Source organism: Dokdonella soli (genome assembly GCF_039523175.1).
Taxonomy (GTDB): domain Bacteria; phylum Pseudomonadota; class Gammaproteobacteria; order Xanthomonadales; family Rhodanobacteraceae; genus Dokdonella_A; species Dokdonella_A soli.
On sequence record NZ_BAAAEU010000032.1, the window covers coordinates 1 to 57,671 of the forward strand.

Below are 57,671 nucleotides of genomic sequence, written 5' to 3' on the forward strand. Positions count from 1 at the left end.
CGCCACCTCGATCCCTAGCATCTGACGCAGCCGCGAGATCAGCTGCACGGCCAGCAGCGAATCCCCGCCCAGCTCGAAGAAGTTGTCGTGGCGTCCTACCCGTTCGTGGCCGAGCAGCTCGGACCAGATCCGTGCCAGCGTCGTCTCGATCTCGCCTTGTGGTGCTTGATACAAAGGGCTCGTGGCAACTTGCATACTGGTCTGACCCTTCAAAAAGCACGAAGTCCGGATTCTAGATCATGGCATCAGCAATCGCTCATCGGCGCGATCGATGGGCAGAGCGTGCGTGGCGACTCAAATGTGTCGCTACGGATGGCGTCCGGCGAGCCACATTGATCGCAAAGTCGATCGAGTACGCGCATGACACGATTCGCGGTCAAGCTGATGTCGATCTCGATCACCATCACGACCCTTGCGTAGTCGTCCAGCACGTTGAACGTCCGGTAGGCGCGACCGTCCGCCAGCGTGTCGCTCATGAAGTCCATCGAGCAGCATTGCGCAGTGCTGCAGCACCGGGCAGCCCCACGCAGGATGCTTTCTAGACAACGCCAGCACTCGCATCTCGACCTTCTCGTCGTGCCGTCGACGGTCACCCGCCGTGCGTCGTTGGGTCGAGCGCGTTTGCTTCACAACCCGGCACGTGCGTCGTTCGCGCACCGACTTTTACTCCTTCAGCCAGCTCACTGCCTCGCGGCGCTGCGCTGGCGTCAGAATCTTTTGCCAGCGCCTCCTTGCCGGATCGTGACCATCAGGTCTCGTCCTTACCCAACCGAGACGCCAATTTCTTCGGGCGCGAAGCTCCAACACGGTCTCGCTATACGTTTTCTGCAGATCCTTCAGCTGACGCTCGTACTGTTCGCGCACATCTTCAGGCTTCGCACGCAGGGCATTCTCCATGCCAGCCTTGCCTTGATCGACCCACCCCTCGATCTCCGATGTCGAACGCACGGATCGCCTCGGCTACCGTCGTCTTGCCCTGGATGATCTCCAGTACCAACGCGGACTTGCGCCGCGCCGTTCATCGTTTGATCTCCTCTTCCATCACCGCACTCATCGGTGTCTCCTTCTTCAAAGGTTACACCGGAGCAGGATTTCACTGGGTCATTTACATCCATGCATTTGGACTTCGCCATGAACTGCGCCTGGCGCAGACGCGCAATCTCCGTCGTCAGTGCAGTGACTTTGTTTTCTTGTGCGCGATCGCACGATCCCGGCATTCAGTCGTCGTGCGAACGGGGATGGTGTAGCGCAAGATTCGCTCTTCAAAGGGGCAACGCGCGCAGGCGAGCCATGCCCGCCCGTGGAGCGCACCTCAAACGGATATAAGGACCGCTGACTGAATTACCAACTCATGTCCCGTCCGAGCAATTCATAGACATCGACGAAATGCGGCTGAAGATATTCACGAATTCGCGCACGCTCTTCTTCCAAAAGCGGAGCACTGTAATCACCGGCATTCATTTTCACCGCCTCTACATCAACATCTGGCAGATCAAGAAATGAAAACACCTTGCTAGCCGTGCTTCGTGGGTCGGAGAATAGATCTTCTGCATCAATAACAAGAAAACTTTCGCGAGGAAAATGATCAAACCACCGGCGCAAGTGAGGAGCGTAGATACTTTGAGCCACGAAACGTCTTCTAAATCGCGTTTCCTCACCGGAACGCTCTGCCTGGATTACCTGCTCGAAACTCCGGGTCTCGCCAGCGCGACTTCGATACATATTAAAGTCTGAATATGCACGGTCGATAGGATTTCGCAAAGAGATTATGAATTTCGGCTTAGAAACCAAAGCGCTGATTCGATCGGTAGCAATTGAGCAGTAAAAATTAAATGGGTCACAGTCTACGGTAAACGCGTTCCCACACTTAGCCATTCTGCGCGCCATCTCCGTCCAGAGCGGAAAAAATTTCCGATAACCCAACGGCGAAAACTTCGCGTGCCCGCTTGTATATCGCCCCCAAAAAAAAGCCAGGTTAGAGCTATATTCGTAGTTCGATTCGAAATTTGGAAGCTTTTGCAAATACATCAACTCCTTCACGTAAGGCGCAACAAAAGCTGGATGCTGCCGGAGCATGTAAGCTAGAGACGTCGAGCCGCATTTAGTCCCGCCCAACAGAAATACTTTGGGCAATACCCTTAGTGGCGCCGTTATTCTGCGAAATGCAAGAGACGTATACAGTGCTATTTCCGCCGCGTATTTAGTCGCCATCATATTGCTTCACTAGCCGGCAGGGAATTCGCTATTTTTACTCATTCAAACAAGCAACTCAGATCCATCAATCGATTGTGTGATTGGCCGTGCGAAACGTTTCAGGTTCTTGTCGCGGACCTACTGCGAGCGACCCTCGCGCCGAAAGCACACTGTAAACAGTCGCACGCCTGTCGATTCATGATGTAACGTCGTACATTAAAACTAAGACTTACAGGGCTTGGGCCTTGACGATGAACGCCGCGCTCGACAGCGGCACCGACGCAACCTCCGATGTCAACGCCAAATCAAGAGATCGGACTCCGGCTTGCCAGAAGGGTAGTATCACGCAGATAACGAAGCCCTTTCGATTGCCCGCCTTAGCGCTCCAAAAACGATCACGCGGCATTGGCAGCAGACTGGCTGAAAGTCGTCTCCTCCCCCCGCATTTTGACAACAAACAGCCTGCCGATTTCGTTTGTCAGCGGACCAAGATCGCGTGGCTCGGTTTTTGGAGAGAACAGGCCATCTGCTTCCCAGAGATCTGGGGTTAGAGAAATCGCTTCAATATTGATCCAGCCCGACTGCGGAAATAAGTGCAGCTTCTCCGGGAGCACGTCTGCTACCGCCAAGCGGAATATGACCTGAGCCAACTCTTCGATCCGGTCCACGGCCCCCCGCACGTTCTCGAACATCCGACGAAAATTCTCGGTTTTCGGGAATAGATTTCGGACGTGGAGATGCTTCAGGGTTGGTAAGTCTTCGATATAGTCGATGAACTCGAACGTGTAGCCGGTTGTATCGGTGCGCTTCCCCCATACTTCGAACAGCTCAAGAACCCGAGCCTGCGCGACCGTCACTCGGGAAATAAGACCACTCATAACTTTCGATAAGGTCGGATCGAGATAGGTCTCGTGGTAAAATTGAGGGTCGGTCGTTGTCCAGCCAACGAAATAATCCCAGATCGTCTTCAGCGCCATGATGGGACCAATATGATGATTGGGATAGCCGCGATGGATAGTGTCAGTTAGGAAGTCATTCAACGCTAGAAAATAGCGATTGGCAAAGTCCACATATTCGGTAGTAAGCGTTCCTGCCCTATCCATCTCCAGCATTCGCTGCAAGTACCCGTTTGCGAATCCGATCATGTTGGAACCGACCGAATAGTATGGGTCAGCGAATACCCCGGAAACGCCAACGCAGGCCCATCTATCAGCAGAGAAAACTTGCTTCGATGTATAGCTGTAACCGCGCAGCTTCAGAAAGTCGATAACTTCGTGACCTTCGAGCGCGTCCGCGACGACAGGTTCATGCTGCCTAAGCCACTCTATCGACTTCTCGTAGGTGTTGTAGGAATCGAATGGGTGGATCGACTCGTCAGTCACTATCCCGACGCTTGTATTTTCCGGCGCCAATGGGATCAACCATACCCAGTAACCTTTGCCCATCATATGATTCGTTGACTGCCAGCGATCGTCATGGACTCGTTCATGCCAGCGCGTGTTGGACTTGTCGACAAAGTCGGCCACGCTGACTTTCCCGCGAACTCGCCACCACGTGGAGTTGAACTGACCTGGGCTTTTTAGGCCGAGACCAAACTTACGCTGAAGATAGCGCGGACGTCCCATGGCATCCACGATCCAGCGCGCGCGCGCCGTCCTTGTCTCCCCATTCTCTACGTATGTCACTACATGCGGACCATCCGCATTGATGTCGATGTCCTTGACCTGCACGTTTTCGCGTAACTCAGCTCCTGATTGCTCCACGAGTGCGCGAAGATGGTGCTCAAGCTTACCGCGGTCGAGCTGATACGATTTGGCCGGCAGGAACTTGGCCACACCGTATTCCGGTCGAGAGGAGAAATCGCCTTTACTCGAATAGAAGTAGCGAAGGCCTAGCTTCTCAAGATGCTGTTCTTCGAGATAATCTCGAAGCTGAAGGGTATTGTAAAAATAATATGCACCCGTCTCAATTGTCGACTCGCCGATCTTGAATCCCGCTTCCGGAAGAGGGCGAACGAGCAACTCGAGCACCAGAATAGATGCCTTAAACCCATTCAAGTCCAGTTGACGGGCGAGCGATAGGCCAGCCAAACCGCCACCGCAAATTATCAGATCGTATACCGGCTTCTCAGTATCCAAAGTTGGGCTCGCTTTGATTGGACAGATGGCGTGCAAGAGCACGAATGGTACGGCGAGCGTATATATCCATCAGGCTCGCCTCGCAAGTAAGTTCAGCGCGGATTCTGGAGAATATTTCCATTATGCGCAAAGAATGGGCGCCCATTTCGAAGAGATCGTCATCGAGGCCGATGGCATTACGCTTCAAAATATCCGAAGCGATGAATAAGAGCTGCGCTTCAAGTGTGGATATCGGGCCCACTTCTTCTCTTACACTTGGATCACTATCGACGCGCTGGCGTAACTTTACGCGATCAATCTTTCCATTCGCGGTGAGCGGCAATTCGTCGAGACGTTCAATAACTTCTGGCAATGCATAAATGGGTAGCAGCGCCGCCAGATGTTGGCGCAATTTCGAGACATCGCACGGCTCATCAAAGATGACGTAAGCTGCTAGATACAGATTGTTTGCGTCGTTTTCTTTACACACGACGACAGCATTGGAAATCACCGGATGACTCAAAAGAGCCTCTTCTACCTCGGACATCTCGACACGCATGCCGCGTATTTTAACTTGGCCATCTGTGCGCCCGAGAAACTGGAGCTGCCCGTCGGGACGCCAAAATCCTCGATCGCCACTGCGATAGACTACTCGCGGTCGCAGTTCTGCAATTGGGTGCTCGGTGAAAGCTAAGGCCGTAAGGTCGGGACGATTGAAATAGCCTCGAGCTAAGCCAGCGCCGCCGAGATAGATTTCTCCCGGCATCCCCGGCGCGCAGAGTCGATTTTCGTCGTCGACGATGTAAACCTGCACATTGGTGATGGGCGAGCCAATTGTAACGCTGGCGCTCGTTGGATCAAGCAAGCTGGCGGTAGAGCAAACGGCATTCTCAGTTGGCCCGTACTCGTTGTACAGCAACGTGTCTGGAAGGATGAGAGCGTGCATCGTAAGCAGATCCGAGGTAACGATTTCCCCCGCAAGAGTGATCGCGCGCAAGGATGTTGAGACTCCGCCCAACTCGCTGCAAAGCAGCTTGTAGTAGCTTGGAGTGGCGATGAAAGTAGTTACGCTGTGCCTTTTTATGAGATCGCGCAAATGGGCAGCATCCAGCCGCAGTTCGTCGCGAGGAATGACCAGCGTTCCGCCGACTGCTAGAGCACAGAAAATGTCAATGACGGAGCTATCGAACGCGATCGACGGCATTTGCAACGTGACGTCGCTCGCGTCATAACCGTAGTACGCGTTGCGCCACAGGATAGTATTGACAATCGCTCTGTGCTGAACTACCACCCCTTTTGGTTTGCCGGTAGAACCGGACGTATAGATGATATAAGCATCGTTATTGCTAGCGCCCTCACAGTCGCTGTAGTTTTCTGCCAGCTCGAGACTGGCCAACTCAACATCCAGCACGAACATGTCGCCGCCATACGCTGACATGCTCGCGATTGTGTCGGAATCTACGACCACGACTGACATCTCTGCGTTATCCGTCATATAACGGATTGTCTGCCAAGGGTGGTGCGGATTGATCGGCACATATGCAGCGCCGCATTTTAGAATCCCGAGGATACCGGCGAGCATCTTTTCGGAACGATTGACCGCGATCCCGACCCGATCGCCCGGCCGCACGCCCCGCTCACATCGCAGGTGAGCGGCAATGCGTGATCCCTGATCGTTCAACTGTGCGTAACTCAGCGTGCGGTCTTCATAGATGACTGCAATGGCCTCAGGCCGTCGCCGTGCTGTATCTTCGACCAGCCCGTGCAGCGTCAGGTCGTGCGGAAAGTCGGGCGTGCAGGCGGCGTTGAATGTCTCTAGCACTTGACGTCGCTCGTGAGCGCTTAGCGCATCGAGTTGACTAAGCGTTGCGTCCGGGCTGTCGGCAAGCAGCCCGATGAGCCGGCAAGTATGGGCGGCAATCTGCTCAGCCAGGAAAAGTGGATAGATCGAAGCATCGAACGCAAGACGCAGCTCTACATGCTCGGTCGTACCATTTACATGCAAGACCATTGGGAGTGAGGCAGAGGGTTCAGCGGCGCCGACAGCAAAGCCGATACGGCAAAATCTTACGAGCTGCGCCTCCGGGGTAATCAGTAAGTGGTTCGTTTCGGCGCCTGACATCGGCGCGTTGAACCGTGACGCAGCCAATTCCCGTTCGATAGCTTCGACAAAGTGACGTGCTGTAAGTGTTTCGACGACTTCACAGAGTAGAAACCCTTCGGAAATCAATATTGCAACTTGTTGCCCCCCGCCATGTCGGCTGAGAGCGAGGCAGTACGCAGCCAACGCCACAGCGTCTGGCGAACCTACCGGTCGCGCTACGTAGAGAGCAGTTGTCGACGGGCAACTGCCTGAAGATGAAACCGGCAAGCAAGCGGGCAACTGGGTGGTACCGTGCCCGAGCCTACCCAGTTTTTCCAACCAATAGTCGAGCGATCGATTATTATCCACCGAATTCCCTTGGTCGATTTGCAAATAGTCATTCATGCCGTCGCTCGTTTCGATCGGGACATAGCTGGCGCATTCGTCTGCACAGCGTAGCCCGGTTCGATAGGTGAGTTCTCTTCGCTGTTAGGCCGCCTTAGGCATCGGCATCGGTAGCTTGGAGTAGACCTGATTGGGGGTCCTACGATCAAGACCCCTCGTGATGCTCGGCGCAGTAGAACGCCAAGTATGAATCGCCATGGCTTTTTCGGCCTCTCCAACCTTTAGCGAGGATGCAGATGGTGTCGTCAAGCGCACCTTTACGGCGTGCTCAAAGGCTTTGCGCACGGTCGAGCAGACAGCGACGAAGGATTCGAGCATGTTGCACTTCAAGAACTATGCAGGCTCGATGTCGGTCGTATCCGCAACATCGGACGATCCGCTCGCCGCATGCAATCCGATCGGTTCCGGTTGTCGGAGGAATCGATCAATCAGATTCAATAGAGGGTTGGTCATGGCGGTAGTCACAATTGCCATGATGAAGATCATGGAGAACTGCGTGCCGCTGAGCAACCCAGCATCGTAGCCGATCTTGAGGACAACGAGCTCCATCATGCCACGAGTGTTCATTAGCACTCCCACTGACACGGCGGTCTGCCAGCTCCGCCCCGCTAACTTCGCGCCCATGGCCCCACCAGCCAACTTCCCGATGATTGCGACCATCAAGACGAGAATCAGCACCGGACCAACGCCACGGAAACCGTCGCCGGTCGTGTTGAGTCCAGCGACAGCAAAGAAGCAAGGCAGAAGTACTAGCGCCGATATGGGCAGGATCGCGTCCTCCAGCGCAGCGAGCAAACGTTTGTCGCGCGGCAGGCACAAGCCGAATAGCAATGCACCGAACACGCTGTGCAGTCCGAGCCAGTCGGTAATCGCGGCGAACGTTAGCGCGCCGGCTAAGAGCGCGCCAATGGTGCCCATGCCCACCTTACCGGCAGGCGCCCGCGACCACCGAGTAGCGACCAGCGGCCTGACCAGCAGCATCGCTATGGCGACGAGTACCAGCAGGCCCATGATCGTGCCCGTCGCGCCGGCGAGATCGGTCTTCGCCTTGGCTATCCCGAGGACCAGAGGCAGGCTCAGCCAAACGAACACATCGCCCAAAGTTGCCGCTGAGAGGGAGATCATGCCAGCATCCGAGTTTACTTGCCCCCGCTCTTTCAGCATGTGCGCCATGACTGGGACCGCCGTGGTAGCCATCGCTAGGCTGAAGAACAACGCGAAGGGCCAGAAAGCGACCCCGACAGGTGCGTAAGAAAACAGCAGCGGCGCGATCGCCAACGCGAGCAGTGCCGGCACCGCGATCGACAAGGTTCCCACCAACGTCGAAGCCAAGCGAGCGCCGCGGGGGGCGGACGACGGAAGACACAGCTCCGCGCCGACTACAAACATAAACAGTGCCAGCCCAATCTCGCCCAGAGCTTGCAAGCCACCGATGCCGCTCACCGGAAACACCGCGCCTATCCACTGCGGAAACAATTCTCCAAGCGCTGCCGGACCCAGCACAAAGCCCGTCAACATTTCGGCAATCACAACGGGCTGACCGAGCCGACGAATGACTTCGGCCAGAGCCCTGCCGACTGCCAAGATCACTACAATTTGCAACACTAAAGAAATCGAATGCATTACCTTTCTCAGTCCAGTTGATCGCAGCACCCCAATGTTCGAGGGTACCAATTCTCACGAGAAATGGGTTACGCCTAGTCACAGGAAATGCGACTCGATCCGCTCGCCTGGTAGTCGCTCAACTGGGAGACTATCGCCGCTGCCTATGCTTCGTCCGGGCGGGTCGATCTTGCGAACGACGACCTTGATCGCCAACTCGTTGATGGCCTGCGACAGCAAAATTTCCGCCACTGGTAGAGCCCGCGCTCAATCTGCACCGGCGGATTCAACTGCGAAGTGCACCGAGTTTGAAGGACTTGTCGAATTCATGTTGCGGTGTGCGGAAGCCTAACCGCTTTCGTGGTCGCTGGTTGAGCCTGTCTTCGATTGCATGAATCTGTGTGGGCGTGAAGGCACCCAGATCGCATCCCTTGGGGAAGTACTGGCGCAGCAGGCCGTTAAGATTCTCGTTGCAGCCGCACTGCCAGGCCGAGTACGGCTCGGCAAAGAAGCTGATCGCCTCCAGCGCGATGTCGATCAGGGCATGCTCGGCGAACTCACTGTCATTGTCCCAGGTGAGCGTATGCACGCGACCACACATGGGATAGAACGCGTGCACGGTCGCTCGCATCGTGGGATCGGCGGCACCGCTTCGACCCGGCGTAATCGCACCGGGCCGGTCTTGCTCGACCAGAGTGACGATGCGAACTGCTGCACACGATCGCGTCGCCCTCCCAATCCCCCACACGCGGGCGGGTATATCGGTGAAGGAAATGATGGATTCAACCCCAGTCACCGTCGGCGCCGGCCCGCCGTGTTGCTGTCGCGCTATACCAAGGGCAACGGCCGAGCACCCTCACGGCAGTTGCGCGCACAACTACCACTCGCAGAGCTGCTTCAACCAGTTGCAATGTGAGCCGGCCCGGCAGACCGCATCACCTCGTTCCCAGACAGCTGGGATGACCTCGAGGACTGGTGCGAGGAGCACCATGGCGACGCGGTGGTCGTAACATCCAAGGCAACTCGGGCGGCACGAGACTCCGAATACCGCAACATCCCGTTTGCGTACCTAGTGCTGCATTTCGTGGCCAGCGTGTACGCCCCCTGTCGCCGCGGCGAGCTCGTCGAGGACCACCTGGAAGCGGCGAAGTTCGCCTGCACATCGACATCTACCCTGTCGGCGGCCACATGTTCTATAGCTTACGCCGAATCTTCCAGCTCTAGCTGGCATCAAATAGCGCGGGACTCTCTCTACTTGCCACTTGCCAAGAGCGTGAGGACGTTATCGGGAAGCTCGGAAAAGTGAGCGTGAAAGACGTCCCCCTTCGCAACCAACGCCGACAACGTTCTTGCGACGCGCAGTGCCAGCATGCCGCCGGCCCAGTCCAACTCGACAATTTCGACACAGTCAAAATTGAAGTAATACCCCACAACGGGATAGATCGCCTTGAACAAGCTCTCTTTGGCTGAAAAGGCCAGTGTCAGCGCCCGTGCCCGTGGCCAGGCTCCCTGCAACACGCGATCCTCGCTGCTGCATATCAAGGTTGCTGAAATTTCTTCGGCAACTTGGTCACACAGCCAGCGTTCAAGGTCGACTCCAAGAAGCCCGACTTGACCTGCGTCAGCAATACAGGTGATTGCCACGCTATCCGTATGAGTGATCGAGCCCACCCATCCTTCCGGCCACAACGGCTGCCGGTTACCGCCGATAGGTATGGGCGACTGCAAGCAGTGCCTGCGCAACAGCAACTGGCCCAGGTAACGACCGGCAAGATGCTCCGCCTTCCGCTTGCGGACCGCGCGTCGTACACCTTCCGGGCAGTCGATCCCGAGCTTCGTATACAAAACATCACGATACGCGGATGAGTCATACCGGCATTGGAGTAACGAAACTTCCGGTCGACTCGGAATTACCAGCGACTCCAAGCTCTGGATGAACCCTGCAGTCAACTCGTGCAACCGCGACGACAGCTTCTCCTCATCCAGAACTTTGCTTCCGCCCGAACCATCGCAATGACCGTAGGACGACGACTCCCGCCACGTCTCCGAGCGGCTCATTGCTGCCAATTCTCAATCAACGTTCGCTCCCCTTTGCGCTTGCGAATCCCCAGTTGCAGATAGTAGGTGAACATAGTCGTTCCTCCCGCCGTCTCAGGCCATTGCCGCAGTGGTCGCACTATCGTCCAGTGCAGGCTTGCCGGCTCGTCGTCGAAGTCGGTGACCTGGCCGTCGATCACGTGCACGTTGCGGTGCGCGCGCGCGGCAAGCTCCGGATCGTGCGTGACCATGACGATCGTGGTGCCTTGGCGATTGATTTCCTCCAGCAGTTCCAGCACGCCGCGCGCCATCAGCGAATCGAGGTTGCCAGTGGGCTCATCCGCAAGGAGAAGTCGTGGCGAACCGGCCAGCGCACGTGCGATCGCGACGCGCTGCTGCTGACCGCCCGAAAGTTCCGACGGGTAGTGCTTCATGCGCGAGGCGAGATCCACGCGACGTCGACGCCATCGAGCTGGTACTGGCCACCGGTGAACTCCTCGAGCAGGCCGGCAATGTTGAGGAAGGTCGTCTTGCCGGAACCGGACGGACCGGTCACCGCGACGAACTCGCCCTCGCGCACCTGGATCGAAAAGTCGCGCAAGGCGTAGGTTTCGATCAGATGGGTCCGGTAGACCTTCTGCAGGTGGGTCATCTTGAGCATCGGCTTCGCCTCTTTGAAATGGGAATGGGAATGGGGATACGAGAATGGCGGGTGGGGAATGGAGCCTGGCTCTTGCGATTCCCTATTCCCTATTCCCCTAATTAAGCGCCACGCGCTGCGCGCCGTTGAACTGGTCGGTGCCGGAGATCACCACGCGGTCGCCTTCCTTGACGCCGCTGACGATCTCGACCGAGTTGAGGCTGGTGGCGCCGATCTCGATCGGCGTGCGCTCGGCGGTGCCGTTGTGCACGACATAGGCGACGCGACCGGCACCGGTATCGATGAAGGGACCGCGCTCGACGATCAGCACGTTCGGGTGCTCGTCCATCAGGATGCGCGTGGTCAGCTGCTGGCTCTGGCGCAGGCCGGCGGGCTTCTTGTCGCCGAAGCGCACGCGGCCGGTGACCTGGCCGTTGACGACCTCGGGTGAGATCGCACTGACTTCGCCCGCATATTTCTCGCTGCCGTCGATGATTTCCGCAGCCATGCCCGGGCTGAGGTCATGCGCGAACACTTCCGGCACCTGTACTTCGACTTCGAGTGCGCTGAGGTCGACGACACTGAGGATGGCCGAATTCGGCGCCACGTTCGCGCGCTGCTGCACGACCAACTGGCCGACCTGGCCGTCGACCGGTGAGCGCAGTTTCAGCTCGTCGACCTGGCGCGCGAGGTCCTCGACCAGCAGCTTCTGGCGATCCAGCGCGAACCGCTTGGTCTTCAATTCGAAGGCGAGGCTGTCGCGATCGAGCACGGTGTTGTGCTGCGCGTTGATCTCGCTCAGCTTCGCCTTCGCCAATGCATCCTTCGCCCGCAGCACCGTCATTTCCGACTGCGCGCCGAGCGTGAACGCCTTCTGGTTGCGCTCGACTTCGCGCTCGGCGGTCTGGCGATCGATCACGGCCTGCTCGTAGGCCATCTGCGACGCAGCCTGGGCCTTGCGATTGTCGATGGTGGCGCGTTCGACATCGAGGCCGAGGCTGTCCAGGCTTGCCTGCTCCTGCTTCAGCTTGTTGGTCAGTTCCGGCGAGTCGATCTCGGCCAGCACATCGTTCTTCTTGACCTTGTCGCCAGCATGCACGTCGAGCGTCACCGTGCCGGCACTGCGCGTGTAGACGGTGGGACTGACGGCGGCGACGATCTTGCCCTGCACCGAGACGTCGCGCGTCAGCGTGCCGCGCTTGACCTCGGCAATGCGCAGGCGTGCCGTGCTCGCCAATGAGTCCGCCGACAGCAGGCGCGCGACGGTCGGTACGCACAGTGCTACGACTATCGCCACGGCCACGCCGGCGCCGATCCATATCATCTGTTTGCTGCGGTTGCGCTGCGGCGCAATTTGGCGGTCCTGGGCCGAGGTGTCGCGAAGCATTGGGGGTTGGGCTCCGTGCTGGCGGGGGTTGGTTACCTGGTTTAAGGCAATGATGTAGCGCGGCACTTGGTTTGCAAAATTGGCGCGCTTGGTTTGCGAAGTCGTTTGAGAGTCTTCATGGCCCCGAAAGCGGGGCTTTGAAGAGGGATTGAAAAGGCGATCCTAGCCGGGAGTGTCAGAATTTTGTGTGCGAGGCAGTGAAGGATTTTCATTTTACGCATTCGTTGAGATGAACCGGTCCGCGTAGAGGATAGCGAACTGGTTCATGGCCTCTTTCCAGTCTTTCGCGAGTCTGTAATTTGAACTGTGTAACTGCCCCTTGAGACACTGCGGCTTGGCCGCGAGGAGCAGAGAAATGGCATTGACGAAAGCGATGCTCGATGAGTTGGTGGGGGACTGCAAGACAGCCGCTCATCGCGCTGCACACGCCTCGGCGCCTTGGCCGGATCGGACCGCCGCGCTGCATGCACGTAGTACGTCGATGGGGCGATCGGCAGCACCTTGCAGATCGGCTCGACCCCATACACCTCGCGGTGATCGTCGATGAATGCCGTCATGGCTTGAACCGGCGGTCGAGCTCCGCCTGGGCAAAATACGCCGACGCCTTGCGCAGAATCTCGTTGGCCTGGCGCAGTTCCCGGTTCTCCCATTCCAGCGCCTTGATCCGCTCGCGTTCGGACGTGCTCAGTCCTTCGCGCTCGCCGTTATCTCGTTCGGCCTGCCGTACCCACCGACGCAACGTCTCGGCGGTGCAACCCAGCTTCCCGGCAATCGACTCGATCGCCGCCCACTGCGAACCGTGCTCACCCTGATGCTCCTGCACCATCCGCACGGCGCGCTCTCGCACCTCAACGGAATACTTCGCTGATGTCTTCATGGCTCCATCCTCTCAAGAGTGGGAGCCTCCGGGAAAGCCGGGGCGATTCAGACCCCTTCGCCCGTAGCGAAGTAGTTGATGAAGGCGATATGGCAATCTGCAAGTAGTCGGCTGACTGTTGCCAATTGAGCGATAGCGTCCATATCAGTCTTGCAAACAGTGCAACTAAAGACGCGCCAGCGGAATCTAGTTCTACGTCACTACCGAAGCGGTGATACAAGTTCGACCGGTAAATGCGAACGAGCTGACCATAGATCGATGGTCGTGTTTAACACCCAGCGACGCTCCAGAACTTTCTTCGTGACGTCGTCGCGTATCCGCGCGCGCTCGCGAAACCTTATACCGTAGTTGCGCATTAGACGCGCATGGGGAAGCCGGCCCGTCCATTCCCAGATTGCTCTGCCAGCGTTTGCGCTCGGGGCGAGCGAAGCTTTATAGATTTCATCTGCTTTTCCTCGAGCTGGGACCCAGAGATAAGTGCCGCTTCCTGCAGCTTCGTTGTGAACTACAGATATTTCCAACAGCGGACCTGTCTCGGGATCCTCATCAATCATGGGCCCCTCGACCCGGATTACGAAGTTGTGCTGATCGGAGAATTCGATCGACCCATGGCGCCAGGGCATTAGCCAGAGATCCCGACCGACGGCGTGTGATAGCTCGAGCCCCGCGACGCTATGCTTTTGGTACCGAGCTAGACCAAGATGCACGAAGGGCATGTATGGCGCTCCGGACGCTAGGTCGGACGCACGCTGCGCTGCGTTCTGTGGATCGAGCACGATGTCGCAATAGAAGCCTCGCTTCTCATCGAGGACAGGTACATGTGGGCGAATGTTAACGAGGACGCCGGAGTCTCCGGCATCTCCCGGTTCGCCGCTCGGCCTGTCAGCCTTCAGCAGGCCGGTAGCCCACTCGTCACCGCTGCGAAAGCGATCAGGTGGCAGATTTCCTCGCGTTGGAGACTGATGCAGCTGATTGCGTCCCTGCAATGTAAAGCCGTCAGCGTATGGCTCAAGTGCTGGCGTGAAAAGGTCGCATGGATCTGTTCCATCCTTCCTGAAGAGGACCCCCAGAGCCTCGCCCTCACCAGACGCGAAGACGTCCTTGCCCAGTTCAAGCCGGATATTGCTCGTTCGCGTGAACGAGTAGCGCCCACGCCCATCGCACCGACGATCCTCTTTCAACATGAACTTGACGTTCGCGATCGTCGGAGCCGGAGGACGGAATGTGCACGGCTGCCAAATGTCGCGTGGCTGTGATCTGCTTTCGCAATCAGCGCCGTTGCGGAAGAAATTCACGAAGCGTGAGGTCGCGATGAGGGTAGCGGACAACCTTCTCGCACGCCCATCCGGGAACGCGTGCGCGAGCCTCCTCGGATTCAGCGGATCGCGCAGCAGGTCCAGCCGCGTTGCTGTCGTCGCGCTGTCGATGTCCGCGACGTTGAACAGTTGCGCGTGCCCGGACCCGGCGATGTAACGATATCGCCGATCCTGGTCCCTCTTAAGATATTCAGGACCGTGCTCCAACCATCCGGCCTCGCATCGAAGCTTTTCCGTGGCTGCCGGGTCGATGTTCACACAGCCCACGAAGAAGCACGTCGCGCCCCCTTCCTCGCTTTCCCAAGCAGCATAGCCGGCCCCATGTCGCTTCCAGCGATCGGTGACGACATCCGACCATTTCCGGTCAGGACTGTTGGACGAGTCCGCCGCGACGGTGGTTAGCAAAGGTGTTATCGCTCCTGGATCACTAGGATCGACGAAAGCGGGAGCACCGGGCCGCTGCTGGGCATGCACCAGCGTGATCGCCTGCGCGCCGTTTAAGGTCGAGACGACCTGATTCTCGAGCAAGGCCGCCAGCAATATCGCCGCAATTTTGTCCGGATCGCCGCTCGTGCCACTTAGCCTCAGCGCGTGTCTGGTTAGCTCCTCCCCAACAACGTGATTTCGTACGATGACCTCGGGGCTGGGCTCGGCCACCGCGAGGGCGGCCAGGCTGGTGGCAGGCTGCATCGAAATAACGATCTTGCGAACATCGACGCCGCCCACGATCGCGTTTTCGTATCCGATCTCGATGCGCGGCTTCCTTAGGTTCGATTCCGTTCGGCGCACTTCGAGCAGCACAGGCATCGCATCGCGTGGACGCTTGCCCTCCTTCCAGAAGCCCACTGGCAACTTCATCTTCGGCGGCGCGACGTTGGACGGCGTCTGTGCGGCCAGATGAAGTCGAAGATACTGTGAGTGCCCGTCAGGATGATATTCCCGCTTCTGCTTCGTTGCTTCGTCGAACTGAAGGACCTGTCCCCGACTGTTCGCTTCGTTCGCCTTTGGAGAGGTGGAGATTCCACCTTTCATCGCGAGCGGAAAGCTTCCTCCGCCCTTGCGCCAAAGGACGCCGACGTGCGATCGGAACGCGCCAGGCGGCTCATCGTCTTGCACTCCTCGAAACTGATCTTGCTGCTCCGCACGATCGAAATCGACAGCATGGGGATAGAAGAACCTCTGCGATGTCGAGGTCTTCGTATCGCCCGTCCTCACGACGAGCGTCTGGAGGGATTCCCCTAGCAGGTCCGGTTCCGAGCGGACTGTGACCATTCGACTGTCGTGCGGAAGCAGCAGGAGGGGTGCGGGGATTTTGTCGGGGCGCCTGAACGCGAATGGCTTCCCAGCCGGATCGCCGAGTACGTGGCCGTACCTGTCCTCAGCATGGGCGGCGGTCGCCGCCGCAACGCCTAGCGTCCAGCCACCGACATAGGATGCCGTGAGCCCGACCAGATATCCGTAGCCGTCTCGCAACGGTGGAGGCCGGTAGTCGAAGCCGCCGGAGCCCGGCATGTCCGGGAGATGATAGGTCCGCGGAACGGCAAGGTCCTCACGCACCTTAATCGTGACATCCGTCGTCGTGGACTCTGTGGGCAAGGCGAGCGAGAGACTGCCGCCGTGCCAGGAAAAAATTTCCTGCGCAGTGACGGCCGCAGATTGGCTGTTGCCGCTCGCATCAGCCGTAACCTGTTCGACCGGGATGGAATCGACCAGGCCAAATTCCCGCTCGGGTGAGACGCACTCAACCACGAAGTCCTCATCCACCTGCCCACGCGAGCGGAACGACACGCTTCGAGCGACGGCGGTCCGCCACTCGGCCGCGCGGGACTTCAGGCTTGGTGCCTGCTGCTTTGGAATTGCGAACATGACACCATAGCCGCGGAGCAGATCAGCGGCGAAATTCACATGGTGTTGGGGGTCTTCCTGCAGCTTTCGTAGGCGCGCACCGGATTCCTTCATCATCGCATGCATGCCGGTATCGATGAGAGTGAGGCCCCGTCCAACAGGATTCGGCTCGTTGCCCGCGGGCGCCTCGCCCCCCCTTAAGGAGGCGAGAGTCGAGCGCGCGAAATCCATGCGCCGCTTCGTCGAAGAGACGGTGTCGGTGATATCCAGCTTGTAACGCAGCTCGCTACCCTTGTTGGCACGCAGCCTTAGAACACCGCCGACAATGGCGGCGTCTGTCGTGGGACCGCGGGCAAGCGCTTCATGCTCGTCGCAGGGTCCGAAGAAACTCGGCCCACCTTCGCCGCCATGGACGAACGCGGTCCAACCCTGCCCTGTGGGCGGGCTAGCGTCGAACGATACCGCCACCGCGCCGTACGACACGGCCTTTAGGGGACCAACCTTCGCCTCCCAAAGCTTCCTCGGTACGCGGAGTTCGGCGTTCACACCAAGAAAGGTGGCGATCGCGGGCGAGGTAATGATGCTGGATAGCTTGCGGCGCGCCGTATCCTCCGAAGTAGGGGAGCTCTGCGTCCGGAGACCTTGGGCGATGACATTCGTCGCTATCGCCAGTTCCTCGAGCACATCGTCCAGGTCGGTCTGCGACGTGGACGACAGATGGTCAAGCAACTCGGCGCGCCCCTCAACCGCCCTTCCGTCCAGCTCAAGAGCGCGGTTGCGCGCTCTTGCCCGCGCGATCGTGAAGTCGTCGAGGTTTGTGTCCATCTTCGCGACGCTGGCTACATTCGCCGATCCCTTAAATGACTTGAGCGCAGCACGCCACCTTCCGAGCTTCTCCCTGTGTTCCTGCCCCTCGATTGTGGCACCCACCTGATCGCGTGCAGATCCCGGAGGGGACCACTTGCGTAGGCGGGCCTGCTGAACTGCTTGCTGCTTCGCTGCCATCGAACCATGCTCGGCCTCAACTACTATCCTTTCGCGGTAGTCAGCCATAAGCTCCGCCGAGAGGCGGTCTGAATCGATGAGCGGCGCGATGCCCGACTGAGCAGAGAAGGAGTGGCCGCCAACTGCGTCCTGCTCCAGAGCTGTGAGGAGAGCCGTTGCGACACCGTCTTTGAACGTCTCATACCAGAGATCGTCGGCCGCGGCGGCGGCGCGCGCGGTCCAGCGGGTCGCAGTGGAGACAGGACCTAAGCTTCCGGTTGCCGAAACCCCGCCGTCCGGCGTGACGTCGCCAAGGTGAACGATTAGATTGGTGAGCCTGGCCCTGATCTTCTCCGGCCAAGTTGCCAGGTCGAGCGTGCTCGATTTGCTCGCACCGCCGGACCCCACCGGAACCGGCGTGAGCTGGAGGCCGAGCAGCATGTCTCCATTGGACGCCACGCCATGAGGCACCACGAGGATCGAGACATCCACCAAGACCGGAGGCAGCGGAGGCAGTGGCTTTCTAGTTGTCATCGATCAGGTCCAATGCGATGTGCCGACGATACTTCTTCCAGGCGCGGCTCTTCACCGGCGCATCCGTGTTGATCGTGAAGACCGGATCGCTGGCGATGACATCGACCGGTGCCGGCGTGCCCTGCGCTCGGCGACGCTGCTGCTGCGCGTCACCATCGCCAGATCCCGAGATGTGGCGGTGCGCGGTCATCGAATAGTGCACCTTGAAGAATCCGACCTTGAACGAGAATCTGTAGGTCGCGGAGCCGTCAAGATCGCCGTGCGGGGAATGCACCAGCACAATCCGAATAAAGATCGACAAGGAGAAGCAGGCGATGTGACCCTCGCCAACGGCCTCGACGATGGCCTGGATCGTCAGGCCGCCTTTCGTGTCGATCAATGCGAACCCGGCGGATACGCGCCCGTATCCAGCAAGAATTCCGAAATCGAAGGCGACCGCTGCACCGAAGAAAAACGAGACGGCGAGATTCTTCTTCGAGCCGCCAGCTTCCATCTCGAGCTTGACGTAACCCCCGCCGCCATAGGGCGCGCAGGCAATGATGAAGGGCCGCTCTTCGCTCGCGAAGTTAAATCCGAACCTGGCCGCGGTCGGTCCGAACGGCAGATCGGCGAACACGTCGATCGCGATGTTCATGAACTCGATGTTGCCGATCGTGATCAGGTCGCTCGCGAACTGATAGCCTACTTTGATGCTATCGAGCGTCGGCACGACGTAGAGACCGCTTCCGCTGGGCGCCATCCAGGCGCTGAGTTCGTCTAGGAACTTAAGGTAGGGCCCGATTTGCACGTCGCGAACCTTGACGTCGAACGAGGTCTTCTGTGCGGATCCGCCTCTGAAGGTCGCCGGAAAGAAGTGTATCGTCGCCATCTGCGGAAGGATGATCGCGAACGAGTGGAGGCGGCCGTGCATCTCCGCGCTCGATGTCCGGGATATGAAATCGTAGGTGACGCGCGACGAGAGCGTCAGATGCTTGTTATCGACGTCCTCTGACGTTCCTGGATCGATCGCGAAAAACGGGCCCGTGCCAAGTTGCGTGGTCCAGTCGTATCCCGTCTGAATGCGGGTGGGCACGAACTGCTTGATCGCCTCCTCGAGCCGAACCTTGAGATCGTTAGCCAGCTTCCTGACGTTGCCTCCGACAAGCTGGGCGAAGTTCCCCTGAAGGAACACATCGACGATATGGACAAGTTGGTCGAACAGTACGACCAGCGGCACCTTACCAGCCCGCCAGGACTTTAGAACGGGATCGATCGTCGCGATGGCGGCTACAGACGTTGAGGCGTTGTCCACCGATCCGAGAATGCCGGCCTCGCGCCCTAAATCGTCGATCGAATCCTTAAGGTTTGTCGGTGCGGCGACGCTGATCAGGTAAGCAAGGATCTTGTTCGAGATCACTAAGTCGTAGATCTTGCCGGCAGGATCGGCGACCGCCTGCTCGAAGACCCCGAGGGCACCCGCGGCGGCCTTGATGATCGGAAGAACGGCAGAATCGAGCTTGGTCAGTGTTGCGTCGGTGAACATCACTGTCTGCAGCATGACGGCAGCCAGACGCCCATCTTTAACGACGTAATCGGTGGCGATCTGCGAGGCGATCGCGACCAGCGCAGCTGGATCGGCGTTGGCCAGTCGCGACCGGAGGTCGCCGGCCTCGTCCTCCACCTTTTTGAGCTGCCTGCCCAGCGTGTCCGTATAGTCCGCGAACTGCCTGAGGTCGCGCTGCAGGTCCGCTGCCGCCGTCGAGACCTTGGTCCAGTCTCCCGTCACGCCCACCTTGGCGACGGTGGTCAGATCGCCGATCAGCTTCCCGATCAGAGCGCCCACCCCGTTCACCGTCAGGCGGTGAGCGCCGCTCATGGTAAGCGGTGCGGCCGTCATTTTCTCGTAAGCACGCGCGATCGCGAGCAACGCCGGCAGCGCCGCGACCCGCGAGCGGATCGCCAGGTCGACGGATCTGACGAGCGACGCCGACGCAGCGCAGGCATCCATCGAGCCAAGGCCCCTCAATGTCGACCGGGCCGACTCGAGGTCGGCAACCGCCGTCACCAGGTCACTGGCGGCGGACAGCAGTTCCTTGCGGGCGTCGGTGAACGCCTTCACGGCGGCAGCCGATGCGGGCGGCGAAGGGGGTGTCGGTAGGCTCGTGACAGCGTTTATGAGTTCGCTGATGCTGGTCGTGATTGTCAGCGAATCGCCGAGGAGATCGTCCCCGAAGGCTAGCGCCACCGCGATCGCGCCGTTGGCGTCCTGGCACCAGTTGGAAAGCACGACGGCAGCCCGGGACACGCCGATCGATGAGGCGAGATCCACGACGCCGGCCAGGGTGTTGACCATCGTCTGGACGAGAAGTTGGACCTGGCGATTCGCGTCCACCGCATACTGGTCAACCAACACCTGGGCCGCGTCGCAGGCATCTGCCACCGCCTGCGCCGCCGCGCCGACCACCTTGGCCTCGGCCGCGGCGACGAAGGAAGACAGCACGGCGGCATCCGTGTCAGGGGCTATCGCCACGAACCATGCTGGATGGCTTGAGAGTTTCGCCTTGACCGCGGCCCTCACAGTGGCGGCAAATCCTTTACGCAGGCTCGTCAGATAGGCTTTCACCACACTAGGGTTCGTCGAACTGGGCGGCGGGACCGATGCGAGCGTCGCTTCGACGACCGACAGCAACTCCTTCCCCAATGCGCGCTGCTGGGTTGGGTCGGCGATCCCGCCTGTCGAGAGCGGATCGAGCCTGTCATGGATGCTCAATTCTGCCTCGCTCACCAGGGCAACGAAGCGTTGCTCCAGCGACAACCGGGCGAGCATCACTCGACCACGAAACGCCTGCAGCAGATCGCTGAGCACTGACGCGATCTCGATCAGAGGGACGGCGATCTGCTCGTACGCGAAAGCCTTCGCCAACTCGGCGCGGGCGGAAGGGTCAAACAGGAGGCTGGTCAGTTCGTTCGGCGAGATCGAGATCCCGAACCAAAGTAGAAGTTCGTCGCTCGTCGCCAACGCGAGAGCCGGAACGATCCGGTCAGTCAACACCTTCTGGGCTACCGAATCCAGGAAAGTCACGAGCCCTGTCCTAAGCCCGCCCTGCAACATCGCCCACATGGACTTGAACGTGTCGATGACACCTTCGAACGCCTCCGGAATCGGGTTCTCGATCAGTGTCTCGACGGAAGACGCGAACGGCTTGATGGCGACGAGCGCCTTGCTCGCCTCGTTCGCCAGCGCCTCAAGGCCGGACGCCGTCGCGACTGCGCGGAGCGAAGGCGGCACCGTTCTCTTGGCCTCCTGATACGCCTTGTAGAAATCGGGATACAGAGCCTCGAACGTTAGGTCCCACTTCGCAAGAGATCCATCGAGGTCGGTGATTGCCTGATCGAGGCCGCCCTTGTCCTTGAACGCTGCATCAGCGGCATCTGCCGCAACCTTGGCGACAGCCTTGACCGCGTCCAGCGCGGAGGAGGTCGTCTGATCTACGCCATAGAAGAACCGCTCCACCAGCTTGGGTGCATTTTCGAGCGTGTCCTCCGCACCGCTCAGGATAAGGCCGATGAGATTGATACCCAGGATCGAGAACGATCCGTTGAACGCCTCGTTTGCATCGAACTTGTTCGCCCGCGCATTGCCGAAGTCGAAGGCAAGTTCGGTGGAACCGCTATCGATCGAGCGGCTCATGCCCGCCGGCGAGCCGCTCTCCTTTCCCCCCACGACGCCGCTGCGTCGGCTCAAAGCGGCGACGAAGGACTTTGGCTGCGCGACACCCACCGTCATCTCACCCGCGCCGACGAGACTGAACGCTATCTTGGGGCTAATGACGTCGAGGAATATCTCTGGGTCCTGCTTCAGCCCAGTAAAGCCGTCCTGCACGAACACGCTGTCGGGCATGCATTCGATTAAGCCCTGCGGTGCACCGGAAAGACGGTCGACGCTCTGAACCGAAATCCTTGTCCGGCGCACGCTCGGATAGAACGGCGGCTGGTCCGCGCCGTTCATGCGCGCATCCATGATGAAAGACTGTTCGCCACCAAGCGAACGTCCACGAGCGGTAAGGAGCCACCTGTCGGTGTCGAAGCTAGTGTCCGCGTCGGGGCTCGGATCAGCGTAGCGGCGCCGAGCTCCGTATAACCGTGCGGTATTAGCGATTGGCCAGTCCGGCTTCGCAACACTGACTGTAAGCGCATCACGGTTATAGATTTCAGCTGTCGCCCGCACGATGTCGTCGATGCCGACCACGCTGTTGTCGAGGAAGATCATCTTCGCCGTCATCGGTGTCGAGTCATCTTCGATCTGCACCTTCCACTCGACGTCCCTTACCTCCTTCGCGTTGATCTTCATGCGCGGCCAGAAGATCGTTGAGGCAGCAAGCTTGTACTTCTTCGTCAGTTTCAGCAGGTCGTCGGAAAAGTCCTCCGGCGCGATCAAGATCGGGGTGGCATCGGTCAGCAGTGTCGCGCTCGACGCGGGCCAATCGCGCCCCGCGTCGGGCTGATTGAGGGCGGGAAAGGCCTTGACCGGCCGACGAGTGATGATTCGCCGAGTCAGCACGTTCGCAGCGACCAGATAGCCGGGCCGATTCGGATCTGGCAGGTATCCGCGCTTCTGCGTCGTGAGTAGGGTCGCGCGGAATCCTATCGGCAGAAGGAACCCCTTGTCCGCGGCGATGATCGTCTCGTCCTGTCCGAGGAACTCCGAGAAGAATAGGCGCTCCAGCGATGTCCCTGCGACCGAGGCAGTCCCGCCGAGGCGGGGCGGCTTGAACTGCAAGGCGGAGGTCGGCTCGTAGATGGGGGGGCTGCCCTTCCACTCCATCCGTGCGGTGGCGCCGAAGGCGGTCAGCTCGATGTCCGCGTAGTCGAAGGTGGTCGTGAGGGCGATGCCGGATTCCGGCGGCGCAGGTGTCGACGGGTTGGGCTTGTGGCTCTCCAGAAGTCGGTCGACCTCCAGTAGATACGGATAGACCACAGCCGGCCTTACGATTGAGCCACGCGGGACCTTGGCGAATTCGTCATCGATGTCGGTGGACTGATCGGTAGGAATTCCGCGGCGTAGTGCGGGAAGCCCCCCAACGGACGTCTGGGCGACTATTCCCCAGTGTCGCTTGATGCCCTCGTCAGGCGTTTCGGCCGGTATTGCTCCAGGCGTCAGCAGTTTCGACCAGATGGCCCGAAGGCGGGGATCGCTTTCGCGTCCGATCCTGATGCTGAAGAGTTGGGCCAATCCAGACTGTGCGCTGTCGGGAAACTCGAATTCGGTATCTGGCCCAGGCGACAGGAAAAGATCAGCAAGCTGGAGCGACGTCTCATCGTCACGCGGAGGATAAAGCGCTTTGCCAATCTGATCCAGGACGGTCCCTAGGTCTGCGGAGGGCACAATGGAATCCAGCTCCATCTTCTCAAGCTGTGAAGCCAGGTCGTCGCCGGCGGTCGCGCGCTTGGCTACCGAAAGACTGCCCTTCAGGGCGGACCAATCGGTCAACGCCTCAATCGTGAGAGGCACCTCCCGCCATATCGCATTCCGCGCACGTTCCTGCGGAAGCTTGAACACGATGCGGGACGATTCCGCGACCTTCGTCTTCTCCTCGACGGGAACGGGGCAGGTGCCGCCGTCGAACGGCGTCACGGATTCCGTGATGTGCTGGGGCGGCAGAAGTAGCGAGATTGTCGCCGGCTCGCAAAACTTCCCGTTTCGAATGCGTCGCAGATAGAAATAACCTTTCTGGTCCTTCTTGAGCTCGAATCCCTTGAACTGGAAGGTCAGGTCGAGCAGGTCGCGACCTCGACTGAGCTCGATGCGCGTGTCGTCCAGTCGAACGGCGGATGTATCCATTCCTTCGATCAGAAGGTTGGTGTTCGGACGTCCCGACTTCTGATCGACTGAAAGCGTGGCCTCCTTTCTGTCGGCATGCAGGATGACCTCGTCGCCGTCGAGGAGCGGAAGATGCACACTCTCCACCTTGAGCGTCGCTTGGAATGCATTCGCCCCGCCGGAGCGGAACACCGCCCGGAACTGCGGAGTGTCGGCGCTGCCGCGCACCTGGGCGACGCAACCTAGCAATGCGACGCGGAACGGGCTCTCAGTGACATTTCCGCTGACCGCGACCGAATCTCGCTCGATCAGGCAGGCCGCGCGGTCGAGTCGCAACTTGGTATCGACGTCGCCCTCGTGGATGACGTCGACGTCCGTTGGGCCCACAAGGAGCGAACGCTGCGATCTTCCGCCTCTATCCCCAGCGAAATCCCCCTCAACGGACTCGCTCCGCAGAGGTCGTACGGCGACGGTCGCGCCCAGGCCCGCGCAGGCATATACCCTCGAACGCATTGCGGGCTCGAGGATTCGAAAGTCCGTAGCGTATGCACTCGACATCAAGGCAGACAACCCAGCCGTCTCAGGAGGTCTAACGGCCAGCGCAATTCCGGATCCTCCAGCCTTGATCTGGCCGTCCATCAAGACTCGGGACCGGAACTCGAGAGACAAGCCCGACTCGGGTTTGATCGCCAGCCAACCAGGCCCGGACTGGAGGAAGCCTGTTCCAACGGCGCAGCGAAACGCTCGGGACGCGCCAGTCAGCGGCGTACCAGTGAACCAATCATCCAGCGATTGCTGCGCCGAAAACTCGAGCCACGGCACCTCGATCCGACACGTCCACTGACCGCGTCGGAGACCGATCGTCATCAGGAAGTCGACTCTTAGATCGGTACCGGGCAACGTCGCGAGCGACAATCTCACCGAGGTCTCCGTTCGGCGCTGCCGCAGTCGGACGTGGGCGCGAGGACCGAAGAGAGCGGTTTCAAACTGCCACATAAATCGACGGTACTGTAGGCGAAACACTCCTCCTGACAGCCATGCTCTTGGCACGCTCGATCCCACGAAGTCGAGAACCCGTATCGCGACCGCGGCGGTCGGCAGAGCGGCGGCAGTGGTGCCGAGTCCCCAAACGAACGCGCGGCGCGTAATCCCAACGGGAATCCGAATGGGCTTTGCGAGCCGGAGGCGCTCGGAAAGGAAATCCAGTTTTTCGCTGTCTCCGCCCAAGAATCTCCCCTTGAGAGTCATGCAACGCCCTCTCGATGATCATTAGCCCAGAGAATTCGAGATCTCTTCATGTCAGGTGCCCGCCGAGGACTCGGAAAAAGCCACCCCTAATCCAGTCTTAAGTTCACGCGAACTGCGCGTGCCAGACTATGTCTCCGCCTTCCTTGGTTAGGAACTTGTAAAAGTTAGGCAGCCCGCTCAGAAACTTCCTCATCGTGGATTCGCTCGGATCCGCGACCGGCGCCATATCGAACGCATCCCCGGTGATGTGCCAAGACAAATGACGTTGCTTCGTAGCATCCCAGCCGGCGATGATCGCCTCGAGCCCCGCTGCAATCTCCGCCGCCGTCTGCGCCTCCGGATGCGCATCAACCCAGTCCTGTAGCTCGGTCCGTGTAGGCACATCTGTGTACGTCTTGGCGATCCACTGCCGGTCTTTCACGACGTGAGGTGCCATCGCCGCGGCCTGACGCGTCACCGTCCGACGTCCGCTGGTAAAGGTGACTTTGATCCCGTATTCATTAGCTATAGCGTCTACTGCCGCTTGCGCATGCGGTTGCAAATCGAGATCCACGGCGGCCTCTGCTAGCGCGCTATCTTCAGTGAAGGCCCTGGCGCCCCGGATTTCTGCACAGACATGGCAGAACGCCGGGTTCTTCAGGCGACGGGGCTTCAGATTGGCTTTGCGTTGGACTTCGCCAACGTCGTTCCCGAGGGGCCGAGACGTAGTTTTGGCGCGAAGGCCCTCGCTCCTCTTCCTCGCAGACTCTTTTGAACTGGGCTTGCTGGAATGCGCACTTTTGCTCTTGCGTCCAACTGACTTCTGCCTCTCCATGTGCCCCCCGTCGATTGATGGTTAGTTCAACTCACTCAGCAACACGGCCAAAATATCAACCCCTGACCCGATGGCGACGCCCATCCCCATCTGGACATACAAAGCAACGTACCTTCAGTGCTAAATTGACTTAGCGGCGTAGTGCACATTGTCGAGATCAACCGCTTTCCATGCACAGTTAAGGGTCTGAGCACGACCTGGCGATCCGCCTAACGAGCCCCAGTAAGCTGTAGGATATTTCGCTTGAGAAAGCGATCCGGCGACGACTACAGCAACGTGGCCATGCTCTGCAGGCGGTGTGTGCTTGGATGCCCTGAGGCCTACAAAAACTAGCATGCCTGCGTCGGCCAACATTTTTGCCTTGACACCGTCAGCGACCATCCGATACCTGTAATTTGGTCAACGATTGCGTCAGCGTTCCCCGTCAGAGGCACGGAGAATTGTGCGGCCACGGCCTTAGCAAACTTGTTGCAATCGTCCTTATTGAATTCGTAAACGCTCTCGCACGCATTAGTTACATCTCGCGGGGTTGTTCTTGCATCGGCAAAGGCGATCAAACCACGCCGCATCGGGCTAGGAGATATCCTCATATCGACCGTTTTGATTCCACCGCGTAGCATCTCTGCTACCTCGTGAAACAAAACGGATCCGCCAGCCATTAGGCCTCGTGCGTCCGCGAATAGGTCATACCGAAAACGTAGCCCGAGAAGCCAGCCTATGCGAATCCCGGCGGCGTGGCTGGATGATCCGAAGAATCCGAGCTCTGCGGGGCGCCACAAGGCGCCTACGTGGAGCAACATTGCGCGGTAACCGCCGCCGGATAGGCAGATCGCAATGCCCTCAACAGGACTCTCCCTCGCCTCCACAGGGCCCACCGGAGAAGGAAGCGTCGGCGCTACGCGCGGCACGACAAGCACTCCGTCGTCGCTCCAAGTCTCCTGAGATCGTTTTCTGACGATCGTTGCGCATCGTTCGCTTCCATACGTCTCCCCAAGACGTCGATGAAATGCTGTCTAGAGCATAGGCGCTCCTACGAGGCGGATCGTCTCACGGCAAATCGTACGAACAGCACGAACGAGCGCACCTCGCCCCCTGAGTAGCACTGCTTTCTTGGGCGACGCTGGCGTCCCCACTGAATCTCTAGACGCATTGCAGTGATACTGAGTAAGTTCTAACTTAGTTGCTAAGCAGACCAGCCCCACTGAGGACGCGAATCATGGTCAAGCAAAAAAGGCGCGCGAGCGACCGTACGTTTTTGGGGCCGTTGTCCACCCGCATTCGACACGCACGCCGGCTCGCTGAGCTGACGCAATCCGGACTCGCTAAGGCCGTGCATGTCGGCCCAAGCGCCGTTGCTCAGTGGGAATTGCCTAACGGAACGTCGCCGACGATCGATCATTTGAAAGAGATCGCCGTCCTTTCAGGTGTGGCCTTTGAGTGGCTGGCAACTGGGCGTGGTCCGGTTGCCCTCACTAACCACGAAGCACCGGCCGTCGATTCGACGTCTTTTGCGACGGATCAGGTCGAGGATCGCCTACTAGTGGCGTTTCGCAGAGTGCCGAGCCGTCGGCGAGTAACGTTCGTGCGCTGGATGGAAGACTTTTTTTAGCGGCATAGGACCTGCAAAGGCAAGGCTCAGGAAGCGGCTGAGAAAGAACTGGCTCCGTTTGTCTGTACAGCGAGCCCGGTTGGATAAGTGGATTCTCTGCGTGACCAGCCACCTTGGGCAGCGGCCGCGGTTGGTTGAAGTAGACCTGATCAGGCGTCTTGCGATCAAGGCCCGAATGCGGCCGACGGGTTAGAACGTGATGTATCGCCCGAGGGATGCCTTGGCGTGGGCGACAGAGTCGTAGGCACGCAGATAGACTTCTTCGTATTTGATGATTTCCACAGCCGCTCGACGAACACGTTGTCACGTCAGCAGCTTTTGCCATCCATGCTGATCGCGATGCCGTTGGCCTTGAGCAGACCGGTAAATGCTTCGCTGGTGAACTGGCGGTCTTGATCGGTGTTGAAGATGTCCGGTGGGCCGTAGCGCTGCAGGGCTTCCTCGACGGCAGAGCCGCGCACAAGCTATTGTTTTGCAGGCCCACGCCGTTTGGCAGCCTGATACTCGGTCTTTTCCTTCTCGTACGCCGCTCGCGCGTCCGGATTCGCCAAGACCGCTCGCTTCAGCGTCTTGTAGGAGCCGTCATCGCTGGATGGCAGCGCTTTTCTCGGCGCTACCTTCGTGCTTTTGGTTACTTTCGTTGCCATCATTCGCCTCCCATAGCGCAGGAGCAGCCCACCCGACAGTATTTCACTGCGCGCGAGCCGTTTCCGAGTCGCACGACGGCAGCGTCGCTGATGTTCATGTCAGATTGAAATGCAGTTCGCTGTAGTATTCGGTGGTGCCGATCGGGTTCCGCTGCAGTAGGTCACGCATTCGTTGCGGGATCATTTCGGCCACGCGTTTGGCTCGGTCATTTGCGGCATCGTTCAGCCTTGCCACTTCAACTCCACCCCGGAAATATTCGGGGGCGTGTCGATTGAACACGTTTTTGGCGTGCTCCGAGCTACCTCCGGCCGCGATCAGAATCGTGACCCCTTCGCCCGTAGCGAAGTAGTTGATGAACGCGATATGGCAATCGATGTTCGTTGACATTGCTCCTCTTCGCGAGTTTGAGCAGTAACAGTTCATCGTACGTCGCGATAGTCTCAACTGGCGAGACAAGTACGGACCAACCTCTTCGCTGGGTCATCAGGGCGGTCCGCGGAAGGGGTACTGGACTCGGTGGCCGAACAATGATTCCTTCGCTCGACTTGCTCATATTGGAAGTCCCGTGAAATCCCATGTACTCATGGCAACCTGCCCTTTGTGATTTGTAGCGGGGAACGAGACCATCTCGCAACTGTACTGAGGTGCGTCGCATGGAGCGAGACCGCCTATTTTCCGCCTGCCATCCCACATGCGTGGTCGAAGCGGCCGGACCCCACGGAGACCCCGGCGACCAGAATCCGGTTGCCGTCGAGCCGCGCCAAACGACGATGCTGACGCCCATGCGCTACCGTTTATGCGCGCGTCGGTCAGCCTGCCCAGCACCTCCGCGACGATGCATCCGGCACGCCTCGCGGGAACATTGAATTCGATGCGAGCAGCGGTGTCCCGCGATGTAGTACTCGGCCAAAATCTGGCAGCGCTGTCAAACGTACGGTCGTGCTTTGGGCGCCAACGTCGGCATCAAGGAATGCGTGCGCATCTACCGGGATTCCAGCATGGGCGAGCCTCAAGGTCGCAGCGGCAGCGGATGCCACTTCTTGATCGCTGCATCGTCGAACGGAAGCATGCCAGCGCCGAAAAATTCGTGGTCTTCGATGGCCGGACGACTGGACTTCAATGGAACGCATCCCGTCGAATCGCATCGCGACGTGCTATTGACAGGCCACTGGGCGAACTACAAGATTGGCCCGCGCGTTGCTGACGCCGGGCTGGGACCCCGTCAAGTCCCCTTCCCTAACCGGCAATACGCCGGGTCGCCGAGATCGGCGATATCCAAATCGGGTGTCGTCATGCCCGGACGCAACGACCTTTTTTGCGTCTTCCCGGTTTTCTAAAATCCTGGCCGACCGGCGACCGATGCGTCCCACGCGACTGCGTTGCGTGCCGGACTGCCCCTCTGCCTCTCGGGCACAACTACTTCTTTCTTTGGCTCCGCCCATCATCCGATGGCGGCAGCCCATTCCCCACTGCACGCGCGACTGTCAGGGCGGATCGCGACTCGAGTGCCCGATCACGCGCGCGATTCGCGTGCACTGCAAGAGCATCCGCCCTTCAATGCTTATGTTGGAGGTTCGCCATGTCCACTCAAAAACAGACGATCGTATTCACGTTTGCGGAAAGAAAAATCGACGGAGATACAGGCTCATTGAATCGCAATGAGCTGCAGCGATTGGGTCATGCTGCAAAGGTAGCAAGCACCCTCCTGGATTCGTTCGAGAGCTTCGATCTTGCACCGCAACTGTCTCACCAGGCCATCGTTGTGGAGTTGCCGGATTCATCATGTATCGACCTTCAGGCGATTCTGGAGACGACAAAGATCGAGCTGATTTCCAATGCCAACTGCCATTCGCCGCGGAAACTGGCGCGGGCGGTTTCATCTGTTCAGACCATCCCATTCCTTCACGCAGCGGCTACCGCTCATGCGACTGGCGGCCTCAAGATGGAGCTCGCATCGGACGCCGGCTCGTCACCATTCTTCCCGCCACCACTTCCAGCATTTACAGAGCCAAAGGACCGGTCTTCCGATAGACTCAAGGCGACATTCGAGATTGTGGGAGTGTGCCGCGACGAAGACGCTACTCATCTTGTCGTCATTGCGGGGAGGCGCTTCCTGTCGCTGCCGGCAGAATACGACGTTCAAATGACGCAGTTGCAGGACGCAGTTTTTGGCCGACAAGCGTGGTATGAGGGGGTCATCGAGCGCAAAAGCTCCAATGGCTGGACCGCAATGCCCGGTGGTCGGTTGGTCATACAAGAAGCTGATCCGCGCACGAACCAATCCTAGGCTCTCGATCAAATCAGGCAGCACCTGCCTGAGAACATTCGATAGCTTTCGAGTAGATCCAGATGATGGCCAATACCCACCGAAACGCTGCGCCATGCCCCTTGCCCGACTGGCGCTGCTCGCGAATCCGAAGCACAGAAACATCTTCCGCATCGACGACCTCGAGGCCAACACGCGTCGTGTCGACCAGATGCTCTGCTGCAGAGCGCTCTCGCGGGCTGCAAAGGCGCATCAACACACCTGACTCATGAAGCCGTCGCAATTGTCCTTGGCGCGCCCAAGTCTCGGCGACGAGGGACAAGTCTTCGCCGGGCTGGCTCTTCAGCAGATCAAACAAGGCTTCCGTTCCCGCCATGGCACGCGGCGGCGCCATCACCGCCCTTGGATGACGCAGACCATCGAGCAGCCACGGCGATTGGCCGGATAGAAGTAGCAATTCGCTCGCGGCTCTGTCGAGCGCCCTCGCCTGTGCATCCGTCAAGCCGGAGCACGCAGATGCTTCCTGTCGGTTGCGCTTCCGGCTCATCCCGCGCGCATAGCTGGCGATATGGTGCGGCATCAAACGCTCTCGCGAACGCAACGCTGGCGCTACCGTGAGGGCTTCTTGATGTGACGGCGCGAAAGGCACGCGCATCCGCTCGAGCACGACAGGAACTTTCCCGTCACGCAGGTCGGGCGCCCTCGACCATGCCATATCCAGCGGGGGCGGCGACAACCCCGTCACAGCCAGGATCTCCGATCTCGGGGTTTCCCGTACGTCTGCGAGATGCGCGTGGAGGACAGCGGCAGGGTCATTGATGTAGTGCAGCAGCGGAATCGCTATGTCCGCGTGGCCGCAAGCGCACAACACGTCGCGCACGTCGCGCGCGAAGGGCCGTGGCATCTGCATTAGCGCGCGATGCCGCTTGGTGACGCGATTCTTGCGGAGCCAGTAGGTCGACGCATCCGACTGCCCGCTGGCCCATTTGAGCAACTCGTCGATTCGACGAGTCAGCATATCGAGGGCAAGACGACGGCGATGACCGGGCGCTCGCGCAAACAAGGGTGTTCCGAGCCCTTGCGCGTCCTCTCGCTCCCGCTCGACGCATTGCCTGACCCACTCTCGATGCTTGCGCCACAGAGCACCTGTCAACGGAACATAGCCTACCGCGGTGACCGTCTTTGCTTCGCCATAGTCCCCAGTTGTCCGCACATGGACGAAATCCCGCCCCTCCGCCAATAGATGTACATCGGCGTGCACGAGGCCGTAGGCGGAACCTGGGCGGATGCCGCTGGATTCCAGCACCAGGAAGAGGAGCAACCGACGTTCGCAGATGCGCCTGGCTTCCGGACTCGCTTCCGAGTCGTGGACTTCCGAGTCGAGGTCGTCACGCAACTGGCGGACAACCAGTGCAATCTCGGCCTCGGTCAGCAGGCCCGATCGAGCCGAGGTCGTGCGCGCACCCGCCAGTGCTTCGTGATCTGCCAGCTCGACGTCAGGAATGCCGTACGCGCGAATCAGGTAGTGGTGGAAACGCCGAAGCTCCTCGAACGTGTGCGGGCGCGCCTGCGGCGGCTTGCCCGCGATGACTGTCAGGTAGATGCGCGATATCGCTTCGGCATCGAGTTCGAGCAACAGCTGGCCGTCCAGGGTATCGAGCAACGCGCCCGAAAAGCGCGTGATCTCGCGATGCAATGACGCGTGTGCAAGCTTGCCGCCCGCTTCGCTTCCACGGAGCAAGTGATCCAGCGAGTAGTTGACGAGTACGCCGAGATTCGATCGCGTCCCGACTTTCTCCCGCAATTGGCGGAGTTCATGCGCAAGCGCCTTGCGCCAGTTCCGCTTCCCATCCGAAGCTTCCGCATCTTGGGCAGCGGCCTTCTCTGCCCGCATCTTGCGAAACACATGCGGATTGAGGAGCGCGGTCAAGCGCCGGTAGTCTTCACGCGCGCATCGCGCTGACTGGACGTTCCCGTCGCCCGATGGGCTTTCTTCAATGCGTGGAACGGCAGACTGCACTGCGCCCTTTACGTCGCCGATGCCGGTGCGAGCAGGCCATCGATCCTCGAACGCGACGCAGCGCTCGCGACTTGCGGTGGCGGTGAGTCCACCCCGTCGCAGGATTGAGCGTTCGATACCGGAAAGTTCGACGGCTGCGGCAGCCCAGAACACGTCTGCCAGGGCGTCCGCCGCCAGAACCCCTTGTGACCATTGGAATCCGCACGGCAGATTGAATCCGATCCATTCGCCCAGTTGCTGGGGACCCGGTGCCCGCGCGGTCGTCGTGCCAATAGAGCGCTTCGACAGCAGGAGTGCGGGTATTCCGCCCACGGCGATGGATGCGCCACCGTGTTCGGTGTTCCCGGGTAGCCGTATGAGGCCATGGCCGCCGTGACCTCGCAAAAGATTGGAGACGTCGCCGACCGCCTCCGTCGCACCAGAAATCGTCCGATATGGCGAGTACGCCAGCATGGCCACGATCGCGAGGTAAGCCTGGTCGCGTACCTTCTGCTGTCGGGCACGCGCCAGAAAGACCTCTCGCATAGCGTCTGCCTGTCGCACCGCCAGTCCCAGTCCCACGGGAAACGGCGATGGCTCCGCCTTGAGACGAAGATAGGGTCTCGAAGGAATCGGACCCTCCACGATGCCGCGATCCCTGGCCGAGCGGATCAATCTGTAAAGAAGCAGGCGTGTCACGGCCGATTCGATCACACGGGTGGCGGCATCACCCTGCTGTGCTATCCGGTCACAGATCAGCGCATGGTGATTCTGCGTGAACTGGACCACCACCCTGCGAGAGGGCGGGCTGGACGTGGCCAGTTCCAGACGCCTTCTGTCTGCGTCGATCCGCAGCGCGGGGATGAGTTCCTCGATGGCGGCGGCGACTCGTGGAAGAACGACTTTCTCGACCTCGCGGCCGAGCTCGCGAAGCCGCTCCGCTAGCTCGCGCACGTCCTCGTCATGCTGTTTCCGCGCTTGCGCAAAGACGGCCTTCCAGTCCTTCAGCGGCGGCATCGGCACCCGCTCCCAGCCCCAGCCAAGCCGTTGCGATGAACCGTACCAACCCTGCTCCTTCACGAGGTCGTCCAGAATCGGGCCGAGCAGAGCGCCCAGTGTCTTGGGTGACAACGGCGAGAGGTCCGCCGTCGCGTGTGCATTGGACACCACCCATCCCAACTGTGCATGACGCAGTTCGGGATCGACCTCGCGTTGCTGAAGGTACTGATTCAAATAGTGTCGATAGAAATTGGGGACCGGCTGGAGCGTTTCCGGCATGGATGCTCGAAGCTGCGCAGCATCCATGATCGATATTTCGCCGCCGGGCAATGGCGCGCTGAACAAGGTGGCCTGTCCGCGAAGTACGTCATAAGCCAGACGACCCGCCGCACTTTCCGGAGCGCATTCGGCGATCCCCGCGAGTCGATCCAGGTAGCTGCGCAGGTCCGCCAACCATCGACGCCCTGTCGCAGCAATGCGCGTGGACCGTCGCACATCGACCTGCTTGTCCTGCAGGATGATGAGCCCACAGGAGGGAATCACGTCGTAGAGGCGAATTTTCCCCAACCCGTCCTCGGGACGGTGACCGGTCACTGAACACAAGGCCGCAGCAAGGCGAATCCGGTGCGCGCGCCACTGCGCTTCCCGGCCCTCATGCGCGACGGCCCGCTTGGCCTTGTTTTGGCAGGCCGCCCACATCTGTGCCGCGGAATCAGTCAAGACGAGCCTCGAACCGACGAGACACTCCCGACCCGACAAGAGCGTCGGCACTTCACCAAACCAGCGTCGCTGAATCGTCGCCACATGCTCGGCCAGCTCCGACTCCGGCACCGCCGTGTAGTAGGCCGGCGCAGCCGTCATTGTGAAGGTGTCTCCAAGCGCCAACTGCGCCACTTCCGGTCCGAACCGGCGCGCGATATCCGCTGCCATCGCGAACCGGATGGGGAGGTAACCACTCATCACCGCCGGCTGGAGTTCAGCAATCAGGTCCCTCAGTCGATACGGCATTCCGCACGGATCCGCGAGGCCCGCGAACACCGGAACCCCGGACACGGCTCCCGATGGCATTGCCAATTCCACCAGTTTCCGATGGACGGAGTCCGGGAGCGGCCACGCGATGTATTCGGTGACGGGCTTGAGACATTCACGAAGTTCAGTGGGTGGATCAACGGCATTGGGCGGACGTCGCAGTGGGCGATACAGGACAGGGAGGTCTATGGCCACCACATAGTACGAAGCGTCTGGCTCCGCTCCCCAGCGGAGGAATGGAAGATCGATCTCGCGCAGTCCACCGGCAATCGCAACGGCCAGCGCCAGAAAACGCTCGGCCTGATCGGACGCTGCTTCCTCCAGATGACGTGTCGCCCGCCCCAATGACCGCTCGCACAACGCTGCTATCAACTCTGTCGGCATCCAGGCATCCGGCGAGGAAAGGACGTCGCCGTCGCTTTGCCGGATCAGCTGGGTTGCGAGAGCACGCGCGGCACGGACGGGCGAAGGCCGATCCCACGTCCCGTCATCAAGGGAGCACACCAGCTCAACGGTGAGATCGACTTCAAGGTCTGGCGCGGCGCTTATGGGCAAACGCGGCGCCTGGATGTCCTGAACCAGATCAGGCGACTCGTGCCCCTCCGCTACGGCCTGTCCACGCAATGTCCACCGAATGAGCGTGTCCCTGAGCCAACCAGTCCAACTTTGAACCAGTTGGACGGACATTCCCGATTCCGTGGAAACTTTCCGCATGACGCCTACGAAATCAGACACCGAGGTCACACCAGAAAGCAGCAGCGGCCATCCCGCTGAGGCCTCCATCCCACCACGGATCGCCGAGCAGAGCCTGGAAATCTGACTGCGGCTTGCTCCGCCTCGCTCGAGAGCCGCACTTACCGCCACGGCGAGCAGCAACCACAATCCGTCTCGGCGGTGTTCACCAAACGACAGAATTGTCGCCGCAACGGGGTGCTTGATGTGACTTCCTGATGGCCGTCGAACGGACGATGCGATCGCTGCGTATTCGCGCAGGATTCGGGCATTCCTTGCCAGGTACTCGAACAACGGGGCCAGGACGTGTCGATCCTGCGGCAGGATGCACCGCTCCAGCTCCAGCAACGCACGGCTCAGATCAGGAGCCCAGGACGCAGGCACCGGCGCGCCATCAAGGTAAAAGAAACAATCGGACCGAGAGGTGGCGCCATCCATTGGCCGCGAGCTTAGTGCTGGGGTCACGGACAGCGCAAGTCATGTGACAGCAACCTAACGACCTCAATTGACTTTGTTAGCTATTCGACCGCTGGCAGCACTAGATTGGGCGCTACGACTGTTAGTTAATTTATATGTGATCTATCTTATTGATTTGATGTATAAATTCTACTATATTCTGAATGCCATTAACGAATTATCTTCACCGTAAGTAGGTACTTCTGTGTTTATTGATGTAGTTCAGCCGCTACGCCCTCATAATGGGTCGGTGGTTCGAGTCCACCCATAGCCACCATCTCATTCTTGCAACGAACTTCCTCGTTTCAAGCAATTGCGCGCCGCGAGCCATTTCAATCGTGTGCGCTGTCGGTCGCCCGTCCGATGCCCGTGCCCGATTTGTACCCGTTCGTGCCCAAATCCGGTGCGCGAATTGCCCCGATGCGCGATAAATCTAACCCAGCGTAGAAGCGCGCGGCACGGTGAGTGCCGCGCGCTTCTCCATCAATCGATGCGCGGCCGCGAACGCCAGGTCAACCCGAGCATACCGAGGCTGAGCAGAAGCAGAGCCCACAGAGAATTGACCGGCGTCGGCTCCGGCGGCGTCCCGGGAACGGTCACGGTGACGACCACGGTCGACACGCAGGGCGGAGGTGTATTGCCCGGTGCGCACAAGCCACGACCCGAGGGTGTCACGCCTGCCGTGTTCGTGATCGTCGGCGGCGGGTTGGCACTCATTGTCGCCGTCACGGTGTAGGTGACCCTGCCACCTACGGGAAACGTCGCGATCGTTTCGCTGATCGCCCCGCTGCCCGATGCATTCGGACACACCGCTCCGCCCGCCGCCGCGCAGGTCCAGGTGTAGCCTGTGATGCCCATCGGGATAGGATCACTGACCACCGTGTTTGGCGCGGCCACGGTGCCCGTGTTGCTCGCGGTCACCGTGTAGACGATTGTGCCGCCCGGCGTCGGCGTCGTCGTGTTCGCGGTCTTGGCGATACTCACCTGCGGGATCGGTGGCACCGTTACGGTGCTCGTACACGGAGGACTCGTGTTGCCCGGTGCACACACGCCGCCGGGCGGCGTTGCGCTTGCCGTGTTCGTCACCGTCGCCGGCGGGTTCGCACTCACGGTTGCGGTGACGGTATAGGTCACTGTGCTGCTGGCCGGGAACGTGGCGATGGTTTCGTTCAGCGCACCGCCGCCGCTCGCGTTCGGACATGCCGCTCCGCCGGTCGCCGCGCAGGTCCAGGTATAGCCCGTGATGCCGGTCGGGATCGGATCGTTCACCACCGTATTCGGAGCGGCGACGCTGCCCGTGTTGCGCGCGGTGACCGTGTAGACGATCGTGCCACCCGGCGCCAGCGTCGTGGTGTTGGACGTCTTCGTGACACTCACTTGAGGAGTCGGCGGCACGATCACCGTGCTCGAGCATGGCGGCGGCGTGTTGCTCGGCTCGCATAGGCCCGTCGGGGGAGTGATGCTCGCGGTGTTGCTCACCGTCGCGGGCGGGTTCGCACTCACCGTGGCTGTCACGGTATAGGTCACCGTACTGCCGGCCGGGAAGGTTGCGATCGTTTCATTCAACGCGCCACTGCCCGAAGCGTTGGGACACATCGCTCCGCCCGTCGCTGCGCAGGTCCAGGCGTAACCCGTAATGCCCGTCGGAATCGGGTCGCTCACCGTGGTGTTCGGAGCGGCCACGCTGCCTGTGTTGCGTGCCGTCACCGTGTAGACGATGGTGCCACCCGGCGTCAGCGTCGTTGTGTTCGCCGTTTTCGTCACGCTCACCTGCGGGACCGGCGGGATGATCACGATGCTCGTGCATGGCGGACTCGTATTCCCGGGTGTGCACACACCACCCGACGGCGGCGTCATCGTCGCTGTGTTCGTCACCTGTGCCGGCGGATTCGCGCTCACCGTCGCGGTCAATGTATAGGTGACCGTGCTGCCCGCGGGGAACGTCGCGATCGTTTCGTTGAGCGCGCCACTACCCGAGGCGTTCGGACACACTGCTCCGCCCGTCGCCGCGCAGGTCCAGGTGTAGCCCGTGATGCCAGCCGGAATCGGGTCGCTCACCGTGGTGTTCGGATCAGCCACACTGCCTGTGTTGTGCGCGACGATGGTGTAGGTGATCGTCCCACCCGGCGTCAGCGTCGTGGTATTCGCGGTCTTGACCACGCTCACCTGCGGGACCGGCGGAATGACCACGATGCTCGTGCACGGCGGACTGGTGTTGCCCGGCGTGCACAGGCCACCCGACGGCGGTGTCATCGTCGCCGTGTTCGTCACCTGCGCGGGTGGGTTCGCGCTGACGGTCGCAGTCAGCGTATAGGTCACCGTACTACCCGCGGGGAACGTCGCGATGGTTTCATTCAGCGCACCGCTGCCCGAGACGTTCGGACACACGGCGCCGCCGCTCGCCGCGCAGGTCCAGGCGTAACCCGTGATGCCAGCCGGAATCGGGTCGCTCACCACCGTGTTCGGAGCGGCCACGCTGCCCGTGTTGCGCGCGGTGACCGTGTAGACAATCGTGCCGCCCGGTGTCAGCGTCGTCGTGTTCGCCGTCTTCGTCACGCTCACCTGCGGGACCGGCGGAATGGTCACGATGCTGGTGCACGGCGGACTCGTGTTTCCGGGGGTGCACACGCCGCCCGACGGCGGGGTCATCGTCGCCGTGTTCGTCACCTGTGCGGGCGGGTTCGTGCTCACCGTCGCCGTGATGGTGTAGGTCGCCGTGCTGCCCGCCGGGAACGTCGCGATGGTTTCATTCAGCGCGCCACTGCCCGAGGCATTGGGACACACCGCTCCGCCCGTTGCAGAACAGGTCCAGGCGTAACCGGTGATGCCCGTCGGAATCGGGTCGCTCACCGTGGTGTTCGGAGCGGCCACACTGCCTGTGTTGCGCGCCGTTACCGTGTAGACGATCGTCCCACCCGGCGTCAGCGTGGTCGTGTTCGCCGTTTTCGTCACGCTCACCTGCGGGACCGGCGGAATGACCACGATGCTCGTGCACGGCGGACTCGTATTGCCCGGCGTGCACACGCCGCCCGACGGCGGGGTCATCGTCGCCGTGTTCGTCACCTGTGCGGGCGGGTTCGTGCTCACCGTCGCCGTGATGGTGTAGGTCACCGTGCTGCCCGCCGGGAACGTCGCGATGGTTTCATTCAGCGCGCCACTGCCCGAGGCATTGGGACACACCGCTCCGCCCGTTGCAGAACAGGTCCAGGCGTAACCGGTGATGCCCGTCGGAATCGGGTCGCTCACCGTGGTGTTCGGAGCGGCCACACTGCCTGTGTTGCGCGCCGTTACCGTGTAGACGATCGTCCCACCCGGCGTCAGCGTCGTGGTATTCGCCGTCTTCGTCACGCTCACCTGCGGGACCGGCGGAATGACCACGATGCTCGTGCACGGCGGGCTCGTGTTCCCCGGCGTGCACACACCACCCGACGGTGGCGTCATCGTCGCCGTATTCGTCACCTGTGCCGGCGGGTTCGCGCTGACCGTCGCGGTCAACGTGTACGTGACCGAACTGCCTGCCGGGAACGTAACGACCGTCTCGTTGAGCGCGCCGCTGCCCGACGCGTTCGGACATACCGCTCCACCACTCGCGGTACAGGTCCACGCCATCCCTGTGATGCCTGTCGGAATCGGATCGCTCACCGTGGTGTTCGGCGCGTTCACCGAACCGGTATTACTCGCGACGATGGTGTAGATGATCGTCCCGCTCGGCGTCAGCGTCGTGGTATTCGCCGTCTTCGTCACGCTCACCTGCGGGACCGGCGGAATGACCACGATGCTCGTGCACGGCGGACTGGTGTTCCCGGGTGTGCACACACCCGACGGCGGCGTCATCGTCGCCGTGTTGGTCACGTGCGCCGGTGGGTTCGCGCTGACCGTCGCGGTCAACGTATAGGTGACCGAGCTGCCGGCAGGGAACGTAACGACCGACTCGTTGAGCGCGCCGCTGCCGCTCGCGTTTGGACACACGGCACCGCCATTCGCGGCACAGGTCCATGTCATGCCGGTGATGCCAGCCGGGATCGGGTCGGACACGGTCGTGTTCGGCGCGCTGACCGAACCGGTGTTGCTCGCGACGATGGTGTAGATGATCGTCCCACTCGGCGTCAGCGTCGTGGTGTTCGCGGTCTTGACCACGCTCACCTGCGGGACCGGCGGAATGACCACGATGCTCGTGCACGGCGGACTGGTGTTCCCGGGTGTGCACACACCACCCGACGGCGGCGTCATCGTCGCCGTGTTGGTCACGTGCGCCGGTGGGTTCGCGCTGACCGTCGCGGTCAACGTATACGTGACCGAACTGCCGGTCGGGAACGTAACGACCGTCTCGTTGAGTGCGCCGCTGCCGCTCGCGTTGGGACACACGGCACCGCCATTCGCGGCACAGGTCCATGTCATGCCGGTGATGCCAGCCGGGATCGGGTCGGACACGGTCGTGTTCGGCGCGCTGACCGAACCGGTGTTGCTCGCGACGATGGTGTAGATGATCGTCCCACTCGGCGTCAGCGTCGTGGTGTTCGCGGTCTTGACCACGCTCACCTGCGGGACCGGAGGAATGACCATGATGCTCGTGCACGGTGGACTCGTGTTGCTCGGCGCGCACACACCGCCCGGTGGTGTCGCGCTTGCCGTATTGGTCACGTGAGCAGGCGGGCTCGCGCTGACCGTGGCGGTGATCGTATAGGTCGCTACGCCCCCAGCCGGGAACGTCGCGATCGTGTCATTGATCGCACCGGTACCGCTGGCCGCACACGTTGCCCCGCCGCTGCCGACGCATGTCCACGTTGCACTGGCTATGCCGGTCGGCAATGGGTCGGATACCGGCGTGTTGTTCGCCGGAACCAAACCGGTGTTACTCACCGTTACCGTGTAGTGAATCGTGCCGCCGGGCGACAGGATCGTCGTGTCCGCCGTCTTGGCGATGCTGACTTTGGGCTGCGGACAGAGCGCGCTGGGCCTGACCTGTGCATCGAATCCCTCAGCCGGCAGGCCGCTCTTGATCTGCACGATGATCGTATTGAGGCCGCTCTGCCAATTGTGATTGAGCGTCGTCGCTGCAGCATTGGCTGCCTGGAATCCCGCGTAGAAGTACGGATTCTGCGATGGAGGCGCCTGTGGAAGACCTGTTGTCTGCGAACTCTGCGCGATGCCGTTGACGTAGACCTCGGCGACGCTGTTGTCCGCCAGAAAGTTGACGCTCAGCGCAACGTTCGCCGGATCCACGGCCGGATCCAGCGTGAACTGGTAGCGGTAGTACCAATCCCCGGTCGGGCTGGTCGGATTCGCGATCGTCTGCTGCGAAATCCACTGCGCGTTGCCATACGGGCTCGGTACCCATGCACCCGGCGCCAGGTTACCCACATTGGCGGGCGCGAAGCTGGCGTTCGCCGGAGGCAACGAGACAACTGTCACCGGCGTGGTCGGACCAAATGGCCCGGCAACTTGCCAATGCGCATCCTTCGAGTTGTCCGGCAACACGCCCCCCGTTGCGGCGTTGTACCCGGTATTGAAGATGTTCGAACTGGAAGTGCAGGTAACCGGCGGCCCCGGAGAATTCGTGACCTTGCAGGTGTAGGCGTCGGTGGACGAGACCGTCATGGTCCACGCCCCGACGCCACCGCCTACCGTGACCGGCGTACCCGTCGTCGTGTCGGTACATGCGATCGTCGGAACATAGTCGCTGATGGTGCTCGTAGAACCTGCCGCCATCGCGTCGGTAATCGTGTACGTCGAGCCCTGCGTCACCGGCCAACTGGTCGTTGTCGCGCTGGTCCCGGTGCCGCTGGTCGACGCCGACGTCAGCAGCGTCCCGCCGCTGTCTTTCAGACCGACGGTGAACTGATCAGGTGTCGCTATCCGGCCCGCTACCAGTTTTTGGACGGTGATCGTCGGCTGCGCCACGACCACGCCGGCGATATCGCTCGGGGTCAACGTGGGCCCGGTCGGAGGCGACACCGACGCAGTTGCCGTGTTCACTGTCGTCCCGACGGCTGCCGCCGTCATCGAGCACTGCTGAGTTTGCGACGCGGCGGCGGCAAGCGTTGCGATGGTGACATTGCACGACGGCACCAAGGCGTCGGTGACGACCGTGTTCGTCAGCGTTCCGGGACCCAGGTTGGTGACGACGATCTTGTACGGAATCGTGTCACCGACCGCGTAGCGCTGATAGTCCGACGGCGTGTTCGCGTCGTGCCAATCGGCCGGATTGGCTGGGTTGCCTCCCTTCGCCAGCACGTACTTCGTGATGCCCAAGGCGTAACACGTACCGATCGTGGTCGTCGCCGAAGACAGCATCGGCAGCGCCGTGTGGCCGGTGATGGTGTCGGCGGAATTGACCAGCTTCTGGCCGGGCTTGTTGTCCGTCGCGGACGGCATCGTGCAGCTCGTCCCGGCGGGGGTGGTGAACGCGATTCGGATCGTCTGTGCCGCACCTGGCGCCAACGCCGGGCCGATCACGCGGATCGCCGTCGGATGCGCCACGGCCGTCGTGGACCAGCCCACCGTGTTGCCGGCGATCGAACCGGGAGTCCCGCCGTTCGACGCGGCACGCGGATCATTGCTCAGACTCGCGATCGGAGCGCTCGAGTAGTAGACCGTCGAACCAGCAGGCGCCGTCACGCCGGTGATCGTATAAGCGCCGCTGATGTTCGTGCCGCGTCCGTCTGCAACGTTGGGCAGGATGTCGATCGTGTCGGTGTATGGATTGGAGATCGGATCGAATGAATTGATCGTCAGATCCCACGCGGACGAGTCGCCGTAGAAGGACAACAGATTCGACTCCACCGACTTCGTCAAGGTAGTCGCAGACGAGCCGGGAACGGTCACCGTCGCGGATGCCTGCCTTCCGGCTGTCGTAGCGGGACGTTGATCGCCGGTTACGTTGATTTGAACCGTATTGGTCAAGCTCGAACCGGGCGCCACTGTGCTATTGGCCGGCGTCTGCGCCTGGTAGGTGATGGTCTGAAACACGTTCGCCGGGACATTCGTGAACGTCCAGGTGATCGTCTGGCCGACGACCGACGATGGGACAGGCGATGCCGAACCGGGAACGTACGTCATTCCCGCAGGTAGCGTGTCGACCACTGAAAAAGCGGCGGGCGGCGGATTGGTGGCGCTGTTTTGTGCTTCAGCCTGAATCGTGTACGTCACGGGAACACCCGGCCGCGCCGTGGTGTCCGACGCCGCCTTGGTCACCAAGCCCTGCGGGCCTTGCAACCGGAATGCGTCACGAATGCCGTTCATGTTCGGGCCGTATGTGCTGCCCGGAAGATTGGTACCGCCCGGAGCGGTGCTGATGTTTACGTAGCCGTTGAGGTTCGGATAAGCAGGCCAGGGATTCGCTCCGGGGAAATTGAACGTTCCCGCCGTCCAACCCTCCCCTGAGGTCGGCGAGGTCGGCGATATGTAGCCGAATGCGCGAAGGAAGGTCTCTCCTGATCCGGCGGGAGCACGGTCGACGGCCGGATTCCATGTCATCTTGACGGCCGTCACGCCTGGCGGCAGCGCAATCAGGCTGTCACCCGCAATTCGCGGGTCTTTCAGAGTAGTCCCCGCCGGCGGCGTAACCTCCGTCCACATGGGCCCGGGTGAAGGCTCGCCGCAGGTCTCGGTCTTCGTGTTGAGGGCAGCGGTCGTATAGAAGTATCGCGCGGTCGAATAGTTCACATATCCGGTGCTGTCGAAACCGCCACCATCCATCGACGTAACGATGAAGTTCGCGTTTTGGCTCATCGTGCAGACACCGGCCATCTGCGCACCACCCGGTCCGCCGTACATCTGCCAGGCCAGGCTGTTGGCCTGCATGTACAGCGGCAGGATCAGCGGTGGCGTTCCGGCCGCAATGGCAGCGTAGTAGTCGGCGATCGTGTTGATGCCCGGAGTCGGAAGCGGCACGCCTTGACTGGTTCCGGGACTCACCCAGAGATTCGCATCCCAGGGCGAACGTGAATACGTGGGTGTACCCAGCCACACGTCAGAGAAAACACCTGGCGGAGTAAGGGTCGCGGTCGATGTATTGTCGCCGGGCACATCGGCGACGACTGTGCCGTCCGCGAACGTGAACGGGCCGGCACCGGTCGCGTCGAACGTGAAAGTCGTGAGCGCTGCAACGGTTGACGGGATACTGAACTCGATCGTGCCCGACGCGATGTATGCGCCGGTGCCCGGCAACGCGCCACCCAGGCTATCCTTCGTTGGCGTGTTCACCAGCGTGTAGTTCAGGTTGGACACGGTTACGGTGTAGTTCGCACCTGCTCCTGCAATCGCGCATGTAGGGAAGTTCGTTCTGTCCGTCTGCGCAGGATCCGAGAATGGCTGCTCACTGGACGCAGACGCCGTAGAAACAGGCACGCACCCTTCCCATTGCAAGCCCGCCATCTCGGCCGGCACCGACGCGCTGACATTCACCGGAAAGCTGTAGGTGGAAGGGCCCGGACGCGAGCCTGCAGACAAGATGAGCGAAAAGTTCATCAATAGGAATGTGCGGACACCGCCTGTACGACTTGTCGCAGGTCCTCCTTGATACCCTGCCCCCGGTGCAAAACTGAGCGACAGATCCATGCCGTGCGTGTAGGTGATCGGCAACGAAGGGCCCGGGCTCGCCGGGCCTGCGGGAGCCGTCGCGGAGTCCGAGGTCACCGTACCGGACACCGACAAGTTGCCGCCGTTCTGGCCCGACACGCGGACCGGCGCCTGCACGACCGTCGCCGTACCTTCGTTGATCGTGCCGAGATTGCAGACAAGGGTCGAACCATTCGGCGAGATCGACGAAACGGGAGTGACACCCGTCGTCTTGCACACGGCGGGAATGCTCGCGAATACTGCGTTGGTTGCCGTCAACGTGAGGCGCACATTGTTGACGGGATCGTTGGCCTCGGGGTCGTTGGCGTCATTGGTGTTGATATGCCATTCACTGATGACCGCGCTGCCGAACGGAGCGGCAGCGGGGTTGCCCACCCAGTTCGCAGAGATTTCGTGCTTCGCCGTCGTCACCGCCGATGCGCTCAACGGGCTCACGAGCGCCGCAACGAGTGCCATCGCCATCATGGCCCGAATGGATCGCACACCCCAGGACCGGCGCTCCTTGGAAGCACGCGGAAGCGAAGCTTGCCCGTCCGGGTTACGAATGTCCGACATAAGCTCTGACATGACGACGATTCCCTGTGATGTGCGGAATTCGCGACTTGAGTTGGCGCGAACGGAGTTGAAGAGCGGGTGCTGACGTCGCGCTTTCCGCAGGAAAAGCATGGCGAGCCGATGCCGAGTGCGCTCGAAGACGAGGTTTTTTTCGGAGGGAGCCCTTTGAATCGGAAACGCTTGCGTGCCGCAGGCCGGGAGAAAAGCTGCGCAGCGAAAGCGATCGAACCGCATATCCACGGCAGCGCGAACGACATGCGGTGGATTGGAAAGAGAATGCGATGTCCCAGGCTCGGGGCGAGCGGGAAGTCCGCGCACGGAAGCAGGCATCCGCGCGTCTACGCTGCGTGACCCGCGATGCGATCCTGCAAGGTTCGCAACGCTCACCGTTGCCGCTGCCGGAAGCGACTCCTCGCCCGAAGCGACTCCCTTCAGTTTGCTCACCGCGCAGCCCCTATGCTGATGCGAATGTTTGAGCGAACAAGCTCCGTTCGTGGCTTCGCGATGATTGCGCCCCAACAATCACCTCTACTCCTCCCGAGCTGGCAAGCGCCACAGCCCGGTGCCGTCCGACGTCCCTATTCCTTCGGTCGATTGCCGAGGCGAGATCGCAACGACGCCGCCGCAGCGCTTCCTCCGACTCGATGGATCACCGAGCTCCGCGTACGAAGTCTTCCAGCCGTCCAAGAATCCCAAATCATTTATGGCACACCTGGCGCGGGACATGTATGAAATTTCACATGAAAACATGTTTAATTTTGTATCATGTTCATCATGTAACAATTTGTATAGTTGTTGCATCGCAAGCCGATGACCCGCTGCCTACCCTCGACCAGGGGTTGGCGGCTACGGCACGTTCCTGGCAAGGATTGTTTGAACTGGAGTGGCCGTCTTCGCTTCCGTGGCCTGTTCGTCAAGCGTGTGCCGACCTTCTTTCTGGTCTGCCTGACGACGCTTGCCGCATCGTTTCGCTGGACGTGTACTTCTCCGGCGTGTGTTTCGAGCACGACACGCGCAGGTTGCTCGGAATGCTCGATCCGCGGTCATTGGGCGAGCTCTCGAGCGCCGATGGCATCGACGGTCCCAATCGTTGCCGAGTGCTTGCCGATCGGCTGTTCCGACACGTCATCGAACTGGGAACATCCCGAGTCGCCGATTTCGGCGCGATGGTGTCCTGCTTCTATATGGGCCGGCTGCTGGTCGAGATCGCCGACGGCGAGCGCATCGTGTGCACGAACGCCTTTCTACCGACGCCTCTCCTCGGGAAAGCTCTTGCAGACGCGGCCCGATCGGCTGTTCCGGAGACCTTCGTGCGGCAAGACGCGAGTGGGCGCTCGTCACCCGGGTGGACCTGCAATCGCAGCGCGGCGCGCACGCGCTGATCGGGCTTCATATCCAGCCCGATTGGGGCACCGGCAGCGTCGTCGGTTAGACCTCTTCCGCACACTGGCCTTCGTCGGGGCGCCGGGCATCAGCGTCACCGTCGCCATCGTCCGGTTGCGACGGGAATGCCGGACGGATTTTCACGGGTTCAATGCGATTCGATACCGCCGCCATCAGCCGACAGCGTGCGGGCAGCCGGCTATTCGCGCACCGCGTCCGCAGCGTCGTAGTAGCGCCAATGCCTCTCGCCGAGTTGCACGTCCTTGCCGACCACGCGCGCGGCATAGGTCGGGCGCGCCGTATCACGCTCATGGCAATCGGGGTCGGTCGGATAGCACACGATCAGGCCGGTCGCGCGCTGCTTCGCGTCGATCCGGAAGTCGCGCACCTGGTAGCGTGCCGCGTCGACGCCGCCATCGATCGTCAACGCCTCCAGCAACGGACGGCCATCGGCCTGCGGGAGCGGAATGTCGAGGATCGCGGCGACGGTCGGCGCCAGATCGACGTTGCCGCTCGGCAGCGGATCGCGGAAGCCGCGCCTGAAATGCGGGCCGGCGGCGATGAAGGTGTTGTGCACGTCGCGCGGTCCCAGCGTGCCGTGCGAGCCACGGTTCGATGACATGCTGGCATATTCGATGCCGGCCACGCCGTGGATGCGCGCGTCAGCGTCGTAGCGATAGCTGAAGATCAGATCCGGCGCGCGCGAGTCACCGCTGTCGATGCGCACCGTCGACATCGGCAGGGTGCCGGCGATGTCGCCGTAGCGCTGCGCGACGAAGATCGCGCCGACTTCGGATCGTCCTTGCAGGAAACGCACGAGCTTGGCCAGCGTGGCCTGGTCGTGCGCCGGCAAATACACCAGTTCGTTGCCGCCATTGGTCGCGACGATCACGCTGTTGCGCGTCAGCGTCGTACTGGTCTTCAACGGCGGCACCGCCGTCGTGTAGCTGGCGCCGGTCTTGCCGCAGACGAGGCCGCTGTCATCGACCTGGGTCGGATACACGCGGGTGCCGTCGATGCGGATGCCGGACAGCGACGGCGACAGCATGCAGCCCTTGTCGTCGTAGGCGTCGAGGCCGATGTCCGCGCGCCGGATCAGGTCGGCAAGACGCACCTCGCCGGACACCGAGTAGCCGCCTTCGCGATCGATGTGGCCGGGCGCGCCGCCGCTGATCGCGCGCGGCGGGAACAGCGCGAGCGGACCACTGACGCTGCTGTGGCCATGATCGGAAACGACGATCAGGTCGGTGCTGGCCGCGAGGCCGAGCGTGCGCAGCCGATCGCGCAATTCGCCGAGCCGCGCGTCCTGCGCGCGCAGCGCGTCACGATAGTTGGCCGAACCGGGCCCGTACTGGTGCTCGGTACTGTCGGGATCGCGGAACCAGATCACGCTGAGCGCCGGTTTCTGTTCCGGCAGCACATGATCGAGATACGCGCGCAGCATGTAGCGGTTGGCATCCTTGTTGGTCGACCCGGCGCGGTCGGTCGGATCGGATGCCGCATCTTCCTTCAATCGCGTCACCGCGCCGGCGCCGGTCGGATCGCCGTTATCGTCTTCGAGCACGAGTGGCGGCTGGCCGTACGCAAGCGTGGTGTGCAGCGGCAACGGCTGCTTCGCATCACGCAGGCGCTCGGCCAGCGCGCGTGGCCAGACGAGATTCTCGTCGAGGATGGCGCCGCCGCGATGATGATCCTGCAGATAAGCCGGCCCGGATTTGCCGATCGTCGCCGTGACGAGGTGCCGACGATGCGCCGCCTCGAACAGCGTCTCGACCTTGAACAGGCGTCCCTCATGACGGCGGTCGACCGCATCGAGCACGCCGTAGTCCTCGACGAACACCGGCCGCTCGAAGGGAATCGGCTCGCCGTCGGCGTCGTCGCCGCGTGCATCCGGCAGGTAGATCGAATTGCCATAGAAGCCCGTCGTTCCCGGATAGGCGCCGGTCGCGAAGCTGGCTGCGTTGATCATCGTGACGGTCGGGAACGTCGAGTGGTTCGCGGCGAAATCGACGCCCTCCGCGCGCAGCCGATCGAGGTTCGGCGTGTCGGTCGGATTGATCGATGATGGCCGCAGCCCGTCCCATACCATCACGATCACGTGCCGGGCGGATGCCGGCGCCGGATGCGCCGCTTCTGCCGCGATCGCCGCGTTGCCACGGGCAGCCAGCAGCTGCGCCGCCAGCGCGGCGGTCAGCAGGAACGCAGCGCCGGCGCGGCGCAGGCGCGAAGTGGCGGGAACGGATGTCGATTGCATCGTCATGGCTCGGTCGGACGGGGTGTCTGCCACAGTGTGGGCAGCCGAATATTGCAGCAGAACGAAAGGCGCTGGATGGGTGGCTCGTGAAGACACCACGGACACCCCGGGCGGCCGGGGTGTCCGCGGCGCTCCTCAGAAGCGCGCGTCGACGGTGAAGAACACCTGGCGCGGCGCACCGGTCAGCAGGGTGTAGTTCTGGCCCTGCGGATCGGAGACGACGAAGCCGTTGCTGCCGACGGTGGCGAAGTAGCGCTTGTCGGTGAGGTTGCTCAGATTGAGCTGCAGGCGAACGTCCTCGAGCATGCCCAGCTTGCCGAGATCGTAGCCGGCCGAAGCGTTGAACAGGAGGAAGCCGGGCACCGACGAATCGTTGACATAGGTGATGTAGCGCTTGCCGGTGTACTTGCCGCCGAGACGAAGGTCCCACGGCCCTTCCTGCCAGGCGATCTCGCTGGACACCAGCGCGTGCGGCGCGTCGACCACGGTCTTGCCGCGGGTCGGCACAATATTCTGACCGTCGACGTAGTCCGAGTCGTATCGCGAGCGGTTGTACGAGACCGTGTTGAACCAGCGCAGGTGATCCATCGGCTTCCAGACGAAGGTCGCTTCCACGCCGCGGCTGCTGGCCGAGCCGACATTGGCGAATGCGGTCGGGCAGCCGACGATGCCGGCGCATTGCGAAATCGCCAGCAGCCGGTTGTCGAACTTCACCGTGTACAGCGCCAGCGACGCCTCGTAGCCGTCCCCGAAACTGCGCACGCCACCCTCGAAGGTCTTCGAACGCTCCGGCTTGAGCGTCTTTCCGAACACGTCGAACGCAGCCTGCGACGCTGAGAACGGACCGCTGACGCCGGCCTGGAACGCGGCCATATTCTCGGCATACGAGGCGAACAGCTCCTGGTGTTCGGTCAGCTTGTAGCCGACGCCGACCTGCGGCAGGACGTTCTTCTCGGCCGTCAGGCTGCCGCTGGCCCGGGAGCCGATCCGCGAAGTCGCGTCGAGATCGGTGTGCGGGCTCTTGAAACCGACGTCGACGGTGAGGGCGCCGTCCAGAAAATGCATCGTGTCCTGCGCATAGAACTGACGCGTGACCGTGTTGAATTGCTGGTAGAACGCGCGCTTGGTCGGTGCATGCAGGAAATGGCTGTCATCGACGGGGCCGGTGATGCCGTAGTAGTTGCGCTGCAGGGTGTGATCGCTGTTCTCGTACCAGACGCCGCCTTCGAAGTGGTGGATGCCGGTCTCGTAGGTCAACGAAGCGATCGCGCCGGTGCGGTTGATGCCGTATTCGGTGGTGCGGATCGAGATCGGCACCGTCGGCGAGGACGGTGCATACGGCGTGAACCAGTGGCCCTGGCCGCGATTCTCGTGGTGGTAAGCGGTCGCATGCAGGACCAGCCCTTCGGCAAGGTTGAAATCTCCGTTGAGGGAGAACAGCTTGTCGTCGCGCAGACCGCGGCCGAGGTAGTAGGCCGCATCGAGCGGATCGCTGACGCCGGCGACGCCGCCGCTGAACTGGCCATTGGCCGCCGCGACCGAACGGTTCCAGTCCGGCGCGTAGTTGTCCCAGTCCCAGCCGAGCTTGCGCTGCGACTCCAGCGACAGATCCGCGTAGTCCACTTCGTCGCGATGCGACGTGGTGACCAGCGCGCTGATGTGGTTGCCGCCGAAGTCGTACACCGCCTTGCCGTTGAACTGGCTCTGCTTCTGGTCGCCGTAGCCCTTCCACTTGTCGGTGTCCGCATCGACGGCCGAAAGATACATGGCGAAGCCGTTGTGATCGCCCGTGTCGAGGCGCGCAAAGGTGCGGCGCGCGGAATCGCTGCCGATCGTCTGCGCGACGCGCACGCCGTACTGCCGCAGCGGATCGGCCGAGATGAACTGCACGGCGCCGCCGAGGTTGCTGGTCGATGCCGTGCCGAGCGCGCCGATGCCCTCGGCGAGTTCGGTGCCACCGAGGTTCTCGGCGATCAGCGCGCGGCTGATGTGCAGGCCGTTGTTGTTGCCGTAGCTCATGTCGCCGAGCGGAATGCCATCGAGTGTGAAACCGAGGCGGTACTGGTTGAAGCCGCGCAGGCTGATCCGCGTCGACCACTCGTAGTTGCCGAACGGATCGGCCGATTCGAAATGCACGCCCGGCAGCTTGTCGAGCACCTTCAGCGGGCTGGCGCCGGGTGGCAGCACCGTGCTGTCGCCTTGACTGACGCGCTGCACCTGGCGCGTCTCGCCCTGGCCGACGACCGAAATCGTGTCCAGCGTTTCATTCGGTGCAGCAGATGCTGCCGCATCCGCGGGGTCGGCGGGGGCGACCTCGGCAGCATGCAGGTTCGCCAGCGCGGCCAGCAGGGCCAGCGTCAACATCGATTTGCGCGTCGTCATTGTTTTGATCCGTGCTTGTCGGGCGCCGTGCCGTTCCCGGGGCCGGCGCCGCATTGCTGTTGCGCGCGTCCATGCGCGCCGCGCCAGGAAGTCCGGCGAGGCGCGCGATGCTGCATGGATTCGATGTGACGGCGGTGACTGTGGTGTTACGCAGCCGTTAAGGAAAACTGACGTCGGGCTGACGCGTTGCAGGGATTACAGCAATGGCTTGCCCTCGGCCGCCGGCAGTTTCACGTCGATCAGATGCGCCAGCGTCGGCGCGATATCGCGCATGTCGATGTCGCCGAGCGCACGTGCGTGCGGCACGCCATGGCCGCTGATCAGGAAGGTCGCGCGCATCTCCGGCAGATCGGCCCGATAGCCGTGCATGCCGCGATAGGTGCTGGCCGATACCGGCGCGCTCTTCGGATCCGGCGCCATCTGGTAGCCGGGTTTGAAGTCGACGTAGAAGTCGGCCGCCGGATTGCCGCCGAGCGGCGCCAGCTGCTCGCGCGTCAATAGACGGTCGATGCCATTGCCGGCATCGTCGCGCAGGCGGTCGAGCAGCGCGGCGACGCGCGTGCGCAGCGCCGCGTCCTTGCCGTCACGCAGCACGATCGCCGCCGAACCGCCGCCGTACCACGGTACCGCGTCCCAGCCGGTCACCTGCCCCTTCGCATCGAAGCGGATCAGGCCCGCATCGGCGAACGCGCCGACCAGGTTGACGTCGTGCTGCAGCGGCGCGAAGCCGTGATCGGACACGATGCAGATGATCGCCTGCGGATCGCGTGCGCGTGCCGTCGCGACGAGGCGGCCGACGATCGCGTCGATCCGTTCGAGCACCGCGTGCGCCTGCGGCGTATCCGGTCCGGACAGGTGCTGCTGGTGATCGAGCGCGGTGAAATAGGCGGTCATGAAACCGGGACGGCGCAGGGTCAGCAGGCGCTCGGCGAAGCGCGCGCGGTTCTCGTCGGCCTCGATGCTCTCGTCGATGCCATCGGCGTAGCGGCCGAGTTCGTGTTCGAGCGCAGGCAGCAGACCGGGCGTGGCGAGCGCGGCGACCAGCTTGCGATCGTCATCGGTGCCGGTGCGCCAGATCTGGGGCAGGTTGGCGTCCACGTGCGCGCCCACGCTGACCGGCCAGTGCACATTGGCGGTACCGAGGCCGGCCGCGTGCACGGCGTCCCACAGGGTCGGCACGCGGATGTCCGTCGCGTACCAGTACCAGCCGACCGCATTCTTGAACATCGGATCGAAGGTGAGGTTGCTGACGATGCCGTGGCGCGCGGGAGCGACACCGGTCAGCAGGGTCGTGTGGCTCGGATAGGTCAGCGTCGGCGTGACGCCGCGCACGCCGCTCGCATACGCGCCGTCGGCGATGAAGCGGCGCAGATTCGGAACCTCGAGCCCTCGAGCCCCCGCTTCGAGCACGTCGCCGGGACGCAGCCCGTCGATCGAGATCAGCAGCAGCGGCGCCGGCTTCCCTGCATGCACCGCGGGCGGCAGCAGGCACAGCGTCAAGGCAAGGACAAAACGTTCAATCCAGGGGCGCATCGCGGTTTCCTTGCAGACATGCGAGGCCGGCATGGCACTCGTCATCGGTGGACGCGCATCGATACCAGCAACCGGTGACTCGCGCATGACATCCGGCGCGGACGACTCGCACGCCCGCGAACGACATGCGCTTGGACGAGCGGGCTGCCCCTCGCCGCCACGCCCGGAAGAGATCACCCGATATCGATGTCAGCGCGCCTCGCGAGCCGAGGCGCCTGCGATCATCGGCGCATCAGCCGGAGCGCTCATCGAGCGCAGCCGCCGCCTCGTCCGCCGACGCGACGACCAGCGGCGCGCGCAGCTTCACGTCGAACGGCGACGACATCGCGATGCGTTCCGCGCGCAGGCGCGCGAGGATGTCGAACAGCAGGTCGCTGCGCACTGTCGCGGACTGGCGCGGATTGGCGATGTAAGCGATCACGACGAAGACCAGCGAGGTGCCTTCGATGCCGTCGAGCAGCACGCTCGGCGCCGGCGTCTGCAACACGCCGGCGTGCGTCGCGAGTGCGGTGCGCACCTGTTCGCGCACGCGGTCGGCATCGCTGTCCATCGGCATCGGCAGGCGGATGCGCACGCGCCCTTCGGCGTTCGCCAAGGTCACGTTGCGCACGCTCTTGGTGATCAGTTCGGAGTTCGGCACGATCATCGTCGAACGGTCGGCCAACTGAATCTCGGTCGCGCGCACGTTGATGCGGCGGATGTCACCCTCGGTATCGCCGAGCACGACCCAGTCGCCGACCTTGACCGGCCGCTCGGCGAGCAGGATCAGGCCGGACACGAAGTTCTGCACGACCGCCTGCAGGCCGAAGCCGATGCCGACCGAGAGCGCGCTGGCGACCCAGGCGATGCGCTCGACCGACAGCCCAAGTTCGGACAGCGCGAACGCGAACACGACAACGCCGCCGGCATAGCCGAGCAGGGTCGTGACCGAACTGCGCATGCCCGGATCCAGGCGCGTGGTCGGCAGGTAGCGCTCGCCGAGCCAGCGCTGCAGTGCGCGGATCGAGGCGAGACCGAACACGAACACGAGGATCGCGCCGATCACTGCCGACGGCGTGATCTCGATCTGGCCGAGCCTGAGTCCGGCGCCGAGGCGGCCGCCGCGCTCGATCAGGTCGGACGGCTCGGTGCCGAACGGCGCGAACGCGACGACCAGCGCGAACAGGAACACGACGATGCGGAACGCGCCGGAGAACAGCACGGAGAACTGGTCGAGCGTGCGCGGTGCGAGGCCGAGCGTGCGCTGCGCCCAGGTCGCGCGCGAGGACAATGCGGTCGCGCACACGTCCTCGACCAGATGCACGAGCAGGTAGAGCGCCGCCGCGACGATGCCGAGCCACATCATCTGCCGCGCCAGCAGGTGCGCGAATGCGACATAGCCGGACAACGCCGACAGCAGGGTCGCGAACACGCCGAGCCATAGCGTCGCGATCGCGAAACCGGGCCAGGCCGCACGCGGGGCCGTGTCGGCAGCGTCGGCGTCGCCGCTTTCGACAGGCGCACCCGAGCGCGCCAGCACCCAGGCGATCAGCACGCTGTACAGGACCGCGATGACGAAGCTCGCCGCGATCGTCGCCGAGAGGCTCGCGCCGACGAGACTGCTGATCCGGTTCACCAGGATGCTGCCCGTGGTCGCGATGCCGAACAGCAGCGGTGCGAGGCGCAGGCGTCGCGCGACCGGGTCCGGGATCGGCGGCAGCCGCCACGACGGCCGCGCCGAGGACAGCAGCGCATAGCCGAGTCCGGCGACGAAGCTGCCGAAGAACACCGCGCTGACCAGTGCGGTCGCGATGGCCTTTTCCGCATCGGAGAACGCGCCGTGCCAGTCGAGCCCGAGCACGGCCGCCTGCACGCCGAAGCCGGTGAACACGGTTGCGATCACGACCATTGCGAACGCGAACGCGGACCGGCGCAGGCGACCTTGCGGCACACGGTCGGCCGTCAGGCGCATCAGCGCACGCACCGCCCACCAGCGCCCGACCAAGATCAGGAACAGGCCGATGCTGATGCCGCCGAACGCGAATGCGCGGTTGTCCGGTGCGAACCCATCGTGGAGCGCCGCGAGCACGCCATCGCGCAGGGTGGCGAGGCGCGCATTGTCGCGGTCGGCGTTGCCGGCGACGTCGTTCCAGAACGTGGGGGTCAGCGGCGACGCGGTGCGCTGCGAGAGTCGCGCCTGGAAGTTCGCGCGGCGCGCCTCTGCGATCTCGCTGGCGAGCTGCTGGCTGTCGACGATGAGCAGCTTGGCGCGTTTGATCTCGGCATCGAGTGCGGCGCTCTGCTTGCCGAGGTCCGTCCGCTGCGCGGCGATGTCGGGCGCTTCGCTGGTGCCTTTCACCGGCGCCGGCCCGAGTTCGGCCAGACGCGCCTGGATCGCGGCGAGCTTCGGCACGCGATCCGCCGCCAGCGCATCGGCCTGTGCACCGAGTGCGGAAGCCGCGTCGCGGAATTCGTTGAGCTTGGCGTCGTCGACCTCGGCGCCGCCGAGCTGCTTGCGGACGTCGGCGGTCTGCTGGCGCGCGTCGTCGAAGAATTTCGTGGAGTCGGGCGCCTGCGCGAAGCATGGCAACGCGGCGAGGGCGATAAGCAGCAGAAGGGCACGGAAGATCAATGGCATCCGTGCATGATAAACGTGCGGGGTGCAGGCCCGGCCTTTCACTCCACTCCGGTTTGGGTCCGCTTCAGGAGGCGGTGGGCCGAGGTCCAGCTTACGGTTTCGCGAACACGTCGCTGCCGAACGTGGCGAGGCCGGGGGCGGCCGCATAGCCGAGATGGGTCAGATGGAAATCATCCTCGACCCAGCGCAGCAGCGAATAATGGTTGTAGGGCACGTCGGACAGCGTGCCGGGTCGGATCGATGGCGCGATCAGTACCGCACCGATGCGGCCGCCGCCGGGGCCGTTCAGACCCGGGGGTGGACCGCCGGCGAGAGCGTGCTCGCCGCAACAGGCGGTGCTGTCGAGGATGCCCTCGTCGAACGTGATCACCAGCAGCCCGTCCTGCTTGAACGCGGCCGAATCGAGGATGCGCGGCACCCAGCTGCGTAGGAACGCGTCGGCGGATTCGAGGCCGCCCGGTTCGCCGTTCTTGCACGGCAGGTCGTGCCCGTCGTGGCAGAGGCTGGGCGTGATGAAGACGTAGTTCGGCGTGGCCGCGGCGTCTTGCAGATCGTGCGGCAGCGCGTCGAGATTCACGACATGGCGTTCGCAGCGCGGTCGGTCGTCGATGATCGAATGGAAATAGATGAACGGATTGTGCTTGTCCGCATACTGGTCATTCGGCGCGGCGTGATTGGTCACGTCCTTCGCGCCGATCGCGACATGGCCGCACGCGGCCGCCTCGCGCGCGGGGTCCTTGCCCATGTCCTCCATGTAGCCGCGCCAGTCGAAATGCGCGGCCTCGAGCTGGTCGGCGACGGTCTTCACGGAGCCGGGATACACGCAGCCCTCGCCATGCAGCTGGCCGTCTGTGTCGAGTCCGGGAGCGGATGCGCTGAACTCTCTCATGACCGGGCAGTCGGCCTGCGTCGCCGCGTTCGGCGCCTGGCCGCTGATCATCGCGACGTAGTTGTCGAGGCTGTTGTGGCCGATGCCGAAGTACTGGCGCAGCAACGCACCCTTCGCAGTCAGCTCGTGCGCGAGGTACGGCGCCGGCGAGTCCTTGCCGAACGTGCGCTCGAACGGCTCGTTCTCGAGCACGATCACGAAGACGTGACCGACGCGCGGACCGACGGCGGTCTTCGGCGTCGACGTCGACGCACAACCGCCAAGCGCCAGCGCGCCGGCGCTGCACGTGAACACCAGCCTCGCCAGCATGTTCATCGTCACACCGTCGTCGGGTCCGGCTTCTCGGGGTCGAGTTTCCACTGCTTGATCGCGCGCGCGACGTCCTCGGGATTCATCTTGCCCTCGGCGGCGAGCGCGGCGATCGCGGCGTGCGCGATCCAGTAGCGGTCGACTTCGAAGAAGCCGCGCAGGTGCGCGCGCGTGTCGCTGCGGCCGAAGCCGTCGGTGCCGAGCACGACGTAACGCATGCCGTCCGGCATGAACGCGCGGATCTGGTCGGCGTATTCGCGCACGTAGTCGGTCGCGGCGATCGCCGACCCGCCACGGCCTTCGAGGCAGGCGGTCACGTGCGCCTTGCGCGGTTTCTTGTCGAGCGGATGCAGGCGGTTCCAGCGCTCGACCGCGAAGCCATCGCGGCGCAGTTCGCTGAAACTCGGGCATGACCAGATGTCGCTGGTGACGCCGAAGTCCTTCTCCAGCAGTTCCGCCGCCGCAATCACTTCGCGCAGGATCGTGCCGGAACCGAGCAGCTGCACGCGCGGCTCGTTCTTCTTCGGCTTGCCGGCATCCTTGAACAGGTACATGCCCTTGACGATGTCGGCCTCGGCCCCCTTCGGCATGTCCGGGTGCGCGTAGTTCTCGTTCATCACGGTGACGTAGTAGTAGACGTCTTCCTGTTCCTGCAGCATGCGGCGCGAGCCGTCCTGCAGGATCACCGCGATCTCGTACGAGAAGGTCGGGTCATAGGCGCGACAGTTCGGAATCGCGCCGGCGAGCAGGTGCGAATGGCCGTCCTCGTGCTGCAGGCCCTCGCCGTTCAACGTGGTGCGGCCGGCGGTTCCGCCGACCAGGAAGCCACGCGTGCGCATGTCGCCGGCCGCCCAGGCGAGGTCGCCGACGCGCTGGAAGCCGAACATCGAGTAGTAGATGTAGAACGGCAGCATCGGCACGTCGCTGACCGAGTAGCTGCTTCCCGCAGCCATCCACGCCGACATCGCGCCGGGCTCGCTGATGCCTTCCTGCAGCACCTGGCCCTTCTGGTCCTCGCGGTAGTACATGAGCTGGTCGGCGTCGACCGGCTTGTACTTCTGGCCGAACGGCGCGTAGATGCCGATCTGGCGGAACATGCCTTCCATACCGAACGTGCGTGCCTCGTCGGCGACGATAGGCACCACATGCGGCGCGAGCTGCTTGTCGCGCAGCAGCAGGTTGATGCCGCGCACGAACGCCATCGTCGTCGAGACCTCGCGCTCGCCGCTGCCCTTGGTGATCGCCTCGAAGGCCGACAGATCCGGCACCGCGATCGACGTGCTCTTGCGACGCCGCTGCGGCAGGAAGCCGCCGAGCGCCTTGCGACGCTCCAGCATGTACTGCACTTCCGGCGATTCCTTGCCCGGATGGTAGTACGGCACGTCCTTGAGCTTGTCGTCGGCGATCGGGATCTGGAAACGGTCGCGGAAATGCCGTACCGCGTCGTCGTCGAGCTTCTTCTGCTGGTGCGTCGGGTTCTGCGACTCGCCGGCCGCGCCCATGCCATAGCCCTTGACCGTCTTGGCCAGGATCACGGTCGGCATGCCTT

27 protein-coding genes, 3 pseudogenes and 1 other annotated feature (1 of these 31 running past the window's edge) are annotated in these 57,671 nt (G+C 62.0%); of the genes and pseudogenes, 5 read left to right on the top strand and 25 right to left on the bottom strand.

Going from position 1 to position 57,671, the window contains the following annotated elements; translation table 11 throughout:
- The 3 genes from ABD002_RS18960 to ABD002_RS19775 form a co-directional block, all read right to left on the bottom strand.
- The coding region (locus ABD002_RS18960; RefSeq protein WP_343794068.1) for a phosphopantetheine-binding protein at positions 1–213 on the bottom strand (213 nt) is incomplete at its 3' end.
- Between the two features lie 32 nt (positions 214–245).
- A complete protein-coding gene (locus ABD002_RS18965) occupies positions 246–476 on the bottom strand; it encodes a hypothetical protein (protein ID WP_343794070.1) in 231 nt (76 codons plus the stop codon).
- A gap of 187 nt (positions 477–663) precedes the next feature.
- The gene (locus ABD002_RS19775; protein ID WP_379989289.1) at positions 664–897 is read right to left on the bottom strand and encodes a hypothetical protein; all 234 of its coding nucleotides are present in this window, start codon (positions 895–897) and stop codon (positions 664–666) included.
- 38 nt (positions 898–935) lie between these two features.
- On the opposite strand from ABD002_RS19775, the gene ABD002_RS18975 reads away from it, so the two are divergent.
- Positions 936–1,247 (top strand): hypothetical protein, encoded by a 312-nt coding sequence (locus ABD002_RS18975; RefSeq protein ID WP_343794252.1) that lies wholly within the window; start codon positions 936–938, stop codon positions 1,245–1,247.
- A 94-nt stretch (positions 1,248–1,341) separates the two neighbouring features.
- Here the strand turns inward: ABD002_RS18975 and ABD002_RS18980 are convergent, their stop codons facing one another.
- The 12 genes and pseudogenes from ABD002_RS18980 to ABD002_RS19035 all read right to left on the bottom strand — a co-directional run bounded on the left by ABD002_RS18980 (position 1,342) and on the right by ABD002_RS19035 (position 25,621).
- Positions 1,342–2,211, bottom strand: coding sequence for a sulfotransferase family protein (locus ABD002_RS18980; protein ID WP_343794072.1), 870 nt, complete (start codon positions 2,209–2,211; stop codon positions 1,342–1,344).
- Between the two features lie 377 nt (positions 2,212–2,588).
- Positions 2,589–4,331 carry an NAD(P)/FAD-dependent oxidoreductase gene (locus ABD002_RS18985; RefSeq protein ID WP_343794074.1) on the bottom strand — a complete coding sequence of 581 codons (1,743 nt, stop codon included), beginning with the start codon at positions 4,329–4,331 and terminating at the stop codon, positions 2,589–2,591.
- Positions 4,321–6,798 (bottom strand): non-ribosomal peptide synthetase, encoded by a 2,478-nt coding sequence (locus ABD002_RS18990; protein ID WP_343794076.1) that lies wholly within the window; start codon positions 6,796–6,798, stop codon positions 4,321–4,323. The genes ABD002_RS18985 and ABD002_RS18990 overlap by 11 nt, the downstream gene beginning before the upstream one ends.
- A 333-nt stretch (positions 6,799–7,131) precedes the next feature.
- Positions 7,132–8,421, bottom strand: coding sequence for a cation:proton antiporter domain-containing protein (locus ABD002_RS18995; protein WP_343794078.1), 1,290 nt, complete (start codon positions 8,419–8,421; stop codon positions 7,132–7,134).
- A 265-nt stretch (positions 8,422–8,686) separates the two neighbouring features.
- On the bottom strand, positions 8,687–9,196 hold the full coding sequence (locus ABD002_RS19000) for an IS30 family transposase (RefSeq protein WP_343794080.1): 510 nt from the start codon (positions 9,194–9,196) through the stop codon (positions 8,687–8,689).
- 455 nt (positions 9,197–9,651) lie between these two features.
- On the bottom strand, positions 9,652–10,458 hold the full coding sequence (locus ABD002_RS19005; RefSeq protein WP_343794082.1) for a 4'-phosphopantetheinyl transferase family protein: 807 nt from the start codon (positions 10,456–10,458) through the stop codon (positions 9,652–9,654).
- 137 nt (positions 10,459–10,595) lie between these two features.
- Positions 10,596–11,098: pseudogene (locus ABD002_RS19010) on the bottom strand (ABC transporter ATP-binding protein); the annotation flags it as partial.
- Between the two features lie 97 nt (positions 11,099–11,195).
- A complete protein-coding gene (locus ABD002_RS19015; RefSeq protein ID WP_343794084.1) occupies positions 11,196–12,374 on the bottom strand; it encodes an efflux RND transporter periplasmic adaptor subunit in 1,179 nt (392 codons plus the stop codon).
- A 494-nt stretch (positions 12,375–12,868) separates the two neighbouring features.
- Positions 12,869–13,341: pseudogene (locus ABD002_RS19020) on the bottom strand (transposase); the annotation flags it as partial.
- Positions 12,947–13,063: a sequence feature (AL1L pseudoknot), on the bottom strand. (Overlaps the previous pseudogene by 117 nt.)
- Before the next feature lie 200 nt (positions 13,342–13,541).
- Positions 13,542–17,927 (bottom strand): hypothetical protein, encoded by a 4,386-nt coding sequence (locus ABD002_RS19025; protein WP_343794086.1) that lies wholly within the window; start codon positions 17,925–17,927, stop codon positions 13,542–13,544.
- An 82-nt stretch (positions 17,928–18,009) separates the two neighbouring features.
- Entirely contained in the window at positions 18,010–24,156 is a 6,147-nt protein-coding gene (locus ABD002_RS19030) for a hypothetical protein (RefSeq protein WP_343794088.1), read from the bottom strand.
- Between the two features lie 1,015 nt (positions 24,157–25,171).
- Positions 25,172–25,621, bottom strand: coding sequence for a hypothetical protein (locus ABD002_RS19035; protein WP_343794090.1), 450 nt, complete (start codon positions 25,619–25,621; stop codon positions 25,172–25,174).
- A 1,477-nt stretch (positions 25,622–27,098) separates the two neighbouring features.
- Here ABD002_RS19035 and ABD002_RS19040 point away from each other — a divergent pair.
- Positions 27,099–27,491 carry a helix-turn-helix transcriptional regulator gene (locus ABD002_RS19040; protein ID WP_343794092.1) on the top strand — a complete coding sequence of 131 codons (393 nt, stop codon included), beginning with the start codon at positions 27,099–27,101 and terminating at the stop codon, positions 27,489–27,491.
- Positions 27,492–27,609: 118 nt separating this feature from the next.
- Here ABD002_RS19040 and ABD002_RS19045 read toward each other — a convergent pair.
- Together ABD002_RS19045 and ABD002_RS19050 are read right to left on the bottom strand one after the other, a co-directional pair.
- A pseudogene (locus tag ABD002_RS19045) lies at positions 27,610–27,940 on the bottom strand (transposase); the annotation flags it as partial.
- A gap of 292 nt (positions 27,941–28,232) precedes the next feature.
- Entirely contained in the window at positions 28,233–28,526 is a 294-nt protein-coding gene (locus ABD002_RS19050; protein ID WP_343794095.1) for a hypothetical protein, read from the bottom strand.
- A gap of 557 nt (positions 28,527–29,083) precedes the next feature.
- Between ABD002_RS19050 and ABD002_RS19055 the strand changes: the two genes are divergently transcribed.
- Together ABD002_RS19055 and ABD002_RS19060 are read left to right on the top strand one after the other, a co-directional pair.
- A complete protein-coding gene (locus tag ABD002_RS19055) occupies positions 29,084–29,476 on the top strand; it encodes a hypothetical protein (protein WP_343794097.1) in 393 nt (130 codons plus the stop codon).
- Between the two features lie 242 nt (positions 29,477–29,718).
- Positions 29,719–30,426 (top strand): hypothetical protein, encoded by a 708-nt coding sequence (locus tag ABD002_RS19060; RefSeq protein WP_343794099.1) that lies wholly within the window; start codon positions 29,719–29,721, stop codon positions 30,424–30,426.
- A 13-nt stretch (positions 30,427–30,439) separates the two neighbouring features.
- Here the strand turns inward: ABD002_RS19060 and ABD002_RS19065 are convergent, their stop codons facing one another.
- Complete coding sequence (locus ABD002_RS19065) at positions 30,440–35,602, bottom strand: hypothetical protein (protein ID WP_343794101.1); 5,163 nt, start codon at positions 35,600–35,602, stop codon at positions 30,440–30,442.
- A gap of 501 nt (positions 35,603–36,103) precedes the next feature.
- Positions 36,104–44,656, bottom strand: a complete 8,553-nt coding sequence (locus tag ABD002_RS19070) for a DUF7507 domain-containing protein (protein WP_343794103.1) — start codon at positions 44,654–44,656, stop codon at positions 36,104–36,106.
- A gap of 827 nt (positions 44,657–45,483) precedes the next feature.
- On the opposite strand from ABD002_RS19070, the gene ABD002_RS19075 reads away from it, so the two are divergent.
- Entirely contained in the window at positions 45,484–46,137 is a 654-nt protein-coding gene (locus tag ABD002_RS19075) for a hypothetical protein (RefSeq protein ID WP_343794105.1), read from the top strand.
- 200 nt (positions 46,138–46,337) lie between these two features.
- Here the strand turns inward: ABD002_RS19075 and ABD002_RS19080 are convergent, their stop codons facing one another.
- From ABD002_RS19080 to aceE, 6 genes are all read right to left on the bottom strand, one after another.
- The gene (locus ABD002_RS19080) at positions 46,338–48,392 is read right to left on the bottom strand and encodes an alkaline phosphatase family protein (protein WP_343794107.1); all 2,055 of its coding nucleotides are present in this window, start codon (positions 48,390–48,392) and stop codon (positions 46,338–46,340) included.
- A gap of 135 nt (positions 48,393–48,527) precedes the next feature.
- Entirely contained in the window at positions 48,528–50,774 is a 2,247-nt protein-coding gene (locus ABD002_RS19085; RefSeq protein ID WP_343794109.1) for a TonB-dependent receptor, read from the bottom strand.
- A 195-nt stretch (positions 50,775–50,969) separates the two neighbouring features.
- A complete protein-coding gene (locus tag ABD002_RS19090) occupies positions 50,970–52,307 on the bottom strand; it encodes an alkaline phosphatase family protein (protein WP_343794111.1) in 1,338 nt (445 codons plus the stop codon).
- 232 nt (positions 52,308–52,539) lie between these two features.
- On the bottom strand, positions 52,540–54,924 hold the full coding sequence (locus tag ABD002_RS19095) for a DUF3772 domain-containing protein (protein ID WP_343794113.1): 2,385 nt from the start codon (positions 54,922–54,924) through the stop codon (positions 52,540–52,542).
- Positions 54,925–55,015: 91 nt separating this feature from the next.
- Positions 55,016–56,128: an alkaline phosphatase family protein gene (locus ABD002_RS19100; RefSeq protein WP_343794115.1), complete on the bottom strand. Its 1,113-nt coding sequence runs from the start codon at positions 56,126–56,128 to the stop codon at positions 55,016–55,018.
- Between the two features lie 2 nt (positions 56,129–56,130).
- Positions 56,131–57,671: the 3' portion of a pyruvate dehydrogenase (acetyl-transferring), homodimeric type gene (aceE, locus tag ABD002_RS19105; protein WP_343794117.1), read on the bottom strand. It continues 1,153 nt past the right edge of the window; 1,541 of the gene's 2,694 nt are visible here — the last part of the coding sequence; the start codon falls outside the window, past its right edge; its stop codon occupies positions 56,131–56,133.

Bases quoted from the DNA above. Each gene is read 5' to 3' on its own strand.
- ABD002_RS18965 (WP_343794070.1), bottom strand. From the start codon at position 476: ATGAGCGACACGCTGGCGGACGGTCGCGCCTACCGGACGTTCAACGTG.
- ABD002_RS19050 (WP_343794095.1), bottom strand. From the start codon at position 28,526: ATGTCAACGAACATCGATTGCCATATCGCGTTCATCAACTACTTCGCT.
- ABD002_RS19100 (WP_343794115.1), bottom strand. From the start codon at position 56,128: ATGAACATGCTGGCGAGGCTGGTGTTCACGTGCAGCGCCGGCGCGCTG.
- ABD002_RS18980 (WP_343794072.1), bottom strand. From the start codon at position 2,211: ATGGCGACTAAATACGCGGCGGAAATAGCACTGTATACGTCTCTTGCA.
- ABD002_RS18975 (WP_343794252.1), top strand. From the start codon at position 936: ATGTCGAACGCACGGATCGCCTCGGCTACCGTCGTCTTGCCCTGGATG.
- ABD002_RS19060 (WP_343794099.1), top strand. From the start codon at position 29,719: ATGTCCACTCAAAAACAGACGATCGTATTCACGTTTGCGGAAAGAAAA.
- ABD002_RS19075 (WP_343794105.1), top strand. From the start codon at position 45,484: ATGAAATTTCACATGAAAACATGTTTAATTTTGTATCATGTTCATCAT.
- ABD002_RS19775 (WP_379989289.1), bottom strand. From the start codon at position 897: ATGGAGAATGCCCTGCGTGCGAAGCCTGAAGATGTGCGCGAACAGTAC.
- ABD002_RS18995 (WP_343794078.1), bottom strand. From the start codon at position 8,421: ATGCATTCGATTTCTTTAGTGTTGCAAATTGTAGTGATCTTGGCAGTC.
- ABD002_RS19090 (WP_343794111.1), bottom strand. From the start codon at position 52,307: ATGCGCCCCTGGATTGAACGTTTTGTCCTTGCCTTGACGCTGTGCCTG.
- ABD002_RS19065 (WP_343794101.1), bottom strand. From the start codon at position 35,602: ATGGATGGCGCCACCTCTCGGTCCGATTGTTTCTTTTACCTTGATGGC.
- ABD002_RS18990 (WP_343794076.1), bottom strand. From the start codon at position 6,798: ATGAATGACTATTTGCAAATCGACCAAGGGAATTCGGTGGATAATAAT.
- ABD002_RS19085 (WP_343794109.1), bottom strand. From the start codon at position 50,774: ATGACGACGCGCAAATCGATGTTGACGCTGGCCCTGCTGGCCGCGCTG.
- ABD002_RS19025 (WP_343794086.1), bottom strand. From the start codon at position 17,927: ATGCTGCTCGGCCTCCAGCTCACGCCGGTTCCGGTGGGGTCCGGCGGT.
- ABD002_RS19070 (WP_343794103.1), bottom strand. From the start codon at position 44,656: ATGGCACTCGTTGCGGCGCTCGTGAGCCCGTTGAGCGCATCGGCGGTG.
- ABD002_RS19080 (WP_343794107.1), bottom strand. From the start codon at position 48,392: ATGCAATCGACATCCGTTCCCGCCACTTCGCGCCTGCGCCGCGCCGGC.
- ABD002_RS19005 (WP_343794082.1), bottom strand. From the start codon at position 10,458: ATGAGCCGCTCGGAGACGTGGCGGGAGTCGTCGTCCTACGGTCATTGC.
- ABD002_RS19040 (WP_343794092.1), top strand. From the start codon at position 27,099: ATGGTCAAGCAAAAAAGGCGCGCGAGCGACCGTACGTTTTTGGGGCCG.
- ABD002_RS19095 (WP_343794113.1), bottom strand. From the start codon at position 54,924: ATGCCATTGATCTTCCGTGCCCTTCTGCTGCTTATCGCCCTCGCCGCG.